The organism is Corynebacterium sp. HMSC072A02 (assembly GCF_001810085.1).
Classification (GTDB): Bacteria; Actinomycetota; Actinomycetes; order Mycobacteriales; family Mycobacteriaceae; genus Corynebacterium; species Corynebacterium hesseae.
The window spans coordinates 1-57,671 of record NZ_KV799873.1 but is presented as its reverse complement, the minus strand read 5'-3'; the positions used below and the strand labels follow the sequence as shown (position 1 = coordinate 57,671).

Annotated in this window: 40 protein-coding genes and 3 pseudogenes (1 of these 43 running past the window's edge); 26 read left to right on the top strand and 17 right to left on the bottom strand. The window is 58.0% G+C overall.

What is annotated here, in order from left to right; translation table 11 throughout:
• The 5 genes from HMPREF2698_RS11305 to HMPREF2698_RS11285 all read right to left on the bottom strand — a co-directional run.
• Positions 1–2,658: the 5' portion of a DEAD/DEAH box helicase gene (locus HMPREF2698_RS11305; protein ID WP_070564749.1), read on the bottom strand. It extends 3,930 nt beyond the left edge of the window; 2,658 of the gene's 6,588 nt are visible here — the first part of the coding sequence; the start codon lies at positions 2,656–2,658; the stop codon falls past the left edge of the window.
• Positions 2,659–2,704: 46 nt separating this feature from the next.
• A complete protein-coding gene (locus HMPREF2698_RS11300; RefSeq protein ID WP_070564746.1) occupies positions 2,705–7,372 on the bottom strand; it encodes an Eco57I restriction-modification methylase domain-containing protein in 4,668 nt (1,555 codons plus the stop codon).
• Positions 7,372–10,377: a DEAD/DEAH box helicase gene (locus tag HMPREF2698_RS11295; protein ID WP_070564743.1), complete on the bottom strand. Its 3,006-nt coding sequence runs from the start codon at positions 10,375–10,377 to the stop codon at positions 7,372–7,374. Before HMPREF2698_RS11295 ends, HMPREF2698_RS11300 begins: the two co-directional genes overlap by 1 nt.
• A gap of 112 nt (positions 10,378–10,489) precedes the next feature.
• Positions 10,490–15,217: a DEAD/DEAH box helicase gene (locus HMPREF2698_RS11290; RefSeq protein WP_083303837.1), complete on the bottom strand. Its 4,728-nt coding sequence runs from the start codon at positions 15,215–15,217 to the stop codon at positions 10,490–10,492.
• A gap of 13 nt (positions 15,218–15,230) precedes the next feature.
• Entirely contained in the window at positions 15,231–18,743 is a 3,513-nt protein-coding gene (locus HMPREF2698_RS11285; protein WP_070564740.1) for a hypothetical protein, read from the bottom strand.
• A 286-nt stretch (positions 18,744–19,029) separates the two neighbouring features.
• Between HMPREF2698_RS11285 and HMPREF2698_RS11280 the strand changes: the two genes are divergently transcribed.
• A complete protein-coding gene (locus tag HMPREF2698_RS11280) occupies positions 19,030–19,536 on the top strand; it encodes a GNAT family N-acetyltransferase (protein WP_070564737.1) in 507 nt (168 codons plus the stop codon).
• A 129-nt stretch (positions 19,537–19,665) separates the two neighbouring features.
• Here the strand turns inward: HMPREF2698_RS11280 and HMPREF2698_RS11275 are convergent, their stop codons facing one another.
• Both HMPREF2698_RS11275 and HMPREF2698_RS11270 read right to left on the bottom strand, forming a co-directional pair.
• Entirely contained in the window at positions 19,666–21,327 is a 1,662-nt protein-coding gene (locus HMPREF2698_RS11275) for a bifunctional metallophosphatase/5'-nucleotidase (protein ID WP_070564734.1), read from the bottom strand.
• A 128-nt stretch (positions 21,328–21,455) separates the two neighbouring features.
• Entirely contained in the window at positions 21,456–21,917 is a 462-nt protein-coding gene (locus HMPREF2698_RS11270) for an ASCH domain-containing protein (RefSeq protein ID WP_070564731.1), read from the bottom strand.
• Between the two features lie 319 nt (positions 21,918–22,236).
• Between HMPREF2698_RS11270 and HMPREF2698_RS11265 the strand changes: the two genes are divergently transcribed.
• Positions 22,237–23,430 (top strand): ATP-binding protein, encoded by a 1,194-nt coding sequence (locus HMPREF2698_RS11265; RefSeq protein ID WP_083303836.1) that lies wholly within the window; start codon positions 22,237–22,239, stop codon positions 23,428–23,430.
• Positions 23,431–23,837: 407 nt separating this feature from the next.
• The gene (locus tag HMPREF2698_RS11260) at positions 23,838–25,085 is read left to right on the top strand and encodes an arginine deiminase (protein WP_070564728.1); all 1,248 of its coding nucleotides are present in this window, start codon (positions 23,838–23,840) and stop codon (positions 25,083–25,085) included.
• A gap of 466 nt (positions 25,086–25,551) precedes the next feature.
• On the opposite strand, the gene HMPREF2698_RS11255 is transcribed toward HMPREF2698_RS11260, so the two are convergent.
• The gene (locus tag HMPREF2698_RS11255) at positions 25,552–25,890 is read right to left on the bottom strand and encodes a hypothetical protein (protein WP_141748952.1); all 339 of its coding nucleotides are present in this window, start codon (positions 25,888–25,890) and stop codon (positions 25,552–25,554) included.
• A gap of 843 nt (positions 25,891–26,733) precedes the next feature.
• Here HMPREF2698_RS11255 and HMPREF2698_RS11250 point away from each other — a divergent pair.
• From HMPREF2698_RS11250 to HMPREF2698_RS11220, 8 genes and pseudogenes are all read left to right on the top strand, one after another.
• A complete protein-coding gene (locus HMPREF2698_RS11250) occupies positions 26,734–28,305 on the top strand; it encodes an alanine/glycine:cation symporter family protein (protein ID WP_070564722.1) in 1,572 nt (523 codons plus the stop codon).
• A 21-nt stretch (positions 28,306–28,326) separates the two neighbouring features.
• A complete protein-coding gene (locus HMPREF2698_RS11245) occupies positions 28,327–28,959 on the top strand; it encodes a type 1 glutamine amidotransferase (protein WP_070564719.1) in 633 nt (210 codons plus the stop codon).
• Positions 28,960–29,349: 390 nt separating this feature from the next.
• A pseudogene (locus HMPREF2698_RS13690) lies at positions 29,350–29,454 on the top strand (arginine deiminase family protein); the annotation flags it as partial.
• 305 nt (positions 29,455–29,759) lie between these two features.
• Complete coding sequence (locus HMPREF2698_RS11240; protein WP_070564716.1) at positions 29,760–31,034, top strand: hypothetical protein; 1,275 nt, start codon at positions 29,760–29,762, stop codon at positions 31,032–31,034.
• Positions 31,035–31,064: 30 nt separating this feature from the next.
• A complete protein-coding gene (locus tag HMPREF2698_RS11235) occupies positions 31,065–31,637 on the top strand; it encodes a hypothetical protein (RefSeq protein ID WP_070523482.1) in 573 nt (190 codons plus the stop codon).
• Positions 31,638–31,640: 3 nt separating this feature from the next.
• On the top strand, positions 31,641–32,222 hold the full coding sequence (locus HMPREF2698_RS11230) for a hypothetical protein (protein WP_070523486.1): 582 nt from the start codon (positions 31,641–31,643) through the stop codon (positions 32,220–32,222).
• A 209-nt stretch (positions 32,223–32,431) separates the two neighbouring features.
• Entirely contained in the window at positions 32,432–33,685 is a 1,254-nt protein-coding gene (locus HMPREF2698_RS11225) for an ATP-binding protein (protein ID WP_070531110.1), read from the top strand.
• A gap of 57 nt (positions 33,686–33,742) precedes the next feature.
• Positions 33,743–34,090 (top strand): DUF2200 domain-containing protein, encoded by a 348-nt coding sequence (locus HMPREF2698_RS11220; RefSeq protein WP_070530993.1) that lies wholly within the window; start codon positions 33,743–33,745, stop codon positions 34,088–34,090.
• A gap of 34 nt (positions 34,091–34,124) precedes the next feature.
• Here the strand turns inward: HMPREF2698_RS11220 and HMPREF2698_RS11215 are convergent, their stop codons facing one another.
• Both HMPREF2698_RS11215 and HMPREF2698_RS11210 read right to left on the bottom strand, forming a co-directional pair.
• Positions 34,125–34,307 (bottom strand): hypothetical protein, encoded by a 183-nt coding sequence (locus tag HMPREF2698_RS11215; RefSeq protein WP_246818406.1) that lies wholly within the window; start codon positions 34,305–34,307, stop codon positions 34,125–34,127.
• Between the two features lie 52 nt (positions 34,308–34,359).
• Positions 34,360–35,199, bottom strand: coding sequence for a nucleotidyltransferase family protein (locus HMPREF2698_RS11210; RefSeq protein ID WP_070564710.1), 840 nt, complete (start codon positions 35,197–35,199; stop codon positions 34,360–34,362).
• A gap of 202 nt (positions 35,200–35,401) precedes the next feature.
• On the opposite strand from HMPREF2698_RS11210, the gene HMPREF2698_RS11205 reads away from it, so the two are divergent.
• From HMPREF2698_RS11205 to HMPREF2698_RS11165, 8 genes are all read left to right on the top strand, one after another.
• Positions 35,402–36,364, top strand: coding sequence for a DUF2891 family protein (locus HMPREF2698_RS11205; protein ID WP_070564707.1), 963 nt, complete (start codon positions 35,402–35,404; stop codon positions 36,362–36,364).
• 150 nt (positions 36,365–36,514) lie between these two features.
• The gene (locus HMPREF2698_RS13645; RefSeq protein ID WP_246819467.1) at positions 36,515–37,528 is read left to right on the top strand and encodes a sortase family protein; all 1,014 of its coding nucleotides are present in this window, start codon (positions 36,515–36,517) and stop codon (positions 37,526–37,528) included.
• A 296-nt stretch (positions 37,529–37,824) separates the two neighbouring features.
• Positions 37,825–38,568: a hypothetical protein gene (locus HMPREF2698_RS11190; RefSeq protein WP_070564702.1), complete on the top strand. Its 744-nt coding sequence runs from the start codon at positions 37,825–37,827 to the stop codon at positions 38,566–38,568.
• Between the two features lie 418 nt (positions 38,569–38,986).
• Positions 38,987–39,352, top strand: a complete 366-nt coding sequence (locus HMPREF2698_RS11185; RefSeq protein ID WP_070564699.1) for a hypothetical protein — start codon at positions 38,987–38,989, stop codon at positions 39,350–39,352.
• Between the two features lie 223 nt (positions 39,353–39,575).
• Positions 39,576–40,337 carry a LamB/YcsF family protein gene (locus HMPREF2698_RS11180; protein WP_070564696.1) on the top strand — a complete coding sequence of 254 codons (762 nt, stop codon included), beginning with the start codon at positions 39,576–39,578 and terminating at the stop codon, positions 40,335–40,337.
• The gene (locus HMPREF2698_RS11175) at positions 40,337–41,884 is read left to right on the top strand and encodes a 5-oxoprolinase subunit B/C family protein (RefSeq protein WP_070523515.1); all 1,548 of its coding nucleotides are present in this window, start codon (positions 40,337–40,339) and stop codon (positions 41,882–41,884) included. Before HMPREF2698_RS11180 ends, HMPREF2698_RS11175 begins: the two co-directional genes overlap by 1 nt.
• A gap of 24 nt (positions 41,885–41,908) precedes the next feature.
• On the top strand, positions 41,909–43,684 hold the full coding sequence (locus HMPREF2698_RS11170; protein ID WP_070564693.1) for an acetyl/propionyl/methylcrotonyl-CoA carboxylase subunit alpha: 1,776 nt from the start codon (positions 41,909–41,911) through the stop codon (positions 43,682–43,684).
• A gap of 22 nt (positions 43,685–43,706) precedes the next feature.
• Complete coding sequence (locus HMPREF2698_RS11165) at positions 43,707–44,306, top strand: GntR family transcriptional regulator (protein WP_070523521.1); 600 nt, start codon at positions 43,707–43,709, stop codon at positions 44,304–44,306.
• A 254-nt stretch (positions 44,307–44,560) separates the two neighbouring features.
• On the opposite strand, the pseudogene HMPREF2698_RS11160 reads toward HMPREF2698_RS11165, so the two are convergent.
• Together HMPREF2698_RS11160 and HMPREF2698_RS11155 are read right to left on the bottom strand one after the other, a co-directional pair.
• Positions 44,561–45,341 (bottom strand): annotated as a pseudogene (locus HMPREF2698_RS11160) (putative hydro-lyase).
• Positions 45,332–46,495, bottom strand: coding sequence for an NRAMP family divalent metal transporter (locus tag HMPREF2698_RS11155; protein WP_210386603.1), 1,164 nt, complete (start codon positions 46,493–46,495; stop codon positions 45,332–45,334). The pseudogene HMPREF2698_RS11160 and the gene HMPREF2698_RS11155 overlap by 10 nt, the downstream one beginning before the upstream one ends.
• 324 nt (positions 46,496–46,819) lie before the next feature.
• Between HMPREF2698_RS11155 and HMPREF2698_RS11150 the strand changes: the two genes are divergently transcribed.
• Both HMPREF2698_RS11150 and HMPREF2698_RS13705 read left to right on the top strand, forming a co-directional pair.
• The gene (locus HMPREF2698_RS11150) at positions 46,820–47,980 is read left to right on the top strand and encodes an acetyl-CoA C-acyltransferase (RefSeq protein WP_070523527.1); all 1,161 of its coding nucleotides are present in this window, start codon (positions 46,820–46,822) and stop codon (positions 47,978–47,980) included.
• A complete protein-coding gene (locus tag HMPREF2698_RS13705) occupies positions 47,981–50,167 on the top strand; it encodes a 3-hydroxyacyl-CoA dehydrogenase/enoyl-CoA hydratase family protein (protein WP_070523530.1) in 2,187 nt (728 codons plus the stop codon).
• Between the two features lie 175 nt (positions 50,168–50,342).
• Here HMPREF2698_RS13705 and HMPREF2698_RS13475 read toward each other — a convergent pair whose 3' ends face one another.
• The gene (locus HMPREF2698_RS13475; protein ID WP_158014578.1) at positions 50,343–50,540 is read right to left on the bottom strand and encodes a hypothetical protein; all 198 of its coding nucleotides are present in this window, start codon (positions 50,538–50,540) and stop codon (positions 50,343–50,345) included.
• A 518-nt stretch (positions 50,541–51,058) separates the two neighbouring features.
• Between HMPREF2698_RS13475 and HMPREF2698_RS13770 the strand changes: the two genes are divergently transcribed.
• The 3 genes and pseudogenes from HMPREF2698_RS13770 to HMPREF2698_RS13765 all read left to right on the top strand — a co-directional run.
• Positions 51,059–51,358, top strand: a complete 300-nt coding sequence (locus HMPREF2698_RS13770; protein WP_311523059.1) for an IS3 family transposase — start codon at positions 51,059–51,061, stop codon at positions 51,356–51,358.
• Positions 51,355–51,594, top strand: coding sequence for a DDE-type integrase/transposase/recombinase (locus HMPREF2698_RS13300; protein WP_166684816.1), 240 nt, complete (start codon positions 51,355–51,357; stop codon positions 51,592–51,594). The genes HMPREF2698_RS13770 and HMPREF2698_RS13300 overlap by 4 nt, the downstream gene beginning before the upstream one ends.
• A gap of 90 nt (positions 51,595–51,684) precedes the next feature.
• Positions 51,685–51,903, top strand: a pseudogene (locus HMPREF2698_RS13765) (integrase core domain-containing protein); the annotation flags it as partial.
• 28 nt (positions 51,904–51,931) lie between these two features.
• Here the strand turns inward: HMPREF2698_RS13765 and HMPREF2698_RS11130 are convergent.
• The 4 genes from HMPREF2698_RS11130 to HMPREF2698_RS11115 all read right to left on the bottom strand — a co-directional run bounded on the left by HMPREF2698_RS11130 (position 51,932) and on the right by HMPREF2698_RS11115 (position 56,538).
• On the bottom strand, positions 51,932–52,747 hold the full coding sequence (locus HMPREF2698_RS11130; protein ID WP_049156256.1) for an ABC transporter ATP-binding protein: 816 nt from the start codon (positions 52,745–52,747) through the stop codon (positions 51,932–51,934).
• On the bottom strand, positions 52,747–53,826 hold the full coding sequence (locus HMPREF2698_RS11125; protein ID WP_049156286.1) for a FecCD family ABC transporter permease: 1,080 nt from the start codon (positions 53,824–53,826) through the stop codon (positions 52,747–52,749). Before HMPREF2698_RS11125 ends, HMPREF2698_RS11130 begins: the two co-directional genes overlap by 1 nt.
• Before the next feature lie 41 nt (positions 53,827–53,867).
• Entirely contained in the window at positions 53,868–55,025 is a 1,158-nt protein-coding gene (locus HMPREF2698_RS11120; protein WP_070497388.1) for an ABC transporter substrate-binding protein, read from the bottom strand.
• A gap of 151 nt (positions 55,026–55,176) precedes the next feature.
• The gene (locus tag HMPREF2698_RS11115) at positions 55,177–56,538 is read right to left on the bottom strand and encodes an MATE family efflux transporter (RefSeq protein ID WP_231732355.1); all 1,362 of its coding nucleotides are present in this window, start codon (positions 56,536–56,538) and stop codon (positions 55,177–55,179) included.
• Positions 56,539–56,995: 457 nt separating this feature from the next.
• On the opposite strand from HMPREF2698_RS11115, the gene HMPREF2698_RS13760 reads away from it, so the two are divergent.
• Positions 56,996–57,061 (top strand): erythromycin resistance leader peptide, encoded by a 66-nt coding sequence (locus HMPREF2698_RS13760; RefSeq protein WP_071569110.1) that lies wholly within the window; start codon positions 56,996–56,998, stop codon positions 57,059–57,061.
• A 99-nt stretch (positions 57,062–57,160) separates the two neighbouring features.
• On the top strand, positions 57,161–57,671 hold a 511-nt coding region (gene erm / locus HMPREF2698_RS11110), incomplete at its 3' end, for a 23S ribosomal RNA methyltransferase Erm (RefSeq protein WP_070564687.1).

The following is a 57,671-nucleotide window of genomic DNA, read 5'->3' as shown; positions in this document are numbered from 1 at the left end:
CGCATCAGACACGCCCACCGACACCGACAGCGTCCCCGTCGTCACCAACGAGCGCGGCAGATCCACCCTGTCACCGAACTGCAACGCCAGGTCCAAATCCAACCGCGACTGCAACGCCGCCAACGCACGCCGCTGCTCCGCAGCACCAGCGCCCTTTTCCCACACTGCCCGGTAGCGGGGTGACTCTTTCAACTGCGGCGGCAACAGCTCATAGAGCGCCCGCGCCCTCACCGCCGGTTCCGACTCCTCACGCGCATGCTCCACCATGCGCGCCGCCACCGACGACAACGGCACGCCTGCGGACAACGATGAACCTGCCGTCGTTTCAGACGACGAAGACGATTCAGAGGAATCAGCAAACGAGCGAACCGCTCGCCAGATACGCGCACGCAGCGCGAAAGCGCGCGCACGGCTTTGCACGAAGCCAGCGCGGTGCGCGGCATCCTGCACAGAGTCCGCGAAGACCAGAGTCTTCTTCTCCGCGGAATCCAGATCATCCATACCGAAGAGGTTGCTCAGCGCCACCGAAAGCAACGTCGCCACCGAAGAACCCAAGAAGCGCATCGCGTCGTCTTCACCACAGGACGGGCACTGCTGCGCCTTCGCGCGCTCCTCCGCATCTTCACCGGAGTAGACCAGCACCGGCACCACTGGGGATTCCTCCATGGTCTCCGAATCAGGTGCCTTTGGCGTCAAACCTGGCAGGTCCAGGTTCAACCACGCCACGCGGGAGCTCTCGCCCTCCGCGCGCGTAACGCCCTGCGCCACCTCACTCGTGGCATCAATGAGCGGACGCTGGCGCTCCGGCGCGCTAATAGCAATGCGGCGGATCTCTTGCGGTGCGGTGACATACGTATCCCCACCGGGTTGTTCCGCCAGCATCCATCCGGAGCGCCCACAGTGGCGGCAATAAATCGCCGGCAACCACGCCTTTGGCGCATCGCCTGCAGCCTGCACCGTGTGCGCACCCATGCCGCCATCATCGGACCACCTGAACACCGAAGAACGCGACGATGACGCCACTGCCCTATCGATGCGGGAGATTTCTCGCACCCACAGGTGCAGTTCCACGCCGGGGAACTTCTTTCCATCCCAGCCCAACGCGGCACCGAGCTCCGCGCGCACATAAGCAATGAAGGACAACGTCAGCGATAAGAACTCGACTGCCAACTCGCGGTGACTGCGCAGCACGTTAGCCGGAAACACTCGCGAAACCAACGGTTCCACCGCCACGATATCGGTACCCGGAACACCAGCTTCACCGTGCTCCAGCGGCACCGGCGTTGCGGCCTCCCGCAGTATCGCGCACACCAATTCATTACCGGCCATTGCTAGAACCGAGTCAGCCAAGTCCGGGGAAGAATTCAAGCCAGGCAAAGAACCGAAGACGTGCCGGCTCATCGCCTCGAACACCGCCACATCAAACGACGATGCATCTTCAGCAGAACCTGAAGCAGCAACCGCAGCCGACACCTCATCAACAACGTTTTGCATAACCTCCACCGAAGGTGTCGGCGTCACTGGCGGAAGCACTTCAGCAACATCGGAGACCGATGAACCTTCGTCGTTTGAAACGACGGCCCGCAGCTTCGCCGCCAATGGTGCGACCGTAGACTGCCACTCCTCCACGGTCATGAGCGTCTCCCCGACAACTGCATCCGGCGGCATCTGTTCACCAAAGACCGTGTAAGCAAACGACAACATATCGCTATGCGGTGCCGCCGATTCAGCGCAGGAGCCCTCAGCGATCTCGGAGCCTTCGGAGCTTTCGGCGCTCTTATCCCCCAGCGTTGCGGAGGTCGCCACCGGCGTTACCTTACCCAAAGGACGCTTGGCATCCTCAGGCGAAAGGAAACCTTCGGGCTGATACTTCTTGAGCATCAATCCGAGTCGGCGCAGCAGCATCGCCACGTCTGTGCCTTGGGCCGCGTCATAGGTGTGGAACTCATCGAGTACCAAGTACTGCAAAGACCGCGCGGATTTCTCCCACAGGTCACGATCCTGCTCACGCAGCAGCAACTGGTCCAGCATCTTGTAGTTGGTCAACAAGATATCCGGCGGGGTATCCCGCAGCACCGAACGGTCAGAAATCAGACCATCTTTCGATACCTTCCTCCGGCCACCGGAGACAACTTCACCGGTGTAGATACCTGCTGTTACCCCAGCGAGCTCAGCCTCCGCATGCAGCAGCTTGGCCAAACGGCGTTCCTGATCGGATGCCAGCGCGTTCATCGGATACAGAATCAACGCCTTGATTCCGCTGCCGTTAGAACGGCGGCAATGATCCAAAATCGGATAGAGGAAGGACTCCGTCTTACCCGAACCCGTACCCGTCACCACCAACGTCGGTGAAGGTCGCCGCTTCGAACCCGTCGAATAATCAAACGAGGACAACCGCTCGAAGGCCTCCGCTTGATGGCGGTAAGGCTTAAAGCCAGACGGCAGCCAGCCCAGAATCCCATCCCATGACTTCGCCGGTGCATAAGGCAAGCGCGTGCGCACATACGGCCCGTAGAACATACCGCCCTGCGGGTCGTTGAGGAACTCCCGCAGCTGCTGGGAGGTCAGGTCCTCTGCCAGGGAGAAGGTCGTGGTGAGGTACTCCGACAACCCATCAACAATGTGGGTGGAGGCGTATGTAGGGATGAGACTCGACATAAGGTGCTACTTCAATACTTTCGGTCTTCGCTTCTGGCTTCCGGAACTATTGCTGGTTCATCATCGCAGCATACTTTTCATACGCCGCCGCCAAGTCTGCTTCGCGGTCCAATGGTGCAAACGGATACTCAAAGGTGTACTCGACTCCCGACTGCGGATGCGTCCACGTGCGTTCCTCTTCCGAGAGTTGCTGCCCATCCTTGAGCTTCTTCTCCAGCTTCAGGATCTCCTTGGGTACCTTGCGACCATTTGCGTCGTACAAGTCTTCCTGGTCATAACGCCTCATTACCGGGAACTGCGTCCGGTAGATCATCAGCAACTCATCCAGAGTGACTCCCAACGACAAAGCGACCATGGCATCGATTTCGTTCTGGGCGTGGAAGCGGTCGCGAGCGTTGCGAATTGGTGTATCGATGGTCCACACGGTTTTCTGCAAGTTGTTCCAAAGCGACGCGTACGCATTGGTAAGGGCATTCAGTTCAAGGAGTTTTCTGGACACCAAAGGTTTCAACTCCGGTGCGACCGAAAACGGCAACTGCTCAATGACACTGGCATACAGATTCGCTACACCGACTGACCTCACGACGAAATCTGAAAGCAGGCTTGATAGCACTGCTCCTGCGAGCACCGTATTTTCTTCTGATTCAATGGCCACCCCAGAAATGGCGGCACCTGAGATTGCGCTCCGCTTGGGAATTAGAGCGGAATAAAGAGTTCGGAATCCTGTAGTAGCCGCCATCTTTCTCCATGCGAAGCGATAAAAGCTACGATCCTCAACTTCTTGTCCATCGTCCCGTCTGTGAAAGGTATACCCAGCGTCATAACTCACTTCGCTTCGATCAGGAAGAAACGCCGTCGCTGGAATGAAGTCATCAGAGACGGCCTCGAGATCAATTTCGGACCAATCCTGGTTGTGCTTCATCGTCGGGTTCGGCTGCTTGATCATCGGCGTTGAAATACCAAGATGCGGCCCCTGAAGAATCGCATCATCCCAGCTATCTGGATGTTGCCAAGAAGAATCGAAATAGCCAGCCTTTTTATCTGCAGTCTCATGCCAACCATTGGAAAACTTGAGGCCCAGAGACTTAATACGTGGTGTCTCGGCAAGCTTCGCCAAGACAGCTGCGGCCTCACTGTTTACCGAATAGACGGTGCGGGTCTCAAGCAATGGAGCACCCGATTCCTCGATGATCGAGTTCCACACCTTGAGTGTGTCCTCGTCGACGGTGATGATGCGATCGCGGTGTGGGCGCAAGTCCCATTTGCCGTCATCGTCTTTAAAGCCCGGAAGGTTTCCAGAGCCATCATGATTGAAGGAGTCGATGACTGTTCGCGGGTGATAGAGCGACGCTGCGGAAACGAAACTCGGTCGTTTATGTCGCTGTCCGTAAACATGAATTCCATACGAGTTGTGATGGTCGACATCAAACAGAACAAGCTCGTTAATGAACTGCCAGTGCCTGCGCAACCGTCGATAAGCACCTGCCCTCAGCGCTGCGGCCTTTTTCTCCGTGAAGTGCGACTCGGGGTGGATGAGTGAGATGATGCCGTTCTCAGCGGCATTAGCCCACGTGCGTTCCATGAAACCGCGGTAGAGATCGGGCTGTTGGTTTTGGAGGTGCGGGTAGCGGGTGACGTCGCCAAGCACTGCGGAGGTGACCACTGCTTCCGCGAGGCCCTTAGAGAGGGTCTCAAGCACGGCGTCATTGTCGGCGAGAAGTTCGCGGCGCTGTCTCTTCTCTGTCTGGGTGGGCTTGTTGGCAAGACTGAACCAGGGGTCATGTTCAGACAGCAGTGCGTCCATGTCGGTTCGCGGGCGCACCCACGGCGGGTTGCCCACCTGGAAGTCGAAGCCGCCCTTAGCCATGACGGTGGCGAAGTCCAGGTCCCAGTGGAAGAAGGCTTGTTCCTGGGCAATGGTGTTGGCGGTCTGCAGCCAGGGGTGTGCTTCGAAGACGTCCTCGTAGCGCAGGCGGCCGGAGGTGGAGCGGTCGAGTGATTCGACGTAGTCCAGTTCGTCCCAGGACATGTCGAAGCCGAAGGCGTACTGGTTGTCCTTGCGGTAGCGCTTCTGGCCTTCATTGGGGATACCGAGGAGGTCCTGCATGGTGGCGAGGTACTCGGTGATATCGGGAAGCTCATCGGTGGCGGTAACCGGCCAGTACCAGAGTGCGTTCCAGGCGTTCATGGCGGTGCGCAGGCGAAGGTAGGCGCCCTCGTTGTTGTGGAGGAGTTCTTCTTCCACCTGGGCGCGGGTGACCACGTCAGTGCGCTTGGCGGTGTTGGGTTCCTGACCCCACAGATCCAGGTCACGGCGGACTTGGTCCTCGGCGATGCGCAGGCGGATAAGGGAGAGCTCCCAGAGGCGCTCGACCTGGTTGGACAGTGCGGTGGCGAGTTTGGTCTGTGTCTTGTTCAGTGGCTTGCAGATGGATTTTTGCCAGGCCTTCATGGCCTTGATTTCGTCCGCCGCGAGGTTCTTTAAGTCCTTGGCGTCCACGGCACTTCCCCAGCCGTGGCTGGGGACTAGGAAGTGGTGAATGCGCCCGGTTGGGTGCTGGTCCGTCTCGTTGGCATCGATGGCCTCCGCTAGTTGCTTCAGCGGATGGTGCTGCGGGGACAGCGTGAGATAGTTCTGAACTCCCTTCTTCTTCGATGCGGTGGTGGAGACTTCCTTGGCACTGAAGGTGGAGCGGGTAGCACCCACCAGCGAGTTGCCGTGGCGAAGGTGCAGGCCGAACCAAGGGGCTTTGAGCTCCTTGGTCATGGTGTTGAGCCACAGGGAGATTTCGGCGAGCTCCACGGCGGTTTTGTTGAGGTCCACGCCGTAGACCTGGTGCAGTGCGATGGAAGCCTTGACCTTTTGCAGCTCCTGGGTGCGGTCCTCACCGGGGATTTCCTTGCCCAGTTCGGCTTGCTTCTTGTTCAGGTAGAGCTCTGCGAGCTGGTTTACGGCTTCCACGGCGAAGGCACCGGAGCCCATGGCGGGCTCACAGATGGTGAGGGTGAGGATATCATCGGCGTTGTCGATGCGGCCGGTTGCTTTGAGCTCTTCGATGGCCTGGCCAACGGTGAACTCGGTGATGACGGGTGGTGAGTAAAAAGACGCGGAACGCTCGCGGTCACGGGAGGATTGGCGGTAGACAAAGCTGCCGCGGGCGTGGGTGCGCTGGACGCGTTCCACGCCGCCGTGTTCGCTTTCGCGGTCTTCGTAGACGATGGAATCCTGCGGGAGCGTGCGTGCTTGTGGTTCGGGAACCACCCAGGAGCCTTTGGAAGGATCGCCGTGCTTGGCTACTTCTACGAGGTCTTCTTGGGCGATGAAGCCGGTATAGGACATCAGGCCCTCGTAGACCTGGCCCAGCTCAGTCACGCCCAGGGTGGCGTAGGAGATGAAGCCGCGGTCACTGCCCCGCTTTTCTTTTGTGAGAAGGAGGTTCTGCAGGACCCGGTGCAGCGCCAGGTTGGAAAGCTTGACCTCATCGATGTAAGAGGTGGCTTCAGACTTGAACAGGTCCGCGTCGAGGTTGCGGAATTCCAGGCCGTCTTCGGTGGCGTTGGCGTCGTAAAGCTCGGCGCTTTCATCGTGCGGATCGTGGCCGCGGTTGACGCGCTCAAAGAGCAGTTGGAGGCTTTCGTATAGGTGCGTGCCGTTTTGGGTGCGGTGCGTGGTGGGCTCGGTGAGGATGAGATCCCGCAGGCGGGAGAGGCCATAGCCTTCGTCATAGTCGTTGTCCCCGGTGGGCAGGATTTGGAGTTCCGGAGAGGATTCGGCGAAGAGGAGGAAGAGGATGCGGTAGAGGTAGCGCAGGGCTTGGTTGGCAAGTTCGTTGCCGTCGATGTCACTGTTCGTATGCTGCTGCGCTCTGCGCTGCAGGACGTCGTTGCCGATGATCTCAATCGAGGCCTTGATGGCACCACGCAGTTCCTCGGAGACTTTGACGGAGTGCTCGCGGGCTTGGGCTAGGGTGTCGAGCCACCAGGTGGTGCCGTCCGCACCCCGCATGGTGTGCTCGGCGGCGAGGATAGAGACGACTCGTGGGAGTTCGCCTTTGGCTTTCTGGTCGTTGCGCTCGACGGCGAGGCCTAGGTCCACGGCGAGGTAGCGGCCCAGCGGCCAGGTTTCGCGCTCCGCTAGGACTGCCCAGCGGCCGGCGAGAACCAGGATGAGATCGGGGGCTTGCTCGGTGAGGAAGAGCTCGCCGACGAGCTTGGCGGCGGTGATGCCGAGGGCCTTGGCCTCACCGTTCGAGTTCTGGTGGCCGAGCTCCGGGTCGACGTTAAGGAGCGGGGCGGTCGTGATGTCCTCGACTGAATCCATCTGCCCGGCGCGCAGGATGACCAGGGAGTGGTTCTTGTCCGCGGCGGCGTTCAGCGTGAGGGGCTGGCCGTTGCGGGAGAATTCCAGGCGCTGTGGCTGCGGGTAGCCAAAGGCCGCGGAGACAAGGTCGTAGACCTCGTGCAGTGCATCGTCGGTTGCCTCCATGGAGAGCGCGGAGAGCTTGGTGTGCAGTGCTTCCCTGCGGGAGGTCAGGCGCAGCAGCGGGGATTGGGTGTGCTCGTGGCCGGCGTTCTTGGCATCCTTGTCCGTTGCCTTCCACTCTTTGACGGCCTCCTCCACGCGCTTGCCAAAGGAACTGCCTTTGTCATCGGTGGTGAGGTAGTAATCCGAGATCCATTCCTCGACGTTGATGATGGAATCGAAGTCTGCCATTAGCGTGCCTCTGCTTCGTTGGGATTGGAGTGGTCAGTGTCTGGGAGGATGAGCGCGAGCGGGCGCACGAGGGAGCGCTCCGGGGCCATGGATTTCAACAGCTCCTCGTCCTGGTGGATAAGGCGCTTGGTGTCCTTGATCTTGAGGGTCTGCTGACCGTCGTTGGCCTGCTGCCAGTGATCGGCGCGCTGCTGCCAGCCGGCGATGCGGTCTTGCGCGTGGTCCAGGTTGGTGTTCTTGACCACGGTGAGGTGGCTGTGCGCGGCCCCCACGGCGGCGGCGATGAGCTGGCCGGCGGTATCGGGGACGGCGAACTCGCCGGGGTTGATGGCGTTGTCCGTCAAACCAATGCGGCCCAGCCAGGCATAGATGTCTTCGTGGACCTCAATGTCCACTGCCTGCATGCCGGCGGGGACGGCGAAGCCGAAGGGGCCTTCCGTGGCGGTGAGGAAGGTGCGGGAGAGCACCTGCCCGCGGGAGTTGGTCAGGGTTCCCATGAGCAGCAGCGTGGGCGTATCCACCGCGCCGAGCACGGCGGGGATTTCGCTTTGCGTCATGTTCGTCAGGGCGCGGTCGGCGGCCCACTCGGAGACCGGGTGCAGCGGGCCGAGGAAGTGGGCGCGCGGCCAGGACTTCTCCGAGTCGCCTTCGCGCGCTGCCTTGAGGTGCTGGTTGCCGCGGCGCGCAGAGGTGGCGAGCATGAGGCGCTCGGTGACTTTGCGGTAGGACACGTAATCCTGCGGCAGGTAATCAAAGCGCCGGCACAGATCGCGCGGAGGGGTTAGCTCCGCGATGTCATTATCGTGCAGTACGTAGTCCACGCCACCGGCGCTCAACGGTTTATCGGCCGAATCTTGGTAGGCCTCCGCCAGGGCATCACCGAGATAGTCCTTTTCCGCGCGGTAGAGGCTGTGGCGTACCGAGCGGCGCGACGGCGAGGGCGCGGTGTCGTTGGTGTGCTCGACGTCGTTGGTGCGCTCGGAATTGTCGGTGCTCTCGGCGTCGTCCGGGCCGCTGGTGGACGCGGCGGCGAGAAGGGCCCAGATATCGCCGTTTAGGCCGGAAGGGTTAGCGGCCTCCTCGGGTTCGGTGGCACGCGCGGGCTTGGCGTGCGCGCCGGTGAGGATCTCCTCCGGGGAGGCCACGACCTCATCGAAGTCGCGCTCGTGCATGAGAACCGCGCGGATCTCATCTTCCTCCGCCTTGGGGTTGTGCTTGCCCATGAGCGGGGCGGCATCGCCGAGGAGTTGGTTGGCGGAATACTCGCGGTCAATGAGGCGGGTGAGCACGCGCAGCTCACCGATGGATTCGGCCACCTCCGCGTCCTTCGGGTCGAGCAGCAGGGAGGTAATCTCCGGCTCGTGCTCCTGGCCGTAGCGGTCGATGCGGCCGTTGCGCTGCTGGATGCGGATGAGCGACCACGGGATGTCATAGTGCACCAGGTGGTGGCACTGGGCGTGCAGGTTGACGCCTTCGGAAGCGACGTCGCCAGTAATGAGCACACGGAGAGGGGTGTCGGTGCGCTTGAATTCGTCGATAAGCGCCAGCTGATCCGAATCCGACAGGCCACCGTGCATAACTTTCACCGCGCCCTTCGGGAGCTTGAGATGCTTGGCGACGTTCTCCCGCAGCCACCGCAAGGTGGCCACCCTCTCGGAGAAGATGACCACGCGGCGCTCGGAGCCCTTCTTGACGCCTATCTCCATAAGGTAGTCAATGAGCGCGGCGAACTTGTTGGAGTTTTCCTCGGTGACCTTGTTGTTGAGCTCGGCGAGGCGCTCCAGGTTGGCTTGCTCTTTGGGCTTGTCCAGCTTCTGGCGCGCGGCAATGGACTCCGCCAGCGCCGCCGGGGAGGACAGGAAGGCCTTGACCAAGGTCCAGGGGAAGAGGCGATCATTCGCCGTGGTGGCCGGGCCGTTCACCCAATCCTCGGCGATGGCGCGCGCCACGGCATTTTCCTCCGGGGAGGCATCCACCAGGATGTTGCGGGGCTCGCCGCGCTTGGCCCACTTCTCCCCCACCACGGAGGCCACCTCCGGTGAATTGCGGTGGCGGCGGATGATGAGCTTCTTCGCAGCCTCCATGTCGATGGAGCCGTCCGGGAGGACGGAAAGCGGGTCGAGCAAGCGCAGGATTTCCTTGAAGGATTCCTCCCGCCCGTTGTGCGGGGTGGCCGAGGCCAAGATGAGGGACTCCGTCGTCGGCGCCAGCGTGCGGGCCAGCTCATTATTTTGGGAGCCGGCGTTCGTGGCATTGTGGATCTCATCGATGACCACGGCATCCCAGCGGACCTTCTCCAGCTGCGCGCGATACTTCGGCGCCTTGAGCGTGTCCATGGAGACGATGACGCGTGGGAAGTAGGTAAAGGGGTTCTTCGATGCCGGCAGTTTCTGGCGGACCTTCTGGATGCCCTGGCTGTCCAGGCGCACCAGCGGGATGGCGAAACGCGTCCACAGTTCCTGCTGGAACTGCTCCATGACGTGCTTGGGCGTGACGACGAGGATGCGCTCTCCCCTGCCGCGGCGGATGAGCTCCGCCAGGATCATGCCGATCTCCAGCGTCTTGCCCAGACCGACGGCATCCGCGAGCAGAACGCGCGGGCGGATGCGCTCATCGGAGAGCGCCGACTTCACGGCGGAGAGCTGATAATCCAGCGGGTCCGCCAGCATCTGCGTGGCTACCTCCAACTGCTTTTGGTACAGCGGCACCGGTGTGCGGCGCAGCGTGGACTCCAGCCACAGGCGGGTGTGGCGAAACTGCGGTGACTCATCCGGGCGGACGGTGACGTTGGCGGGGTCGAAGACCTCGATGTCATCGAGCGCGGTGAAGAAGGTGGCGGTGGTATCGCGCACGTAGTCGCTCACACCGCGCGCCCGGATGCGGAAGCCGTCGGTGGTGCGCGCGACGTTGCTGACCAGCCAGTGCTCGTCGCGGCAGGAGATGGTCACGCCGGGAGCGAGCTGGGAGTAGTCGGTAGAACTACATGAGGAGCCTGGGGAGATCATGGTGCACAACTTATCAGCCGAGTACGACTCGTGCCGTAGTTCATCGATAATTTGGGCGAATTTAATGCACTTGACTATAGCTTTTGGCTGGCTCTATAAGGCTCCTGTTGATTCACTGGATTTCTTCGACGAGCGGCAGGATCTCACCGAGAATCTCGACAGCATCTCCCCGCTTCAATGACTCATGATGCTTCTGATTGCTGTAGGAGCGCAGACAGGAATAGCACGATGTGTCTTCACCACACGAACAATTGTTGACGCGATCAAAAGCTGCTCGAAGAACTCGGGGGAATTCATCAAGGATGGACTTGGTGAAGCCTGCTCCACCAGGAACTGCATCAAAAATCACCAGTCGCGGTTCAAGCGCTTCCACCAGTGTTGCGCCCAAATCATCGCGTGAAATCTCCAACAGGCCTGAGGCAGCCTCTAAAACCGCGTACATCGTTGCCAAGAGCGCATCTGTTGACCTATCTGCGCTCCGGGGTAGGCCAATGATCGCAACATCAGTTTGATATGAATGCTCAAGCGCATAGCGGCTGATGGCACCATAACAATCGCGACCAGTTCGCGGATTCTTGTGCACGTTACAGGGCGCTTGGTCCGACCAACCACAATCCTGACAAGTCCAGAATCCACTGCGCCCGAGCCTGTTCGCTCCTCGGTTGATGACGGTCAGCGTTGCGCGCTTTCGGGCCTCCACCCACATGAACTCAGTTTGGTTTCCATATTCCTGCCGGCAAAAAGCCTCCTCCCCAGGATCCGTGATGTATTCCTCGCGGAAAAAGCGAGCGCGCGGAGGAGCCGCACCAACATTCTTAGGCTCCCGGCCCGCTACGAAACCGAACTTGGGTTGGATAAAGGCCTCTCCACGGCTTTCAACTAAATTGCCGCACTCTTCGCACTCAAAAGGCACATCATTTAGTCTTCGGTATTTCCGACGGCAGTTTCCACACGAAACTAGGAACCCTGTTGGTAGGGCACGGCCGGGCATAGTACGAAGACCAACAGATTCCCATAGCTTTCCGCCAGCGACCACCGAGTTGCCCGGAGCATACTCTCCAATTGCCAAAGCCAAGTCCCGGGCAAGCCGAATGTTCCGAGAATCTGAATCAAAAAGGGTAACCATTTCGACGGTGTCTACTGGGAATCCGTACTTGGGCAACAAGTTATACGCTCCCAAGAAGCCAAGAGTATTTTGCTTTTCAAGCGTGCTGATGGTCCGATCCATGACAGATGCAGCTTTATACTTCTTCTTCGAGCTCAACAGATCTCGCTCTTCAGAAATCACCTTGATGTCATCAGTGAGGGACCGCTCAACCTCAGAAAACAGCGACAAATAATTCTCAACCCAATCCCGCTCAGAGAGCTTAAGCGCGGCGTACGTAGTGGGAGGAATGATCCTTTCCAAAGCGTCCGAAACGCTACTCGGAACTGGCGTTAGAAACTCCCTGAGCAGCTTTACCGACTCGGTATCTTCGGAAAATAGTCCGCCGGCCATCCTCCATGTGCTCCATAAGTCACTATGCGCTCTGAGAAATTCAGCAAATGCGACGGAATAGCAATGTCGTAGGGCGATGCGCTCATTCTCAATGTTCAGGTACGGCGCTCGCATTTCTCCGTCGATCATTTCAGTTGGATTCTTATAGACAGAGAAATCGTGCGCAGCTCGCCGTGCAAACGTCAGAACAAAGGCGGAGGAACCGGTTCGGCGTCCAGCACGGCCGGCACGCTGGACATAGTTTGCCGTTCGTGGCGGAACGTTTCGGAGCAGAACCGACTGAAGAGAGCCCACGTCCACTCCAAGCTCAAATGTGGTTGAGCAAGACAGAACGTTGACCTTGCCGTGGACAAAATCGTCTTGAACCTCTGCTGCTCTTTTCGGAGTCCATTGAGCTGTGTGTTCGAGAGCCCGCAGATTTACGATCTCAAGGTTTTCTGCGAGCCAAGCATAATGGTTCTTCCGGTTTTCATCGGAAAACGGTTCAAACGGCACCAACGTGCCTTCGCATTTTCCGTTTACACAAAGATCCAGGCAATTGAACTCAGTAACCACATGGCATACGTTGCACTTGTACCAAGTCGTTGATTTTCCCGAAGCAAAGCGGAGAGCTGAATAATCAAGCTGGCGGTCAACGCCATGCTTCCTTGCAATTTTTGCAAGGCCAGTGTCTACAAAGCCCTTCCACACTAGGCTCAGTAGTTGCTCGGCATTGTCCCGCAGCTTATCCGACGGAATTCCGCGCGTGGTGAGAAGCTTGAGGATGTATTCAATGCGGTTGTTAGTGGTATGTGCTCGTGCGGGCAACCATGACAGTTGGGTACGATCTGCTGCCTGAATGTGCTCCTGAAAATAGTATTCATGGCGCCGAGGCAGGAACTCATCCGCACTCGTGTCTACTTCAGCAGGATGGGTAACAGCGAATCTCGTTCGAAACTGAGCAGCCATGACATTCAAAAGGCTCAACGCAGCTTCATCGGAGCCAACCAACCGAGCAAGTGGCTCGAATACTTCCATGCGACGCAGCTTGTCGCTATCAACGCTGACGCTCATCAAACCCATACCGTTGAGTGATTGACGAGTGGCCTGGGTGGTTAGCTCCGAGAAAAGCCAATTTCCAATCAGCCTCTTACGCTTGAACTCATCCTGAGACGGCAAAATGACCACATTCGCAAGTGCGCATTGAGCCATATAGTGCATCAGGCTCTCCGCTGTTAGTACTTCACTTGCACGCTCGTTGTTGAGAACTTCGAAGATGATGCGACGCTTCATCAACTCACGATGAGTTCGTTCGAGGTATGGAGCGGCAAAAGCAGCGGCCTGACGACTATCGGAAAAGGCCAGAAGTTTTCGGCCTTGCCCTATCTGCCCCAGCATTTCTTCATCAGGTGGAAGCAGGTCATAGAGGCTGGTTGCTAGGACCGCAGGAGCTGCATTTACATCAGTAGTCAAGCGTCGGATTACGTCCGAGTCTTTATGCCCGCATAGGGCACATCGAGTTTGTACATCGGCGGGTTCGGTATACACCAAGACATCTTTCATCCGTGCAGATGTGTTGCCGCAAGTACATGAGTCTGTGCCGCGAGGTGCCAGCTTTCCGCAATCTGTGCACAATGAGAATGGCTTGGTTAGGTGAGACTCTTCCGGGGCGCTCTGAGTGTTCTTCGCGGTTAACTCATCGGGACTCTCGATATCGTCGTCCGCGTCAACGAGCCACTCCTCTTTGGCAACAGAAAGAGCTGCCCAAGCAAACTCGACATTTTCGCTATTTGTCGTCGGAGGAAGAAACTCTCTTGGCTCCTGCCTTCCACTATTTTTCTGGCCTAGAAGATGAACTCCACCACAGCGCTTGCACGTTCCAAATTCATAGACGTTTCGATTTCCGCACTCCGAAGTTACGCGTCGTTCTAGCGAAATACGGGGGTTACCATCCGGGAGAAAGTCAATGAAGGCACCCTCAGTGGCTTTGACAAACATGTGATAGCGGGCTGACAGTACAGGCACTCCCGCTTGTGTTGTCGTATTACCTAGGTTTACGAGGTTCTTCAATTTCTCTCTTGAAACCTCAGGCGCATCATCAGGCCAGACGTGCTGAGCCGCAATCGTCATGTCCGTACTAGATTCCAATAACAAGCTTCTTAAGCTAGCCACATGCCGTTCGCAAGCAAGAGAATCAAAGCTGTCACCGTCTCTCGTGTCTAGGGCCTGTTGCAGCTTTGATGGTTCAAGGAAGGCGTTTTCATCAAATGACCACGTCCCCTCGTCCACAAACTTCTTCTTGGAGGCGAACACGATGTCTTGCCGGTCTGAATCATTGTCATCCCACTCAAATGCTCCGCCGAAGAAGGAAGTGCCAAACGCCGTGATTTCTTCTTTTGAGCCCTGAAGAGAAGCTGAAGTTGCAATGTACTGCAGTTCTCTATCGCGAGAGACACGATCCTTTAGTCTCCGCAGGAGCAAGCCCACTTCGCTACCTTGCGCTCCTGCGTAAACGTGAGCTTCATCAACCACGATTCGCTTCCAATTACCTGCAGCTGCACCATCAAAGAATGAATTATCTGTCGGCCGCAGGAGCAGATACTCAAGCATTGCGTAGTTCGTCAGCAGTATGTGCGGAGGATTGGCGCGCATTGCTTCACGGCTAATCAGCTCATTAGGCAATGGTTCTGCGCCAAACTGCTCTCGGTATTCCTCAAGCGCTTGCTCCTGAGTTTCACGCGTCTCGCCGGTATATCGACCAAAGGTTAGGTCCGGCATCTTTGCCAGAATTTTACGAAGCCGTTCCACCTGATCATTAGCAAGTGCATTCATTGGATAGAGCAGCAGTGCGCGAACGCCGGCATCCAATGTTCCAGCTTCGCGCTCTTTCAGCAGGTCATTGATAATGGGGATCAAAAACGTCTCAGTTTTTCCTGAACCAGTTCCTGTCGAAACAATCAGGTTTCGCCCTGCATTGATTTTGCGAAGGGCAGTTTCCTGATGCTTATACAGCGGACGCGACTGCGGAAGATACTCACCTAAGAGTGCAAAATCACGATGAAGCTGGCCTTCAGTTATCAGCTGTGTCGGGGTATGGCCCGCTTCAAATGGCGGCGTGATTTGGAGGATTGGACCTGCAGTAAGACTTGACTCCCCATCAATCGTCGAATTGAGCGAAGCGGCAATTTTGCTGTCTTGTGGATTTAACAAGGTCTTGAGGTACCGACGGTACGACGCTGAAATCTGTTGTGCAGCCGTAATCGGATCAACTGACTGGACGGCGCCAGTGCCCTTCCCACCCGTATCGGAATCCTTGCTCCCTCCGATTCCCGTGAAAAGCTTGTCAAAATCTACGTTTTCCATGGAGACTCCTGTTTTAATGCCCGGCAAAATGCAAAGATTGGCTTAATGCTTCAGCGGTAACCAGATCTAATTCAAAGATTTTAGGTGCGCATTCAGACACACGCGCTAGATCTGGCCCAGTTTTCTGCAGCAACACAATCGTCTTCTCTAACGGCCACTCTCGGTTCGCCACCATACGGCTAGCAACATTGGTGACATAAGAAATGAATGGCACATACCGAGACATCGAATGAGATGGTCCTTCATCATCAAGTGCCTGTTGCTCCAAAACCGCTGCGGTGTGAATAATGCTGCTGTCCACCCCAACGCAGCCAAGATGGTCGAGCAATCTTCGAGTTGTCGAATATAAAGAAGCGATGGTTCCTAGCTGTAAAAGCTGGTCATTAGATCGCAACGCTTCCGCCAGTGCTAATCGACGTACATCGCTTTTGGCTTCGGTCAAGATGTCTTTTCCGGTTGTGAGCACCTCCCACAGGCTCGTTGACCCCTGGGATGCTACCCATTGAAGAGACTGTGCTAGCTCCTCTCCGTCTGGTTCCAGTACCTTGAGGTAGGCAGCATCAGCAATTTCCTCAAGCAACGACACAGTCCTATCTGTGTTTGGAACTGCGAGGGTATCTGTAGTTTGGATGCTCTTCGTGACGATTCCGCTTTGGATAAGCAAGGGGATCAATGATTCTCGGTGGAGATTCTGTGAAGCCCACACATCAATCGCAGCGCGTGGTGACTTTTGCAGTGCACGAGTTACCCTTTGGAATACAACGTCACATCCACGACGCTCATAAGCCTCTTGAAGCACGTCCAAACTGCGCCATAGTTTTAGAATTGCGTTCTCAGACAGCTGGATATCGCTTACCTCCCCAAGCAAGTAGAGCGGGAATTGATAATCCAAATCATCGCTGACTGGAAACCCCTCGCGGATAACGGTAAATGCACGCTTAGAAGGACGCCGGGGAGGCCGAGTATCGACGAGGAAGCCTCCCTCTCGAAAGTCCACGATAAAAGGGCCGGACTCATTCAATTCCGGCGGTAAAAGAAATCCACTCTGGGTACTTTCCAGCGGGATAGGAGCACGATCAAGATCACCAAGCAACCAGGCCCAAGCAAGCAAATCTCTTTCCTGTCCGGGTTGCTGGACTAAAAGCTCACCAGTTTTTTCCTCGACCGCCACCACCAACGGACGACGAACAAGGTTGGCAATGCTTGCCGACACAAGTGCCTTATCAGCCACGGCGCGATACTTTTCTATACGCTGATCCTGCCGCAGCTTGAAGTACGCTCTCCGTTCCCTGTCTCCTAGAGAGTTTTCGTACGTCGCCCGGCTAAGCCGTGACCAAATTAAAACTAGCTTCGCACCACCCAGGTTTCCCATACCAGAATCTATCGCTCGATTCGTAATACGAAGGGTTTTCCGTGCTAATGCATGTGCACTACCTTGTCCGATTTCGAATAATTTCCGTGACTTTCCGGCAGAAGCAACCAGAACAAAACGCGCACACGGTAGTGCCTCAGGCGCACGTACGACGACGGCAGCATCAGGGTCCAGATTCTCTACTTCGAGAGTAGGAACCGATGCGTCCTCGGCTGGAGCAGCCCCTAGTTTCTTGGTTCGTATCATAAGGGATTCCGGAACGACATCGACTTCCAGCTCAAAACCAGTCTCTGTTGAGAAAACCTCCCGCCGCGCAGCTTCCCTATCCCCTAGGGTTTGCGCACCCACGGGAAAGCTCATTTTCATCTGCGGTTTGCACCGTATTGAATACGACCACGGCGTGAACTTGTTAGAGCCATCCTGGAATCTAAAAGGCGTCGTCGATGGACCATCCGAACTTGCTGATAAATCTAGCCCCTCAGCAATGCTAAAAAGCATGGAATCCTGCATCACGCCGTTCCGGGAAAGATTTACATTGAACCGCCCTAGCCAAGGATCCTCAAATTGATCTGCCTCGAAAAGCTCCCACTCTTCGATCGGCATTGTCTGCTCAACTTCCACATCAAGAACATGCTCCGGCTCACCGTCGACAGGCATGTAAACAATTTCCAAGTTCCATGAGTCACCGACTTCACCGGAGACTTGTACTCGGGGAGATTCAGTGTAAATGGGTTGCATATCTCGGCCACGCGCATGCTTCAGTTTTGGGACATCGGTGATCCAATTAAAAAGCCGAGCAGCGCCAACTGGCACGATAACCGGATATCGATCTGGAAGCTCAAAGCGGACTGAACGGGTACGCTCAAGATCTATTTCCCGAATGTTCCACCCCAACCAATCGGCATGAGAAGCGATTGAGGAGCTCGTCACATCTTCGCCGCTCTGATCCGCAGCCTTAGTACCTACTGGTCCAACCAACGTATAAACGGCGGACCTAACACCTCCTCCGACTGAAACCAATCGGTTCGAGCTGGATACCAACAGAAAGGGGAATTTGCTGGTGATACCCATAAACTCAAAAGTCTTAGATTCAGCGCCGTCCAAGGTTACGGTTATTCTGCTAAAGGGCTCAGATATCACTATCCACTGCGATTGTTCATGCCCGGCAACAGCAGGGACTGATTTGGAGGTTCGAATGCCACTAAGGTCCTCGATCTCGATTTCCCAACAGTCCGCGTCCACTACACGTTCAGTCACAATTGATGGGATTTCAACGGCAAATGAGTTGCTTTCAGGGATAAAGACTACAGAGGGATGCCGTTGCCGTGATGAGACCGGCACAGCACGACCGTTCTCAACCATGTCCACGAGCAAGTGAAATGCCAACGAAGGTATGCCGTGAGTCCCTTCGAACGAAATAGAGTCAAACTGAGTGTTGTTAAGATAAGCGATCAGTTCAAGAACTCTGGTATACAAATCCCGAGCGAACTCAGGTTCATTAGCCACAAACTCTTGCAGAGATTCCCGGTCCACCACAGATGTTTGAATCGCAGCGATTAACGCAACGGCCCGGTCCTCCATTTCCGCGTCATTCGCATGCCATCCTCTCTTTTCCGCGAAGCGCACGATATCAACAATCTGCGATGAGGTAATTCCCGCATGCAGAAGGAATAGCGAAACGTACTCGTTCGCCCCAAGGTCTACATCCTCAAATGAGTTGAGCGATAGAAGGCTCAGCATTCTTCGTATTCCCGCCCTGATTCGCCGCTCAAATTCATCCTGCGGCTCAACCCCAACCAGCTCCCAAAAGGTGGGCCACACTGTTCCTTCACGAGTGCTCTGCATCGCGGCACTAACCAGCGCACCGATAATGATCCGAGGGCACTTCTTTATCAATTCATCCACGGAACGACCCGATGAAAAGTACATTGCTAGCTCAGAAGTAAGCCAAGAGTACTCATCGACGGACAGGTCCAGTTCGAAATACAAGACCTTTCTGGGGCGGCTTTGCTTAACAAGCTTTGACAACTGCCGTGACAAATCATTCTCAACATGCCTGAGCCGGTCATCTAGGTTTTCCAGAATTGAAACAGAGTCAACGAAAGAGGTCTTTTGGGCACTTTGATGCAGCACGGAAGAAGGATTGGTCGACATTCTTGGTATTCTAAAATGCAAACGGACAACGCTCTACGTTTTCTAAAATTAGATAATAATTTCGATCTTTAAGAACCCACCCCTAAATTCACATCTACTACTCCAACCCCTCCTTAGCACCAGTATCTCCATTTTCGGGGCGACTCCCGTAGCGCAATATCATTACACCACTCTCCCTCTATTTTTGTTTGTATACTGTGCACATTCTGCATGTTCCACGAATTCAGCAGCTTCTTGAGCAATCAAGACTGTACCCGTACCGCAGCTTTCAACGTCAGGACTCACGATGAATGATTTTCATGTTCTTCGCACTCCCCGACTCAATCTGTCGGCGCCAACAGATGCCGACATAGACGCCATCTTTGCCATCCACTCGGATGCCCGCACCTACGAGCACCGACCGGACCTCGCCATGAAGACGAGAGAGGAAGCCACGGAGTTGGCACGTGCATGGCAAGCCAATTGGCGTAAGAATCAGCTGGGCTACTACGTGGTATCCACGCTCGATGGCACAACCATAGGTTTTACTGGCGTGCGCCATAGTGAGGAAGCTGGTGAAGAAGTGCTCAACCTCTACTACCGCTTCGCACCCGAATCGCAGGGCAAAGGCTATGCCAAGGAGGCCGCAGCCGCTGCGATTGCCAGTGCGCGTGAGCGTTTCCCGCAACTGCCCGTCGTCGCGATCATCGACCCCACCAACGAGGCGTCGATTGCCCTAGCCTTGAAACTCGGGCTTCGGCACGTCCCCGGCGCAGGAGTGCCGGATGACTATGAGGTCTACCGGCTGGGCTGATAAAAATATCTCGACACTCGCAGCTCAGCCACTCTTTTGGTAGGCGGAGACGTCTCCGTAGTTATGGAATACCCCCTCGTTATAAATGCGTTCCCTGCAAAGGAAGCGACCCAAGGGAAGTTCCAGTTGCTAGAAGCCCGGCAAGAAGGTCTTCAGGTAGCGAACAATCCCCTCCAGTACAGACTTGGGAGTAAACGCGATGAAGGCTCCCGCCAGTGCGGCAATCACCCCGATGGCAATGAGTGCTGCAGGCGAAGAACCAATCAATGATTCTTCTGTCTTCCCACCGTTTGCTGGACTGTTTGGCTTATCAGGAGCCTTCAAAGGTGAGAGCTCACGATGCCGCTTGATGTACTCGGAGAAGACATCGACGTCGATTGCCGTGCCTGTAGAAGTAACACGCGCATCGCTGAATGAATCGACCTTGTCGCCGCCATTCACCACGTAATTGCTAATGGCCAGTGAGTACGTGGCATTCATATCCATTGACGTACCATCATCGAGCTTTATCGCCGTGACGCGCTCGCCAAATGGTGCATTCATCTCGTAATCAAACGTGAATCCGGAAGTTCGCGGGAAGCCATTTCCACCGTCCGGATTGGATTCAATACCCTTTTCCAGTGCATCCTTGATCTGTGCACCTGTCGCTCGAATCGCGATTGGTGAGTTCCCGAAAGGAAGCACCAATTGAGTATCGCGACGGGTCAGGGTCCCTTCTTTCATGTCGGCACGCTGGCCGCCACCGTTCTGCCATCCAAGCTGGGTATCGAAATGTTCACGGTATGCATCCGCTACCAACGGACCTAGTTCTGCTTTTGATAAAGCCTGCGTCGCAGTACCAAGTTGCTCGCCCAGTTGGCGGTCTAAATCACCGTAGAGTTTCTCGCTTCGTGCCTTCCACTCTTCGTTAGCGTTAAGCGATGGATTGACCGGATGGTTCACTACTTTTACCGTGGTCTTCTGCATGGAACGGTCAACGGTGATGTCGAGGTGAACCAACGTTCCATAATCAGCGCGCGGTGCGACAATCGGACGTTCATCGGCAGTGTAAGTTACTTCTTCCGGTGATTGCGCCTCATTTTCTTCACGCAACGCTGCTGCAAGCTCGGGAATCTCTTCCATTACCCGAGTGGTGCCTTCTTTTGAAATCTGGCTGAGCAAAACGATTGCATCGACGCCTTCTTCTTGGAGCTTGTTAACCCCGGCGCGTGCGGAATCAATGAAGTCCCCCACTACCACATCCTTGGCGGCTACCGTTCGATCAAGGTCGGCAGTAAGAGAAACAAACCCGACGGTGAGGTCGCCAGACTTAGCGGTGAAGGTGGTTCCGCCCTCGCTGATCGGCTCGCCATTCTGGGTAGTCAGGTTGCTGGAAATCCACGGAAACTCAGCCTTTTCGATAAGGCTACGAGTATGCTCCACGCCGTAATCAAAGTCGTGGTTGCCAAAGTTGCCAACGTCCACACCGAGTTCGTTGAAAGCCTCTACGAATGGCTCACCGCGAAACACCGAGCCAAATAGGCTGCCGGCAGCAAGTTCTCCACCAAAGGCAACGATAGGGTCGCCTTCTTCTTGGCGGATATTTTCGAGGGCAGTTGCTAAGTAGGCGATGCCGCCTTGGTGGCTACCGTCATCCCAAGCTCGGGGCTCGAACTCCTTCATGTCCTGGAAGTAGACAACGTCTCCGGTCGCTACTGCCGCCTGACCTGGGTCCGATTCAGCAGCGACAGCGTTAGATGCGTTAAGAGAAAGAAGAGCAGTCCAAGCAAGAATAGTGTGACGATTGCGCATAGAGGAATCTTGCCTAACGCTGTTGGAGGGGTCCCAACCTTGAAGCAAAGTTTAGATGAACATTCATCGTCCACATGTTTACCGCTGGGCCCAAGCTACGAATACGCCTAGCCCGCAGGCATGCCCCTTCAGGAATCCCACGGTTCCAACGCCTTAACCGGATACCGCCCATCAACAGCAAAACGCTGGCACACCACCTGGGTGTCGTCGTTAATGCCTATCTCTCCGATGTAATCAACGAACTCGGGCGAGCGCCAGAACTGCTCATGCCCTGCGCGCCATTCGCTGGCATCGGCGTAGCCTTCGCCCTCGGCGACGGCGTGCTCGTCGCTGACGTCGGCGAGCCGGCGGACCTGAACCGCGGCGGTACGGATGACGCACACCACGTTGTCGTGTGAGTCGAGGACGGCCTCAAGGGTACCCACGTCCTCGCGCGGGTCGTGGTCGCGCGGATGCTCGGCCGACAAGGACGTCGTAGTGGTTTTCGTGCCGTTCAGGATGGCGGTGACGAGGGCGTCGCGAAGCGGGCCAGGGAAGGCGAACTCTCCGCGGGGCAGTTCCGCTATAGGTTTCAAAGCGTCCTGAGTCATACGTTTACAGTACGTGGCCAGTTAAAAGTTGCTGAGTGAGTACGCGCTCGCTTTCTGTTCCGACCGGCCCGATGCTCGCTCCCCCAAACTCGCTTCATCCACGACGATGTCCGGGCGCATCCCTTGCGCCAAAGATGCTCCTTACAAAGAACTTGTAAACCAACTTCTTTCCCAATCGCTCCATGCCGCGCCACTGCCTCCTATTAATAGCGACGCAGGCCCTTCTTCAAACTTCAAAGCTCTTCATAAACTTCAAAGAATTCACAAAATTCATAAACTTCACAAGACTTCAAAAGCTCTGTGGTCTAGAGTGAGGGACATGAATCCGAAACACACCAACCCTTTTACGGCTACTCTCGGCGCCACTCCCCCGCTGTTGGTTGGCCGCAGCGATGCCATTCGTGATTTCGGTTTTGCACTCGATGAAGGCCCTGGTGCCCATGAGAGGATCTCACTCATCATCGGACCACGCGGCATCGGCAAGACAGTCCTTCTTAATGCCTTCGAAGACGAAGCGCTCGAGCGTGGCTGGCTCACGCTCAGTGACACTGCAACGACCGGTTTTGTTGAGCGACTGCGTAGCAGCATTATTCAGCTTCTGGCTAAGGAGAGGAAACAGCTCAAAGGCCTCAACGTCTCTATCCTCGGCATTGGAGGCGGGCTCAATTGGGATACCCGAGCTATCGCAGAGTCCACGTACTCGCTCCGCAATGCACTCAAGGATTTACTGGCCTATAAACGTGAGCTCGACCGGAAATCCCGCCAGGAGCCCGGTGGGGTTCTTGTAACACTGGATGAAATGCACCATCAACGCAGCCAGGAGCTCATAGAGTTCGGCGCTACGATTCAACATTTAGTTCGCGAGGGTGAGGACATTTCCGTTGTCATGGCAGGCATCCCGTCCTCAATTAGACCTCTGCTTTCCGGGAAGCTGAACAGTCGTGGCGACACCAATCCAGTTACCTTTCTTCGACGTGCTAACCGCATTGAGCTGGGCAGGGTCTCCGATTCGGATGTACGTGAAGCACTGGAGGAACCCCTTCACAGCGCCGCCACCTCATGGTCACAGGACGCTTTGGAAACCGCGGTTGAGGCGTGCCATGGATATCCATTCATGATCCAACTCGTTGGCCAGTGCTCCTTTCGGGAAAAGGCGCGTACCGCTGACGGAGGTACCGAGATTTCTATCGACGCTGCCCGGCGCGGAGTCGCAACAGCACAGCGCAAGCTCGGCCAGCTTGTTCATGAGCCAGCGCTGTCGGACCTCTCCCCCGTCGACCGAAGCTTTTTGGTTTACATGGCCCAAAGCGATGGCCCTTCCAAGATGGCGGATATCAAGGCACGCTTCAATAAGACTGATTCTTATGTAGGCAACTATCGCCGCCGGCTTCTCGACGCCGAAATGATCACCACCACGGGCCACGGCGAAGTCGATTTCGCCTTGCCGTACTTACGCGACTACCTCCGCGAACACGCGGCAAGCCTCATAGCCGAGGACTTCGACGCCCAGTAGCGAGGCCTCCCTCGCCCTCGGACTGCACGCCACAACTACCCCCGCGCGTTTACATCTCTACTATTCGCGCAGAGTTTCCACTCTTTTCGAAGTTATTCATCAAGCTCGCCGGGCAATGCCGCCCCTGCCAGCGTCGGTGTTGCCGCAGTGACGGAAGGCGGGGCGTCGGCAAGCGCGGCGCGGAACCGCACCATGTGACAGCCCGTGCCGTGTGAATAAACGGGGATAATAGTATGCACACAGCCGCAAAACCTGCATCTACGTGGGCTTTCTTCGGCTTGCGGGAGCTTGAAAAAGTGCGAACTTTTCTTAGAATTGTCGTCTAGTTCACATGCCACCACCCGGGTGTCCCTACTCACCACATTAGGGAATAACACGGCACACCCCGCCGAGAAAGGTTCACACACATGACAACTCCCCCGCTGGGCGTTTGGTCCGAAGTTGGCAAGCTCCACCAGGTCATGGTGTGTGCGCCGGGGCTCGCGCACGAGCGGCTGACCCCCAGCAACTGTGGGGAGCTGCTTTTCGACGACGTCCTCTGGGTCGACGAAGCCAAGAAGCATCACGCGGAGTTCGTCGCCAAGCTGCGCAGCTACGGCGTCGAGGTGCTGGAGATGCACACGCTCCTAGAGGAAACCCTGGCCACCCCGGGCGGGCGCGATTTCATCCTGGATTTCAAGCTGCTGGATAAGAACGTTGGTGTCGGCATCGGCGGCGAGCTGCGCCACTGGTTCGAGGACATGTCTAACAAACGCCTGGCGGAGCTCCTCATCGGTGGGCTACCCTTCGCCGAAATCCCGGAAGGCCTGGGCCACGACACCATCGACGCCATGCGAGAGGTCTACGGGCCTTCCGCTTTTGCGCTGCGCCCGCTGCCCAACACTCAGTACTCGCGGGATAACTCGGCGTGGATTTATGGCGGGGTCTCACTCAACCCCATGCGGATGCCGGCGCGCCACCAGGAAACGCTGCTGACCAGAGCGATTTATAACTACCACCCGCGTTTTGCGCAGGCGGATTTTCAGTTCTGGTACGGCAACACCGATGAGGAGCCAGGCCTGGCTTCCCTGGAGGGCGGGGACATCATGCCGATCGGAAAGGGCATCGTCCTCGTCGGCATGGGTGAGCGCACCACCTGGCAGGGAGTGAGCCAGCTGGCCATGCGCCTATTCCAGGAAGGAGAGGCCGAGAAGATCATCATCGCCGCCATGGCCGCCGACCGCGCCTCGATGCACCTCGACACCGTCCTGACCTTCCTGGATGCGGATAAAATCACCGCCTACCCCAAGGTCGTGGACACTATCCGGCCCATCGTGCTGCACCCTTCCACGAGCACGGCGCCTTTCGACGTCGAACTGCCCACCGAGTCTTTCCTCGAGGTCGTCGCCAAGGCACTCGGCGTCGGGAGCCTGCAGGTGGTGGAAACCGGTGGGGACACCTATGCCGCCGCTCGCGAGCAGTGGGACGACGCCAATAACGTCGTGGCCATTGAACCGGGCGTGGTGGTGGCTTATGACCGCAACAAGTACACCAATAAGAAGCTGCGCGCCGCCGGCATTGAGGTGGTCGAGATCGGCTCGGCGGAGTTGGGCCGCGGGCGCGGGGGCGGGCACTGCATGACCTGCCCTATTGTGCGTGATGCGGTGGATTATTAATCCGGACGCCCAAAGGAACTATCACGGCCTTATTCGAGACCCCAGTTGTACGCATATTCTATACGGGAACGCTCCAGCAGTACTGGTTCTACATCGCGCGAAGCACCTGCTAAAACCCGAAGGGGCCTGCTTCCCTCACTACATATACTCGAAAGCTAGCCGCCACGCTCAAGGGTCAGATGAATAACTTTCATTCCCCCTCCCAGAATCCGCAGGCCACAGTGCGTCGAGACTGTGGACTGTGACATCGATGCGCTGATTTTCAGCGTGTTCAAGATGCATAATCACCGAGCAGGCTGCGTTATTGAAGAGCGCGCTGGGGATGGACGCGGATGTCCTGCCTAGCGGTCTCGGTGGCCTTGAAAAATGCGTCTATGGGAGGAAGATTCAGTTCTGAAAGAAAACGCACTGCCATCGGTGAAGGCACATACCACGTTCCTCTCGCCGAAGCACGCGGCGATGGTCCTTACGCTCGAGATAAAACCAAAAGTCCTGCCTCCTTACCCGACGGACCGGACGCGGTACGCCCCTGACCCGCGCTGAGCGCAAGGCCGTACAGGAAGTAATGAAGTTCTTCTCCGCCAAGTGCGCTTCTCCTTTGAAACTGCCCTATCCTACTGTGGCAGCAGTTGCGATACACATTGTAGAGCATCGCACCGGCACGGAGGGTGCATTTGTTCACGCGCTCGTCGACGAAGCTCAGGTTTTCCACGCCGGCCACTGGAAATTCCTCCGCGTATTGGCGAAGCGCAATCCAAATGAAATCTTTATCACTAGAGACTCTCACCAGCGGAATTTCAGTCAACGTCCGGTACTACAAAACTTCGGAATCGAATCCCGCGGACGAGTTCCTCAAAGCAGCCCGTTAAGTACCGCACTACAGTCCAGAGCCTGGGCTATGCCAAAGCCATCTCAGAATTCACTTGGTGGTCGAACTCCGAAAAGAGGGTGGATAAGCTCACCGGCTACCACTCCGCGTGTCAGAGCAGGTCGTTCCCATAGATATGTTGACCCGCGCCAACCAGTGCAAGGAGGGGATTGCTCTGCAGCTAGACAAACACGGCGTAGCGGTCAGCGCCATTTCATCGGAGAGTCCAGTCACTGTCATAACCATGCACAATGCCACGGGATGAAATTCACGCAGGTTATACTCCCCTCCTCGACGCAACCGCAAGAGCCCTTCCACAGCGATATCTGCTCAAGGAACTTGCTCCTGCTAAGCCTGACGAGGCACTCCAGTACACAATCAAGCACTCCCACACGTAGCGGGCTCACGCACCCGCTACGCGCCCCTTGTCAGTGTTGAGGGGCTGCGTTGAAACTGCTTGATTGCAGAAGCTAGAAGTAGACGGAGGAAAGAAGATCGACTCTTCAAATCAGGGAGTGCCCGAATCTTCAGTAAGTAAGAAAAACTAACCCCTGTATGGGGGTGCTTCTACGACTCATCGGTTGATTTTCAAAAAGTTAGCAAAAATGGAAAAGTGGCTAAAACTTTCCTGTAACCACTATTTTCTCGCAAAATCGACAATCTACATCTTTAACACTCCGCAACTTTAACGTAACTTACCGCACATTCACACTATGACGTGACCATAATCCTACTAACCGATTTGTTGGGATGAGAATTACAGAAAGGGCCTTCTCCGTAATGGAAGTTCTAGGTGCAATAAGTGGAGTGCTTTGGTCACCGGCACTAGTTGTATTACTGCTTGGTGCAGGTTTGTATTTTACGATTGCGACGAAGGGGGTACAGATTCGATGCATTCCCGACATGCTAAGGCAGATTCGGAGCTCAGAGAAGTCATCTTCCGGAATCTCGTCACTTGAATCGCTCATGGTGTCCCTAGCCGGCAGTGTTGGCATTGGAAACATGGCTGGCGTAGCGACAGCAATCGCTTTTGGTGGTCCGGGGGCAGTTTTTTGGATGTGGGCCGTTGCAATCATGGGTGCCGCTTCATCCTTCATTGAATGCACATTAGGGCAAATCTATAAGGAGAAGGACCGCGATACTGGTGAGTATCGTGGTGGTCCGGCTTACTATATTGAAAAAGCGTATCGCGGGACGAAGATTGCACCCTTCATGAAGGCTCTAGCGGCCATCTTTGCGCTGGTAGTCACTCTTTCTACGGGATTCTTCTTGCCGGGGATTCAGTCGAATAGTGTAGCTGCAGCACTAGATAACGCTTGGGGGATTAATATTACGGTCTCAGCAGTGGTTCTCACCACTGCGATTGCAATCATCATCATTGGTGGAATTAAGAGGATTGCGAACTTCGCTTCTCTTGTCGTTCCACCGATGGCAGGGTTGTATATCGTTTTCGCAATAGTCATCCTGTGCGTTAACTTCGAACAAATTCCAGAGGTCTTTGGGCTAATTTTTAGATCTGCTTTTGGGCAGGAGCAATTGTTCGCTGGGCTCTTGGGCTCCGCGATTATGTGGGGCGTCAAACGAGGTGCCTACTCCAACGAAGCTGGGCAGGGAACTACTCCTCAGTCAGCAGCTGCAGCAGAAGTTTCACATCCTGCAAAGCAGGGATTTGTGCAGTCTTTCGCGGTCTACGTCGATACATTGTTTGTTTGCTCCGCGACGGCATTCATCATCATTTCGACAGGGATGTTTAAAGTTTTCGAACAACCCTCAGAAGAGAGTCCCGTCCGCTACCGCGGAAATCTTCCTGAGGATGTAGCAGTTGGTCCAGGTTTCATTCAGAACGGGCTTGATACCGTCCTGCATGGTTTTGGATCGTCCTTTGTGGCGATTGCGATTGGGTTCTTTGCCTTTACTACCGTTCTTGGTTCCTATTACTCGGCAGAAGTGAACCTTAGCTATTTCAATCGATGGGTAAGCAGTCTGAAGGCCCGACGGGGACTCATATGGACATTAAGGATTCTATTGCTGACATCTGTCTTCGTAGGGGCAGTTTCTACTCCGACAGTCGCTTGGGCACTTGGAGACATTGGCATGGGCGCTACGGCTTGGATGAACATTCTCGTCATTCTTGCTCTTCAAGCACCGGCGATCACCTGTTTGAAAGACTATGTGGAACAGAAAAAGCGTGGAGTGGACCCAGAATTTGATCCTAAACGTGTCGGTATCAAAAATGCTGACTTTTGGGAGGAGCGAAGCCAAAATCTTGGTTCGGCGGAGCGCATTCACTCAGAATCTGTTGTAAGACAAAACTCGCAGGAAGACGATCCAGGAATAACAGTTACAACGTAAGTAGAACAGAAAGGGAGAATTATGATTACTGTCATTCAACCAGACCCCATCGTAGGTTTGGATAGGTTTGAAAATTGGCTAGACGATGAGTACGAAATTGTCCCTCCAACACCTTCGCTTGAGGACTGCGGTGATCGAATCATCGTGCTTGGTGGAAGGATGAATGCCATTGATGGTGATTGGTTGGAAGATCTGCGCCAGCTATTGATTGAAGCCGTATCCCAAGGGGTTCCGGTTCTGGGGATTTGCCTAGGACATCAAATCCTTGCGACAGCGTTTGGCGGGGACGTCAGTTTAAACTCGGGTGTAGAGGACGGACCATTCAAAATTAAACTAACCGAAGAAGGCCTCTCTGACCCGATGTTTTCGGAAATCAAAGGTGAGTTTTTGGCAGCAGAATCGCACTACGACTCTGTCACCAAGATCCCCGAAGGTGCAGTGCTGCTGGCATCCAGTGAAAACGCAATTCAAGCATTTCGGATCGGTTCCGCGGTTGGAGTTCAATTCCATCCTGAGGCGTCGCCGAAAACTATGGCCTACTGGGCTACGCTTTCCGACCAAAGCGAAGAGGAAATGCTCACCAAGATGTCCGCTGTAGACGATCGGATTGTCGCAGTTGGGCAAAGCATTGCTAAAAACTTTAGAGACCTGTAAGGCCCGTATTTCCGGTTGGGTTGAGCGACATCTCAAAGTGAAGGCGAGTCCATTTCGAAGTCTTGAAGTTGTTTGCCTTACTACGTTGTTAGCAGTTCCGCTTGAGGGAACCCAGGACTCGTAAGCCTTGACCCATGCTGGGTCAGGCTTTGTTTATCTGCGTTCCTTCTGCCTTGTGGCAGTGAGACTAGTCACTAGCTCCGGAATGGTTTGTTTTCGTCCCTGCCTGAAAATAATCCGGGGTAGGGCACCCTCAAAACTGTAATCAACCATGCACACGTTTCTTTTCCGGATTTAGCACTGCAGTCTCATTCTCTCTCACTGGTGCGAAATCGGTTCCACCCACTCAAGCATCCGTTAGCCCGAATTAGTCCCTAACAGCGGTGGACTGCCGACATCGAGGTAGTCGAGATCGGCTCCGCGGAGTTGGGCCGCGGGCGCGGCGGTGGGCACTGCATGACCTGCCTTATTGTGCGTGATGCGGTGGATTATTAGAAGGTTCCCTGGGCAGTGTTCCTACGGTGTCGCGCCGCGCATTCCCTTCTTCCAACCACCAGTGCGCGTATCCCATAAAGTCAAGAGACCGGGTCTGCACTGACCCACCCACACGGGGTTATACAGAAGTTTGTGTACGAAAGATCAATGGGCTGGCCAGCAAATACTTAACGCCACTAACTTTCCTCAAGCGTCGTAAGCCGTTTTCTATATCCATTGTCTACCCCCTGCATGCCTCCTAAAATAATTGCGGATTCTACAGATCTCTCACTTTTCACTTAATAAAATATAAGGACGGTACACAGGTGCTCTCTAAGGGACTGCGCGCGCTTGCACCACTGGTGGCAACCGCGGCATTAATTACCCCCTCGGCACAGGCGGCCAACATTCCGCCCATGCCACAGGCCTACCCCATCACCAACCTCTACAAGAGCTGCAGCGCAGCAGGTGAAGACAACGCCACTCCCGAGTGGCACTTCGCAGAGACCGGCCGCCGCTACTTGAGCGACGGCACCCTGCAGTTTAAGAACACCACGAACCAGGAGGTGCCGTACACCGCCTCCGTGGAAACGGGCACCAACCACAAGATTGAGGCCAACTCCAAGGCCGCTATGCCTTCCGGGTGGGACACCACCGCCAAGTCCGACATCGGACTGAAGCTGAGCAACGGCTGGCAGGAGAAGGAAACCTTCGGCCCCGTCACCCTGAAGCCGGGCGAATCCTTCCGCGTGGAATACGGCGTGGTGGAAAAGGACTTCATCTCCATGTTCGTCGGCTGCAACGATGACCGCCTAGAGAACATGCCCGGCGCCAACGTCATCCGCGGCAAGGGCCCGGCTGAGCGCTATGCCTTTGCCTACATCATCAAGGCGGATGGTTCGATTTCGGACCTCGCCATGGAGATTCCTTCCCGCTCCCCGGGCGCGAACTCCAAGCCCATCGAGGGCAACTACACCTCCGTGTCCGGCCCCAGCCTGGAGAAGATTGCGGACCCGAAGAAGGATGAAATCATGCAGCCTTCCGAGGACCTGCAGCGCGACCCATCCTGGCCCAAGGAAGGCGAGACCTGCGAAGGCCGCGATAGCTCCTGGTACCCGCTGGACATCACTGCGGTGAAGCCGACCTTCCGCAAGCCGGGCTACTCCACAGACTTCCTCAACTGGTCCAAGGGTGACTATGAGTACGCGCCGGTCACCGATTTCGTCGTCGGCGCCGAGCACGCACCGTACACCAACTGGCAGGGCAACCGCGGCGATATCCCGAAGGGCTGGCTGGAGTCCGTTGGCGCGGTCAAGCGCGCCTACATGCCGGTGGGAACCGAGCTGCAGCACATCGACCTGGCCCCTGGTGAGCGCGTCCGCGTGGAGTACGGCACCACCATGACCCGTATCAACTACCGCGAAATCCACTGCGGTAAGGACGGAAAGTACAGCCTGACCTCCAACTACAAGCAGACCACCGCTCCCAGCGGTTTCTGGGCGGAGGCCACCATCACGGGCAAGGACGGCTCCACTCGCACCGAGGACGTCACCCCGGACGAGTACCGCGAACTCCCAGTCCCGACCCAGACCATCTACTAATCCCCCTTTACTTCCCAAGGAGAAATCACCATGTTCAAGACCAAGATTGCTTCCACCACCGCCGCCGTGGCCATCGCTTGCGGCCTGATCGCTACCCCGGCTGCTAACGCCCTCCCGGCACGTGACCTGGGCCCGGCCAACCCGACCACCATCGGTGAGCACTGCACCAACCCGGGTGACACCGGCCAGACCGTTAAGATCAAGCGCACCTACTTCGACGGCTCCGCCGGCTCCTGGACCGTGTCCAACTACAACGACGAGCCGCTGCCGGTCACCCGCTCCATCAAGGAAACCAAGACCAAGACCTGGAACGTTTCCGCCGGCGTTGACTTCAAGCTGCTGGATCTGATCAACTTCACCTTCTCCTCCAGCTACACCGACTCCCAGTCCTACGAGGTGGGCGAGCAGGTCGGCCCGTACAACATTGCTCCGGGCAAGACCGCCGTCATGCGCGCCGGCTGGGTTGTCTCCGACTTCGAGGGTCAGAAGACCATCTGCGGTTCCGATAACACCTGGCAGGCCAACGGTGGCACCTTCACCGCTACCCTGCCGAAGGAGCGCCACGTGGAGGTCTCCACCCGCGACAACAACGATTGGGGCTAAGACGTGCTGAAGAAGTCCATCGCGAGCGCCTTCGCCGCGCTCAGCCTATTGGCGGCCGCTCCTGTGGCCCACGCCGCTGACTTCGGCGGGGACTTCGAGCTGCCGCAGCGCTGGAATGATGATTTCAAGCCGGGCACGCACTGCTCGACGCCCGGTGAGAACGGCACCTACGTCACCGCCACCCGCCGATGGTTCAAGCAGACCGACGCCGCCAGTGTGGCCAACCGAAATGATGAGCCCGTGCCGGTCAGCCACACCGTGACACAGGCCCGCACGCAGACCATCGAGGTCTCCGGTTCCATCAAGGGCGAGGGCGAGCTGGCCAAGGTTCTGACCCAGACCTACGGTTTCAACTACGTGCACGAGCAGCACTGGAAGCTAAACCAGGAGGTTGGCCCGTACACGCTGCCGGCAAACTCCCAGGGCAAGCTGGTGTGGGGCTTTACCATGCTCGACACCGACGGCCAGGACGTGCGTTGCAATGCCGACCAGGAATGGGAGGCCGTGGGCAAGCCCTACTCCGCCACCGTTCCGGAGGCGCGCTACTCTGAGCTGCAGCTTGGCGACGCCCCCGTCTGGGACTAGCTCACCTCCCCAGGCCCCACAGAAGAGGGCACCCCAAGCCGTTTCACGACGGCTGCGGGTGCCCTCTTTTTGGCGTTCCACAGCGCGATCAAACGGCAGCGCGAGCATTGCAGAACAGCAATGAGAACCTTGCAGAACCGCAACGAGAGCATTGCAGAACCGCAATGAACACCTTGCAGAACCGCAACACCGCAGGTAGATTGACTGCCATGACTGATTCTTTTCTACATAGAAACGCACAAGATCTGGCGGAAGAAGTTCTGTCGGATACACCTGTGCTGACTATTTCCGGCGCGCGCCAAGTAGGAAAGAGTACCCTTGTCCATCAATTACTCGAAGGTAGAGAACACAGGTTCTTTAACCTTGATGAGAGCGCTTCGCTGGCCTCTGCACAAGCGGACCCAGACGGCTTTGTCAGACAGCTCCCCGAGGGCACACTAGCCATTGATGAAATTCAGCGCGCACCAGAGCTGTTTCGCGCGATTAAAGGCGCACTCGAAAAAGATCGACGGCCGGGGCGTTTTATCCTTACCGGATCATCCAACCTCCTCAGCCTCACAGGAGCCGAAGAATCTCTCGCTGGCCGCGCAGAAACTATTCGCCTTCACGGCCTCAGCGTGGGCGAACGTTTAGGTATCCACGAAGACTTTGCAGGCCGAATATGGTCATTAAAAGATGCAGGCGTACAACCCGCATCCACCCTTTCCCGGGCTGACTACTTCCAGCTCTTCTGCACGCCGAGTTTTCCAGGACTTAGGGATTCTGGTCGACGACGGCAACACCGGTGGTTCGCTGCTTATATTGAGCGAGTCTTGTCAAAAGACGCTGCCGAGCTCTACGGCATTCAATTCCCTGACCGCTTACACAATCTTCTCGCCAAGTTTGCTGCACAAGGCACCGCGGAACTTGTAGCGGCGCACATTGGGCGTGCACTCGACATTCCCGAACGCTCAGTCCCCACCTATGTAACTGCGCTGAGTGATGTCTTTTTGATTAACCAATTACCATCATGGGGAACAAATCTTGAGAAGCGAGCTATCTCTAAGCCCAAGGTCTTCCTTTCAGATACCGCGCTTGCTACAAGCCTGGCAGGCCTCGAGCCAGAGGCATTGGAGATGAACATTTCCAGCACGCTTAGCGGCGGGATCTGCGAAGCCTTCGTTGCCAACGAGCTTCTGAAGCAGAAGGCATGGTCATCGGTTGATTATCGCCTCTTCCACTTTCGGACCTCTACCGGCAAAGAGGTTGACCTTGTGCTGGAATCACGATCCCGGGACGTTGTTGGCGTGGAAGTCAAAGCCGCGATGTCGATCCAGCCGAAGGACTTTGCTGGCCTGCGCTATCTTCAGCAGGTAGCTGGTGATTCTTTCCGCGCAGGAATTGTCTTGTACACGGGCAAGGACGTCCTGCCAATGGGTGAAAACCTCTGGGCAATGCCAATTTCGACGCTCTGGCACGGCTAAGTCCGCGACAACGAACGGCCCCCCACGCACCATGAGGCTCACGGATATACTGCATCCATGTCTCACCGCATCTTTTCCATACCCTTCGCCGATATTTATCCGCACTACGTTAAGAAGGTAGAGCGCAAAGGCAGGACTGTCGGCGAGCTTCACGAAGTCATCACTTGGCTTACCGGCTACTCGGTTGAGGAGCTGGAACGGGTCCGGGAGCAAAAGGTCACCCTCGAGGATTTCTTCGAGCAGGCCCCGCACCTGAACCCATCCCGCTCCCTCATCACTGGCAGCATCTGCGGGCATCGTGTCCAAGACATCGATGACCCACTGATGCAGAATATTCGGTACATGGACAAGCTCGTTGACGAGCTAGCCAAAGGAAAGGCCATGGAGAAAATCCTTCGCGGCTAGCTTTCATCAACTGCGCCCTTCAAAGCTTCGAGCTTTAAGCCACAAAGGGATACGGCGGCGCGGTCTTCTCACGGAAGAAGTAGCGCGCATGCGTGTGCCGAACGGACTCTAAGTTCTTAGCACCAATCGCCACAATCTCGACATCAGGATCCTTATTTACTTGATCCAGTCTATGACGAGCGCGGGTTCCCTCCATCAGGGAATCATACTCAGTCACTTCCAGTGCACCTGTCGGCCGATGGTATTTAATCAGATAGGCTGGCATCGATTTATTCTCCCTCCATGTCACGTTGAACTCGACGTTCTTCGAATTCATGGATTAATTTATCTAGCATCTTATACATGTTCCGTCGCAATTGACGCGCTTCTTTTTGGGTTGCGCCAACAGGCCGGCTTCCTTCGAAAGGCTCGGTAAGAATATCTACGAGCTTTTCCACCCTGTTTACGACTTCGGATACCTCATGTAAAGCACGGATCTCAATCTCAAATTCTGCCGGAATTCTTCCTCCGAATTCGAGGTATCGGATTTCCCTTCCATACAAGTCTCCTGCCATTTCATAAAGGTTTGCCCACTGCGACTGAAGCGCGGTTCGTAGCTGAAATTCTGCACGTCCGGCCTCTGACATCACATGTAAGTGCACCGCGCGATACCCCGAGTGTGGTTCCTCTCGCATATCCCGAAGAATCACTTTCCTCGCGCCAGCCTTCACAAGCTCTCGCGAAAGAAGCTTCGCAAGTACAGTTTGCTCTTTTAAGGTCACATCGACGTCCATCCGTACGCCAGATACATCCTGAATGTTCTCTAAAGGGAAGCTCGGCATTCGACTCAATTTCTCTCTCAATGTGTCTCTCGTTTTTACGCGAGAACTCAAGAAATACCTGTCTGGATCTGGTTCCACGATGGAGTCTGCAGTCATCGTCAACTGATTATCAAGCTGTGTCATAGTCTGGCTCGCTTCCTGAATTATCGATTCACACAGGGCTGATTGCTGGTCCAAGAACAGCCCGAGCTGTTCCTCATCAACCGATTCCCCATTGCGCAACGCACTACCTATTCGATGTACTTGTCTCTTACTAAATGTCGTCGGCTTGTTTTCCAAGAACTTCACAGTTCCCCCTTCTTCGTTAGTGACAACCCCCAAAGACGAAGAGCATTGCCAGCGATTTCAGACACCCACACATCCCCCGCCCCTTGGATGCCTGCTCCAAAGACTACGAGGGGGCCCGGACACCAACGCCACAAATTCGAACAGACCTTCTATACCTGCGTTTAAACGCGCTCCCCACCTTCAGCTTTGCCATACTTGACGCATGACCACGCTAGAAACTTGTTCCAGCGCCTGGGCGGAAGCAATCGTGGCCGCACTCGAGCGCGAATTCCCCGCCGCGATGCACCACACGAGCGCTTCCACAGAAGACTGCGACGTGCGCCCGCGCGAGCTGCACCCCAGTTTTTACGGTTGTTTCGACTGGCACTCCAGCGTCCACATGCAGTACTCAGGCGCGCTACTAAACAAGATTCTCGGGCCCGAGTCTCCGAAAGAACTTGCCGAGCTTCTCGACGATCGCCTCAGCGCAGAAGCCCTCACCACGGAATACAACTACCTACTCGCCCACCCCGGATATGAAATGCCCTATGGGCGCGCCTGGCTGCTGCAGCTCGCCTCCGTTCGGCCTGGCGAAGCGATGGACAAGCTCGTAGAGCTAACCGCACAGCACTGCCACGACTGGCTTGAATCACTCATCCAACCGGTGCGCCACGGCATGCATTCCAATACAGCCTTCAACCTTTTCCTCATCCTCGAGGCCGCGGAGAAACTCGGGCTGGATTCACTGGCGAGCTCGGTGCGCGAGGCTGCTGTCCGCCTTTTCGGCGAAGACCGCGACTACCCGCTCGAATGGGAGCTGTCCGGGCACGATTTCCTGTCCAACGGGCTATCGGAGGCCCTACTCATGTCGCGCGTGCTGCCGGACTTCCCACACTGGTTCGACGGCTTTCTTCCCCACCGCACCGAAGCGCTGGAATTTCTCACACAAATCCCAGAGGTGCTTGACCCAACCGATGGCCGCCTGGCCCACCTCTACGGCCTAGCGCTAACCAGAGCATGGATGCTCGTTGAACTCGCCGAGCATTTCGACGCCTCCGTCCTACCACGCGCCCAAGCACTAGCAGCCAGCGCGCAAACGCAGCTTGTCGACGGCCACTTCATGTCCACCCACTGGCTCATCACCTACGCGTTGCACTTTCAGCTCGCTGCCGACGGAAGGCATTAGCCAACGGCTTCCCTCATCGCCAGCCATCCAGGCCGAGAGTTCAGGCGGCATTTTATGCCCGCTCCTGCCGCCATAGTGAGCGCATACGGAATAGTTACTTAGCGAGTAGTACTGTAACTTTCTAATTATCGTTCTCTTCAGGAGCTCACTATGGATTCTCGCTACTCGACACAGCGCGATAGCTATCGCCTGCCAGAAGAAGGAATCCGTATTGATCTGCGCGCCGAGCGTGCTCGCCGGCGAGGCTCTACTCACGACCACGAGAGCACTGCCCCTGAGCGCCCTTCCTACCGCCCGCGACGCCGCCCCAGCCAAGAACGCCTAGCTTCGTCCCCGTCGACAACTTCCCCTTCCCGTCGATCCGCTTCAACGTCGGCGCCTGCCCAACAAACGCCATCCCAACAAGCGCCGACCCAACAAGCGCCGACCCGAACGACGCCGAAGAAGACGACAACCCCTGCGCCACGGCGGAAATCACCGCGCCCTCGCACGCCCATCAGCCGTCGCGGGTTGGGAGTTCTCCTTATTTTGGCGATGGTTCTCGTCGGCATCGTCGCCGCACTTCAGATCAATAAGGAGCCAGACGCGCCCGCGCCGCAACCAACCGATGTGGTTGCGGAACCCGCCGCCATCATCGAGCCCTCCCCAGCGGTGGAGATGTACATCCCGACAATTGATGTGCGCGCAGAGTTTGAAGAAGGCTCCTGTCGGATCAAAGACAACAAGATCAACCCCGACTCGATGAGTAAGGCTTGCACCTACACCGCGGAGGATAAACCCTATTCGCTCCCCGGTACGGATGCGCAGGACGTCGTGGTGGTCGCCGGACATACCGGTGCGGGAGTACCAGCGGTGTTCAATAACCTCTACGACGGTAGCGCCGACGAGCACAAAGCCTCTGTGGGCGACAAGTTGTACCTTCGCACGCAGAACTCCGGCGAGCAATGGCTGGTGTACACCGCAACAGATCTGCACGATCCGTCGAAGGACGGCCTTGAGCAGGATGAGAGCATCTGGGGCACCGATGCCCAGCCCGGTCGCCTTCTCACCATCAGCTGCATTCAGCCGGCCAACCCTTTGGCTGCTGCGGTGCGCAATGCCGTGGTGGGATGGCAGTTTGAGGGCGTAACCGAGGCTCCTGATCCTGCCGCAGAACAGAGCTAAGCCCCATGCAGCATCCCCCGTTCAGGGGGATTTCCGCCACTACGCACAGTTATCGAACGTTTTCGCAGCTCAACAGACAAGACCGTTCTTATTCTTGCAGGTTAACAGACCTTGCAGCGCCGCCCTTGAGGGCCGCAACCTACCGAACATGCCACCCGTCTGGCACGAAAAGCATCCGCCATGTTACGGAGCGAAATTTCGAAACCCTTGTGACTAATGTGAAAGTTGTGGCTATTGTGGTTCACGTCGGGTTGAATCCCTCTCACATACCTCACAAACCCCGCAAGGAGAAGCTTATGAAGCGCATCAACCGCACCCTGACCGCAGCCGTTCTGGCTGGTTCCCTCGCACTGGGTGGCACCGCCGTTGCCTCTGCCCAGATCCCGGCTCCGGAATCGATCGAGGTCGATGGCCTGACCTACGTGAAGCAGGCAGACGGCAGCTACATCCACAAGAACGAGCTTGGCGACACCAAGCTCACCAAGGAGGAAGCGCAGTTCGTTTGGGAGCAGCAGCAGGCTCAGGCGGCTGACGCCGAAGCACCCGAGGAAGACGCGCCGACCACCACCAGCGTGATGGCCCCGGACATGGACATGGCAGCCACCGGCGAGGCTACCGCACCGTCTTCCGTTGACTACCCGATCAACGGCGAGTCCGAGGCTGAGCCGACCAGCGCCGAGTTCGACAAGAAGCAGCTGGCCTGGCTGGCTCTGCCGGCCGCCCTCATCATCGGCGGCGTGACCTGGTACCTGGCCAAGGACGGCAAGACCTACGTCAAGTCCGAGGAGGCAGCTCAGAAGGACGCTCCTTCCGCTGAGGAGAAGGCCGCTTCCGAGAAAATGCTGCAGGAGAACAAGGACGAGGTCATCGCCCAGGGCGGCAAGGTTGCTGAAGGCACCGCCGCACAGACCCCAGCACAGTCCCGCGGTATCTCCGCTGAGACCGGTTCCAACACCGTTGCCCGCGGCCTCGCTGCACTGGCAATCGCAGCGATGATCGCCGCTGGCGCTGTCGTTGCTCGCCGCAAGCTCTTCATCTAAGAGGTTTAAGGCCTAGGGCCAACAGGCAACTCATCCGCGCCTCTTCCTTTCCCTACCGGGGTGGAGAGACGCGGCTTTTGCGGTTTTATACGCCCGTTGGGCCACCACCTTTCCCACCGCACCCCTTGGAGGAAGTTAAAAGATTCAACGGATGAACTAGCACGCAAGCAAGCCCCAAAACCCGAACCACGCAGGAAGTTTCATCCCACCACCGCAAGGTCCAGCACCACCCGACGAGCCAGCGCACCCTGGCACAACCATGAAAATTTGCGTGGAGTAGCTTAAAAATTGGAAATAGTTTGACCTACCTCACTATTTCTTGGTTAGTATGTGGGAAGTCGACATCAGTTAACGGTGACAACATCGTCTGATACGGCGTTGACCAAACTTTCCCGATCTAACCCCAGGAGTAAGAAACATGAAGCGCATTTCCCGCAACCTCACCGCCGCAGCCCTGGCCGGCGCCCTCGCACTCGCAGGCGTCACCGCCGCCAACGCTGAAGACACCACCGGCCAGAGCGCCAACGCCACCTCCAGCACCGACACCGAAGGCGATAACGGCAGCAGCAACCAGGGCGGCGACGCCGGCAGCAGCGACGAAGGCAAGGGCGACCAGAGCAGCGAGGATCAGAGCTCTTCCGACGACATCAAGGGCAAGCTCTCCTCCGAGGACGGCAAGCCTTCCGGGCTAGGCATCGCCGTCATCGTCCTCGGCGTCGTAGGCGCGCTGGCCGCAGCCGCACCGGCCGCAGCACAGGCACTGGGAGTCAACCTCCCGTTCTAATCTGAATCCTGCACCATCGAGCTTCAAACGCGAAGCTCTTAGCAGCGCCAGCCCACCGGCGCGAGGCAGCCGCACCCCCATCACCGTCGTGATGGGGGTGTTTTCACGTCCCACCCATCCACAGATACGGGACACACTTCACAAACCTACGTGATGCGGGCTACACTAGTCACCCATAGATTGTTCAACAATTCGGGAACTATAGAAGAGGTGTCCTCCTGCTATGAGCGCGCTGCACATAGACCTCAACGCTGACCTCGGCGAGACTACCGCCGGCAACCCCGTGGCCGATGACGCCGCGATGCTCCAGCTCGTCTCCTCCGCCAACGTCGCCACCGGCTTCCACGCCGGCGATCCGCACTCCATCGCGGGAACGCTGAAGGCGGCCGCAGAAGCAGGCGTCACCGTCGGCGCACACGTGGGCTATAACGACCCGGCAGCCTTCGGGCGCCGCTTCATCGATTACGCACCTGCCGAGCTTGCCGACGAAATCACTTACCAAATCGGTGCCCTCCAAGCCCTGGCCCAGGCCAATGGCACCCAGGTGGCCTACGTCAAGCCGCACGGTGCGATGTACAACACCATCGTCCACCACGAGGCTCAGGCCCATGCGGTTATCGACGGCATCAAAGCCTTCGGCGATCTGCCCGTTATGCTGCTGCCAGGCGGCGTCGCCGTCGACATCGCGGAGAAGAAGGGACTCACCGTCATCCGCGAGGCCTTCGCGGACCGCAACTACAACCCCGATGGCACGCTCGTCTCGCGGCGAGAGGCGAATGCTGTAATGGGTGATGAGGGGGACGTCGTCAAGCGCGTGCTCGAAGTCGCCGAAACCGGATCCATCACCGCCATCGATGGCTCCGTACTCAACGTGGATGCCCAGTCGGTGTGCACGCACGGTGATTCGCCCGGCGCGGTGCAACTGCTGCGCGGTGTGGTCGCCGAGCTGCAGGAGCGCGGAATTGAGATTCGGAGCGCCATCTGATGCAGATTCACCCCGTAGGAACGCGCGCGCTGCTCGTGGAGCTGGAGGACTTATCCCAGGTCATGGCGTGGCACGCGGCCCTCGACGCCAATCCGCTCAAGGACCAAGTCGATGCCATTGCTGCAGCCACCACCTTGCTGCTGACCTTTGCCACGCCGAATTCCGCCGCCGCTGCCGCCGAGAAGCTGCAGGACTTCCACCCCACCGCGCAGGCGGGCGAGGATCCGCGCTTTGTGGAGATCGACGTTCTCTATGACGGCGAGGACCTCGACGAGGCCGCCGAGTTGATGGGTATGTCGCGCGAAGGCCTCATTGAGTGGCACACGTCCACCGAGTGGCTCGCGGCCTTCGGTGGCTTCGCTCCCGGCTTTACCTATTGCACCCCGGCGGATCCGGCGCAGAATTTCAACATCGCGCGCCGCGCCACCCCGCGCACCGCGGTGCCGGCGGGGGCCGTCGGTATTGCCGGCGGATTCTCCGCTGTCTACCCGCGCGTCTCCCCCGGCGGCTGGCAGCTGCTGGGCACCACCTCGACCCCGATGTGGGAATCCGATGCCCACCCACCAGCGCTGGTGCAGCCCGGTGACCGCGTGCGCTACCGCGCGGTGAGCTCGCTGCCAGATGTTGTGTCGACCACGCCTTTTGGCCGCCGCACCCCGGCGCGCCTGCCACGCATGGAGGTCCTCGATGCCGGGCTGCTCACGCTCTTCCAAGACCAGGGGCGCCCCGGCCGCGGCAACTTGGGTGTCACGCCCTCGGGTGCGGCGGACCTGGCGGCGGCTGCCACGGCCAACGTCGCGGTGGGCAACCCCCGCGGGGCCACCGTGCTGGAGAACATCGGTGGCATCCGCCTGCGCGCGCTGACCGACGCAGTCATGTGCGTCACCGGTGCCCAATCCCGCGTCCTGCTGGACGATATGCCAGTGCACCTCGCGCGCCCGGTGCTCGTCACCGCTGGTTCGACGGTGACCGTGGATCCCGCGACGGTGGGCCTGCGCAACTACATCGCCATCCGCGGCGGCATCGTGGCGGATGCGGAGCTGGGCTCTGCCTCGACGGACGTGCTCTCTGGGTTGGGGCCGCAGCCGGTGCGGCTGGGCGACGTCATCGGCGTCCTCCCCCGCTCCACCGCAATGACCGATGCCCAGCTGAGCAACCCGATGCGCGTTCGCGAAGGCGCGCACGGACAGACCGAGGGCGTGCTGCGCTGCGTGCTCGGCCCGCGCGATGACTGGTTCACGCCAGAGAGCCTGGAGGCCTTCCTGGCCACCGAGTGGACTGTGACCGCGCAGTCTAACCGCGTGGGCGTGCGCCTGCTGGGCCCGGAGGGCTCCGTGGAACTGAGCCGTGCCCGCGAGGGCGAGCTGCCCTCGGAGGGCATGGTCGCCGGCTCCGTCCAGGTTCCGCCGAGTGGTGAGCCGGTGATTTTCCTCCGCGATCACGCCGTGACCGGTGGTTACCCGGTCATCGCCACGGTCCTCGAAGAAGATATTGATATTGCCGCGCAGCTCCCGCCGGGGGCGACGGTCCGCTTTGAACTCGCTTAAACACTGATTAAGGAACAACCACACATGATTTCTGCAGTCCTTATTGCTAACCGCGGCGAGATCGCCGTCCGTATCGCCCGCACCGCGCGCGACATGGGCATCCGCTCCATCGCCATTTACTCCGAAGCCGATGCCGGCGCCCTGCACACCCAGGTGGCTGACGAAGCCTACGCACTACCCGGCAACTCCGCGGCGGATACCTATATGAATGTCCCCGCGCTCCTCGATATCGCCGTGCGCGCCGGCGCGGATGCCATCCACCCCGGCTACGGCTTCCTCTCGGAGAACGCCGACTTTGCCCGCGCCGTGGCCGAGGCCGGCCTGACGTGGATTGGCCCGTCGCCGGAGTCCATCGAGCTGCTCGGTGACAAGATTGCCGCGCGCCGCGTGGCCGAGGAGGTTGGCGCCCCGCTGGCACCGGGTACCTCCGATCCCATCGATGACTGGCAGGAGGCCCGCGCCTTCGCCGAGAAACACGGCCTGCCCATCGCCATCAAGGCCGCTTATGGCGGCGGCGGACGCGGCCTGAAGGTGGTGGAGAACCTCGAAGACATCGAGGCTGCCTTCAACTCCGCCGGCCGCGAGGCCAAGGAGGCCTTCGGCCGCGCGGAGTGCTACGTGGAGAAGTTCCTGACCCACCCGCGCCACGTGGAGGCGCAGATTCTGGCTGATACGCACGGCAACGTCGCCGTGCTGGGTACCCGCGATTGCTCCACGCAGCGCCGCTTCCAGAAGCTCATCGAGGAGGCCCCGGCGCCTGCGCTTTCCGACGAACAGCGCACCGGCATCCACGAAGGTGCCCGCGCCATCTGCGCGAAGGTGGGTTACACCGGTGCCGGCACGGTGGAGTACATCGTCTCCGAGGATGGCACGATTTCCTTCCTCGAGGTCAACACCCGTGTGCAGGTGGAGCACCCGGTGACCGAGATGGTCACGGGCGTGGACATCATTGCGGAGCAGTTCCGCATTGCCTCCGGGGAGCCCCTCTCCTTCGCGTCTGATTCCTCTTCCTCGTCTGAAGCGCAAGCTTCAGACCCTGTGTCCGATGGCCACGCCTTCGAGTTCCGCATCAACGCCGAAGACATCCTCAACGGCTTCGCCCCCTGCCCGGGCACCATCGTGCGCTTCGAGCCGCCGACGGGCCCTGGCATCCGCGTGGACTCCGGCGTGCGCTCCGGCTCCATCGTGCCGCCCTACTATGACTCGCTCGTGGCTAAGCTTCTGGTCTGGGGGCCGACCCGCGAGATCGCCCTGAAGCGTGCACAGCAGGCCCTCCAGGAATTCGACATCGAAGGTGTTCGCACCGTGCTGCCCTTCCACCGCGATATGGTCTCCTCCCAGGTCCTCGTGGATCACGGCGACGCCGATGCCGCAGCCGGTATCTACACCGACTGGCTCGACCACAACTACCGCCCCTCCGCGGAGGCCACGAGCGCCACCGTCCCCGTCGAGGCCATCTACGCGCAGCGCACCCGCGTTGCGCTGGAGATCGACGGCAAGCTGGTCAGCGTGGGCTTCCCCACCGATATGTTGGCGCAGGGGCAGGCGAAGGGGGCGTCGGCAAGCGCGGCCTCCGGTGCCAGCGCCAGCGGCAACGAGGTGACCAGCCCCTACGAGGCCAACCTCGTGGCGTGGAACGTCGAGGACGGCGAGACGGTCGAGGAAGGCCAGGCCATCGCCACGATTGAGGCCATGAAGATGGAATCCGCGGTCAAGGCTCCGGCCGCGGGCACGCTGAGCCGTGTGGCAAAGGAGGGTTCCAGGCTGGAACCGGGCGCGGTAATCGCCACGATTTCCTAAGCGGCGGGCTACTGTAAGTCGCATGCTTGCTGATTCCGTCGCGTCCGCGCTCCGCGCCGCCATCTCCGAGGGCGAGTACATGCCCGGACACCAGCTCAGCGAGGTCCGCGCGGCCGAGCGCTTCGAATGCTCCCGCAACACGCTGCGGGAGTCCTTCGCCATGCTCGCCTCCGAGCGCATCGTGGAGCGCATCCCGCACAGGGGTGTGTTCATCGCCACCCCTGACGGCGATTTCGTGCGCGATCTCTACTTGGCGCGCGCAGCCATCGAGCCGGCCGCGGCGCGCTATGCCACCTTCGAGGACCCAGGCGAGCTGGTGCGGCTGACCGAATCCGCAGTGCTTAACGACGCTCCCCGCCCCCTCATCAACCAGCGCTTCCACAAGCAGCTGGTCGCCGGTTTGGGCTCGCCGACGCTGGACCGCTCCATGTCGCACCTGCTGGCGCGCATGCGCTTGACCTTCTTGTTGACGCTGGAGCGCTACCCGCAGATTCACGATAACCACGTGCAAGCCAACATCGACTTGGCTCACCTCATTGCGCAAGGCGAGCGCGAGGCGGCCGCCGATGCCTGCCGCGCGGACTTGATGCGCGCGATGGAATCGATTCTCCGGGTCCTTTAGCTTCCTTTAGTTTCCGAGTCCCCCACTATGGCCTTCGCTCCTGTTAGCCGGTTCCACCCGCGCAAAACTAACCGGCACCACATGGTTCGAGTGAGATGGTTCGGGTCAAAAGGTTCGTTTACCCCCAAGTGAACCATCTATGCACTCAAAGAAGGTTTGTTTGCCCCCAAACAAACCTTCTGACCAGAACCATCTGAGTAGAACCATGTATCGGCGCACTGAGGGCTTGGGGTGGTAGCACCACCGCACAGAAATTAAGGGATGAGGAAGTCGCGATCCGGGATGTCGGTGACGAGCATCTTGCCCGGGGCATGTGTGATGGCCAGGCTGGGACGCGAGTTCATCACGATGGCCTGCGGGGTCACGCCGCACGCCCAGAAGACCGGGATGGTGCCCTCAGGGATGTCGACGGCTTCGCCGAAATCGGGCTGCGACAAGTCCTCGATGCCGATGGCAGCAGGGTCGCCCACGTGAACCGGGGCACCATGGACGCCCGGGTAGCGGGAGGTGATGCGGACGGCATCGGCAACCTGGCTCGCGGGGATGGGGCGCATGGAGACAACCATCGGCCCAGAGAAGACTCCAGCCGGCGCGCAGGGAATCGAGGTGCGATACATCGGCACGTTGCGGCCCTGATCAATGTGGGCGATGGAAATGCCGTTCTCCACGAGCGCATTCTCAAAGGTGAAGGAACAACCGATGAGGAAGGAGACGATGTCGGCGGAGTAGAAGGGGGGAAGCGTCGTCAAGCGTCTGCGTAAGCTGGCCATCCTCATAGATGTTGTAGGCCGGGATGTCCGTGCGAATATCCCCGCCCGGGATGAGCTCAGAGGTGAACTGCCCGGCCTCCAGCACACCGACGATGGGGCACGGCTTGGGGTTGCGCTGTGCAAAGAGGAGGAAGTCGAAGGCGTACTCGCGCGGCAGCGCGATGAGGTTAGCCTGCATGAAGCCGCGGGCGTGGCCGGCGGTGGTGGTCATGTCGTGCGCGCGGGCGAAGGCGCGCACATCTGCGGGAGTCTGCATTATGCCCATAGTTCAACGATTCCCGAGATGGATTTAACGCCAATGAAGATTTCCAGCGCGAGCGCCAAGACGCCGGCGATGAGCAGCCACATCGGCTGCTTGACGCCGTGGGTGAGGTCATGGCGCTTGAACGCGACCCACATCACCATGGCGAAGGCGATGGGCAGGATGATGCCGTTGAAAGCACCCGCGAAGATGAGAAGTTTTTGCGGTGCGGAGTTGAGGATAGCGAAGAGGATGGCGCAGACAACGATGAAGCCGACGGTGAGGAAGTTACGGGTCCGCGGGCTGACCTTCTGGGTGGTCACAAAGGTGATGGAGGTGTAGGACGCGCCGATGACGGAGGATAGGCCGGCCGCGAAAAGGACGACACCGAAGGCGCGAAGGCCAAACTCGCCGGCGGCCTGGCGGAAGGCATCGGCGGCCGTGTTGTCCTCGGAGAGCGCAACGCCCGTGGCGACGACGCCCAGGACCGCGAGGAAGAGCAGCACGCGCATGATGCCGGTGACGATGATGCCGAGCACGGAGGTCTTCGTAATCGCGCCGACGTTCTCCGGGCCGGACAGGCCCGAGTCGATGAGGCGGTGCGCGCCGGCAAAGGTAATGTAGCCGCCCACTGTGCCGCCGATGAGGGTGGTGATGACGAAGAAGTCAATGCTTTCCGGCATGACGGTATTCTTCAGGGCCTCACCCACCGGTGGTTGGGAGACAATCGCCACGTAAAGCATGAGCAGAATCATGATGGCGCCCAGCGCGGCGACGATGCGGTCAAGCGCAACACCCGCCCGCTTGGACAGGAAGATGAAGATGGCGATGGCCGAGGCGATGAGGCCACCGATGCGTGCATCGATGCCGATCATGGCGTTTAGGCCCAAGCCGGAGCCGGCGATATTGCCGATGTTGAAGACAACGCCGCCGATGAAAACTAGGACAGCGAGGAACCAACCCAGGCCCGGCAGCACAGTGTTACCCAGCTCGTTGGCGCGCATGCCGGAGACAGCGAGGATGCGCCAGACGTTGAGCTGGATGGCGATGTCCACAATGATCGACAGCGCAATAGCGAAGGCGAAGGCCGCGCCCATCTGCACGGTGAAGACGGAGGTTTGGGTCAAGAAGCCCGGGCCGATGGCAGAGGTGGCCATAAGGAACATGGCGCCGGCCATGGCGCCGATGCCCTTGGGGGCTTGCGCTTCTTTCGGCGCGTCCTGTGTAGTTCCCTGGGCTGCTTCCTGGGAAGCTGCGGAGGAATTGGTTGATTCCAAGCTCATTGTTGGGCACCTTTCGTGACGAAGGTCGCATTTAACGATGGTGAAAGCATAAGGGTTGTTGAACAATCTGTAAACAACGCGGGGGTGGCGCACGTTACACCCACGCCATAACTACAGCCCCTCACACACCTTCCAGTGAAGCTCCGTTGCACGCGGCGAAAAAGTGACCTAGGATACCTAGTTAACTAATGATGATTCGTTAAACCTACGGAGGAGCTCATGCCCCAAGACATCTACATCGCGGGCGCCGCGCGCCTGCCCGTCGGAAAATTTGGTGGTAGCCTGGCCCGACTTTCCCTCACCGAGCTCGGTTCGCTTGCCGCCGAAGTGGCTATTGATCGTTCGGGGCTAACTGGTGCAGACCTCGATACCGCCGTAGCCTCCAACGTCATGCCCGTCGTGCCGAAGGACCTCTACCTCTCACGCGCCATTGCCAAGAACGTCGGCATGCCGGACTCCTCCACTGCGATGGGCGTCAACCGCCTGTGCGGCTCCGGAGTCCAGGCCGTCATCAGTGCGGCCCAACTTCTGCAGTCTGGCGACGGCGCCCTGGCGCTGGCCGTCGGCGCGGAATCTATGAGCAACGCGCCCTACTCCGTCGAAGGCGCACGCTTTGGCAAGCGCATGGGTGACGGCAAACTCTATGACTGGCTCACCGGCGCGCTCTCCTGTCCCTTCGGCACCGGCCATATGGGCGTAACCGCGGAGAACGTCGCTGCAGATAACACCATCACCCGCGAGCGCCAGGACGAGTTCGCCGCCGAGTCCCAGGCGCGCGCCGCCCAGGCCCGCGCGGAGGGCGTCCACGCGGAAGAAATCGTCCCCGTCGGCGAGCTGGACTTTGATGAAGCGGTGCGAGAGACGGACGTCGAGAAGCTGGCGAAGCTCAAGCCGGTCTTTGTTAAGGACGGAACCGTCACCGCCGGCAACGCCTCCGGCATCAACGATGGTGCGGCAGCCGCCGTGCTGGCCACCGCGGAAGAGGTGGCCAAGCGTGGCTTGGACCCGCTGGCGAAGATTGTGTCCTGGTCCATCGCGGGCGTGGACCCGACGCGTATGGGCATCGGCCCTATCGCTGCCGTCCCGAAGGCGCTGGATAAGGCCGAGCTGAGCTTGGAGGATATCGACCTCATCGAATCCAACGAGGCTTTCGCCGCCCAGGCCATCGCCGTGCAGGACCAGCTGGGCTTCGCCCCGGCGAAGACGAATATCTATGGCGGCGCCGTTGCGCACGGCCACCCGGTCGGTGCCACGGGCGTCATCCTGCTGACCAAACTGGCGTATGCACTACGCCGCGAGGGCAAGCGCTATGGCCTGGTCACCATGTGCATCGGCGGCGGTCAGGGAATCGCCATGACTATTGAGAATGGAGAAAAGTAAATGAGCATCACCAAGGTAGCCGTCATCGGCGCAGGTTCTATGGGTTCGGGCATCGCCGCGCTGTGTGCGTCGGCGGGCATGGACGTCGTGCTGCTGGACCAGAACGCGGAAGGCGCGCAGCGCGGCGTCGACATCCAGCTCAAGCGCAAAGGCTTCCACCTGCCAGAGTTCGCCGAGCGCGTGCGCGCCAGCGATGACTACGCGCTGTTGGAGGACCGCGAGTGGGTCATCGAGGCCATCTTCGAGGACCTCGGCGCCAAGCACTCGCTCTACGAGGCCATCGAGCCTTATTTGTCTGCGGATGCTCTGTTGAGCTCGAACACCTCGACCCTGCCGCTGGCCTCCCTCCTGGAGGGCGTGCCGGAGGCCCGCCGCGAGAAGTTCGCTATCACGCACTTCTTCAACCCGCCGAAGGTCATGCGGCTGGTGGAGCTCATCGCTTCTGGAGAGACCGAGGACACGCTGCGCACGACCATCGAGCAAACCCTGGGCAAGATTGCTCTCGAGTGCCGCGACACCCCGGGTTTCATTGCCAACCGCGTGGGCTGCTACTGGATGGCCGCCGGTGTGGCACGCGCCCGCGAGTTCGACGTGAGCTACGAGCTTGCCGACGCCTCCTTCGGCCGTGCCTTCGGCATTCCGCGCACCGGTATTTTCGGGCTGCTCGATTACATCGGCCTCCAGCTGGTCAAGCCGATTTGGAAGTCTTTGGAGACGGCCCTGCCGGCGGGCGATCCGCTTCTTGACGTCCCCCTCGGCGATGACTCCTTTATCGAAGGTCTCGTTTCTCGAGGGCTCACCGGCCGCACCGGTGACGGCGGCTTTTACCGCGGCCGTGACGAGGTCATCAACGCCTCCTACGAATACGTACCCCGCACTCAGCCCACCGATCCTGTCGTGGGACTCAAAGATCCGCGCGAGGTCATGGAGACCGATTCGCCGGGCGGCCGTTTTGCCCGCGCCGTCTTCCTCGGCACGCTGGCGTACTGCTGCGAGGTCGCACCTGACATTGCGGACCACGTGGGCCTCATCGACGAGGGCCTTACTCTTGGTTTCGGCTGGAAGAAGGGCATCTTCGCGCTTGCCGACGCCATCGGCATCGACTGGGTCGCCTCCGCCTACGGCTCCAACGTCCCGGCCTTGGTCTCCGCCGCGGCTTCGGCGGGCGGTTTTTACGGCAAGGGCTCGGTGCTCTCTTCTCAGGGAGAACGTCAGGAACTCGCGCCGCGCGAGGGTGTTGTCACCCTGGCTTCTCTGGATGCGGAGACCATCGTGTCTCAGGAGGCGGGCGCTGTCCACGCGGTCTCCACCCCGGCTGGCCGCATCGGCATCATCGACCTACACACCCCGATGAACTCCCTGCCAACGCCCGCCCTCGAAGTCATCCGTGCCGCTCTGGGCGCCGTGACCTCGGAGAACCTCGTCGCGCTGGTTATTGGTAATGACAAGCCGGTTTTCTGCGCGGGCGCAGACCTCGCTTCCATCGCTTCCGCTGGTGAGTCCGGCGATGCCTCGCTCGTCGAATCCCTCCTTTCGGACGGCTCGACCACCCTACGCGCCCTTAAGTTCGCCCCGGTTCCGGTCGTGGCCGCTGTGCGTGGCGTCGCTCTGGGCGGCGGCTTCGAAACCGCTCTGGCCTGCGACCGCATCGTGGCCCACGCCGATACCCGCCTTGGCTTCCCGGAGCGCACCGTGGGCCTCTACCCCGGCTGGACCGGCACCATCTCCTCGCTGGAGCGCCTCAAGGCGGCCGGTGTCGAAGACTATCACCAGAAGGCCTTCGATTTCATCGCGTCCGCCCGCAACTTCTCGTCTGCTTTCGAGGCACAGAAGGCTGGCTTTTTGTCCTCGGATGATGTCGTGCTCATGTCCTACGACCACGTCCTCGCCCGCGCTATGGAGGAGGCCGCCACCCTGGCCGGCTCCTACACCCCGCCGGCCGATGAGGAGATTGAGATGTACTCCGGCTCCCCCGCCCTCGACCGCGATTGGCCTATCGAGGGCACCACCGAGAATGACCACGTCATCGTGGCCAAGCTCGCCGAGATGTACACCGGCTCCGGCTCGCTGAGCTTCACCGAGTTCTGCGACCGCGAGGTGGAGTACGACGTACCGCTGGTCCTCCTGCCCGCCAACGTGGAGCGCGCCAAGCACATGGCCGCGACCCGCAAGCCGCTCAACAACTAGCCTGCGCCACCCTCATCGCAAATGGTCCCCTTACTCTGGTCCCCTTTACTCAGCAAAGGGACCATTTGTATGGGGTTTTGGTGTGGAGATGGTCCCTTATCAGCACTAAGAAACCAAAGTAGAAGGACCATCTAAACTCGGCGGTGCTTGATGAGGCTCGCTTTCCACCCCACCACTATGCGCTACGGTGCGACCTCACAGCCTTGAGCGCTGCCCGCACCTCACTGACCACTCGTGGTCTTTCATAAAGCAATTCGCTCGGGGAATACGGCAAGACAACAAAGCCTAGATTCTGGATGTGCTTTTCACGCTGCCGCTCCGCCCGGATGACCTCATCCACCGGTTTGCCGTAGGTGATTCCGTCATATTTCACATGCCCATCAATAACGAGTTGGACGCGATTTTCGTAGATAAGCGCAGTAGCGGGCAAGGCACGTTCGTCCCGATTGACTTTGACGCGGTCGTCAAAGCACGCACAAGACGTGTGAAGCTAACATTGTAAGTATTGTGGGCTCGCTACACCACAACGCTGGCCCAGCCGGGCCAGCGTCATTACAGCTACGACCGTTTCCGCCAATTGGTTGCCTGCCATGTCGACGCGGCCGGGCTTACCGCCCGGATCACCCATGCACCAGGGCATACGATGCAGGTGGATTGGGCAGGTACGAAAATGCGCCTGTACGACCCTTCAAGCACACCGGGGTGAAAGTCACCATTTTCGTTGCTTTGTTGCCGTATTCAGGGATGCTCTTTGCATGTGCGTGTGCTGACCAGCTTTTTCGCCTCACGACCAGGCCCCAAACGTTAAGAAATGATCCGGTTCATCGATAAATACCGGAATCATTTCTCTGTCGAGTTCATCTGCACCGGAGTTGAAGATTAACCGGGCTGGTGGGTTTATCACCTCGCGTGGTTATCGCCAGTCCAAAGCCCGTGGGCTTAAGTGCTCGTCGCCTTCGTGACGCTGTGCTGATTGAACGCATTGGTGCCATTCATCGGGATAATTACGGTGTCTACGGCGTGCGGACAATGTGGCATGCGCTTGACCGTGACGGAATCGACATCGGTCGTGAGCAAACCGCCCGGCTGATGCGCCTAGCTGGTGTTTCTGGCACAGGCACAGGCGGATCACCAATCACAACCCGTACACCTCAACAGGCCGGATCTGCGCCCGGATTTGGTCGAGCGTGAGTTCAAAGCCCAAGGCCTTAAACAAGCTGTGGGTGGCCGACATTACCTACGTGCGTACGAAGAAGGGTTTTGTGTACACCGCGTTTGTCACTGACGTTTACTCCCGGCGGATCGTCGGATGGGCATTATCGGACTCGATGCGCACCGAGGTATTACCGCTGCAAGCACTCAACCAAGCGATTGTGAGCGCGAAGGAAACAACAGGCCTTATTCACCATTCGGATCACGGCTTATAGTACGTCAGCGTTGTCTACAACCAGCGTCTCGCCCAGCACGGGATTGCCGCTTCCACTGGGACCGTCGGTGACTGAAATGACAATGCTCTAGCTGAAAACGTTAACGGCTCTTACAAGAATGAGCTCATCCATACTCGCAGGTGGAATGATGTTGTCGAGGTAGAAATCGCGACGTTCGAGTGGGTGTCATGGTGGAACGAGGTAAGGCTCCACCAAAGCCTGGGATATCGAACCCCAGCCGAGGTGGAAACCGAATTGTGGAAGAAGAACCCGCAACAGGGAATAATAGAAATCAAGGAACATGCCTAGGAACAAAACTCGGGGCACTTCAAGCCCCTTATATGGCTCTGGATGTGGTGATTGCTGCAGAACCGTCATCAGTAAGGGTGACTTTTCCATCTACGCGGTAGACTTCACGCAACATTTTTGCGGTTAACACGTCCTTAGCTGCTCCGTGTGCGTATACAGTGCCCGCGTGGAGTACCGCAATGCGGTGAGCGAAGCGCGCTGCTTGTGAAAGATCGTGCATCGAAACCACGACCGCCGCGGGTGCTTCAGCTGCATAGGCGCGAATATGCTCCATGAGGATGAGCTGATTTCTTAGGTCAAGAGCGCTGGTTGGCTCGTCCAGTAGTAATGCCTGCGGCCGGCATACGATGGCCTGGGCGAAGCTTACTAATTGACGCTGGCCGCCGGAGAGCTGGGACATTGTTCGGGATTCTAGGTCTTCTAGCCCCAGCCGCGTGAGGACCGAGCTGACTCGGTCCTGTGTGGATGTGGCTACCCGTAGTCCGCTGAATCCCGTCCGGGAATGCTGGAGTGCCAGAAGTACCGATTCGAATACGGTAAGGGTGCTTTCCGGCGGGGGATCCTGTGGCAAATATACTGCCTCGGGCCCAGTGACGTCGCCGCTGAATCGGCATAGGTTAGCCATGCAGCGCAGCAAAGTCGACTTACCAGCGCCATTAGGGCCGACGAGGGCGGTGACGGTTCCAGCTTCGATCTTTGGGAGACATACGTCATTCAGTATCTGTTCGTCTCCATGGGAAAAGCACAGGTTATCTACCCGGAGTGTGGGTTCTGGCGGAACCGTGGGCGGTTGTTCCACGAGGGGGTCCTTTCTGGGGCAGGAAGTACTGGGAGAGGCGATCATTAGGTTGAGGAGACAGTTCGGGGGCGGCGTCGCAAAACAATGAGGACGACGAACACGGGAACGCCCACAATCGCGGTGATGATGCCGACAGGCAGAATCGCCCCAGGCTGGATCAGCTTGGATACCACTGAGGCTGAGGTCAGCAAAAGCGCACCTGAGATGATGGACGTGGTGAGGAAGAAGCGTTGGTCCTCACCAACGAGCATCCTGGCGATATGTGGGCCGACGAGTCCGATGAAACCAATTGTCCCGGCCATCGAAACGGCAGTTGCCGCCATAAGGGAGACTCCCACCAGCGTGTACGTGCGCAGCTTTGGGATATTGATACCCATGGACCTAGCGCGGTCGTCGCCCATTCGAAACGCGGTCAGCGTCCACGCATTGCGGTAGAAGTAAGCAATTCCGATTAGTGAGATGACCGCGAGAAGGCCGATCTGAGGCCACGTAGCGCGCGTAAGGCTGCCCAAGGTCCAGAAAACCACCTGCTCTAATTGGGTCTGCGAGGCGAGGTACTGCATTAGCGCTAGTAGAGCATCGAAGAGGAACACGATGGCTATGCCCAGCAGAATCATTCCCTCGGTACCAGAGCTCTTTGACCGAGAGAATAGGACGATCACCGCACAGGCCGCGAGGGCGAAGACCCAAGCACTGCCCGCCATTCCCAGCGCTGCCCCGATTCCCGCCGCGGTGAATCCTGAGACGGTGGCAAAGGCTGCGCCAAAGCTCGCAGCGGCGGAAATGCCCAGCGTATAGGGCTCTGCCAAGGGGTTATCCAAGATGGTTTGCATCTCTGCGCCGGCAGCAGCGAGGGTGCCACCGATGAGCACCGCTGTGACGGTCATAGGCAGACGTATATCAAAGATGATCTGCCAGTCAATTGGGCGGGAATCGCTGGGGTGAAAGAGCACGTAGAGCGCCTCATTTGCGTTCAAACTGCTGCCGATGAGGAAATCTATGGCAATGGTGACGCATAGCAGGGCCGTAAGCCCTGCGATGATCGCTACCTTTCGCCTGCTAGCTGTTCGGTACCAGTTTGACCGGGGGCGTTGCCGTTGCGGGGTAGAGTTTTGGTCGTCCACCTCGCTTCCGGTGGCAATTGATTGCGCTCGTGCTCCGTGGCTCATGGCAAACCAGTCCAGAAGGTGCCGCTAGCCTCCACAGGGAGGAATTTTTCATGTAGTTCTTCCAAATCGGCCTGCGGGTCGACATCGGAAAACAGGTCGGGGTGCATGGCTTTGGCAAACCACTCGATGGCTAGGTAGTTGTATGGGGAGTCGTAGAAGTGATGCCACGCAGCGTAGGCCCGCTTGTTCTTGACCGTCCGCATTTCCTTAAGGACAGGTTGCCCGTCAACAACGCGTTGGAAGTCTTTGGCTGCCTGTTCGGTGGACTCGTCGTAGCCCAGGGGTACAAAGCCATTCTTCTTTGGCTGCTGCTTGGCGCCGGTCCAGTCTGCGCCGGTGGCGATGATGACGTCTGGGTCTTTTTCAGCTAGCGCCTCGGGAGAGACTTGCCCCTGCTTGGCGTCGATCATATCGTCGCCCACGTTTTCGCCACCCGCTGCGTTAACAATTTGGGCTAGGTTGGACTTAGCGAAGGTAGAGCAGCAGTCGAAGTAGCCGGGAGCTCGCCAGAGGAAGGTCGGTGTGGGGGTGGCCTTGGCTTTTTCTAGGCGCTCCTGAACCATGTTCACCTTGGACTCATAGAACTCGGCATACTCTTCCGCTTCCTTCTCGTGGCCGAGTACCTTGCCGAGCAAGCGCACGCTCGGTGCGGTGTTCTTCACCGGGTCGGTAAAGTAATCGACGGTAACCGTGGGGATTCCGGCCTTTTCTAGACCGTCTACGATGCCAGCATCCTGGGCGGCTTCGAAGCTGCTTGCGGAGACAATGAAGACATCTGGACGGGAATTCAAAGCTTGCTCAACGGACATCGAGCCGTCGTAAACTTCACCAGTTTGCTCAATATCTTCGATCTCTGAGAATTTCTGTTCGTACTTCTTGTACGTGCCAGGGTCGTTCTGCTCCAGGTCATCTGGCCAGGCAACGATGCCCTGGAGCGGGTTTTCTTTGTTGAGGATGGATGTCGTGTAAAGCATCCGTTGCCCGCCCATGAGGACCCGATCGACGTTCTTCGGGACCTCGACTTCGCGCCCGAGAATGTCGGTGATCTGTTGCTTTTCTCCGTCATCTGCGGTCTGTTGTTCATCGTTAGTGCTGCAGGCAGCGGTCATAAGGAGGGCAGTGGCGGTGACGGCTGAGGCGACTACGCGGGCCATTCGGTGGTGAGGGGCGCGTGGGGTTTTAAAACCGCGAGCCCTAGTTGTCGTGAGGGACAAGGCAATCCTTTCTTCCAAGTGGATCTATTAGGTTAGCCATACCTTTGTTTATCTACAATGGGTGATGAAACTTTTACCCCCAACATTCCCGTTAAGTCAGTTCATTCAGTCGGCGGGAATATGTGCGTAGCAGCAGTACCGCCGTGGTTGCGAAACCCATGATGAGTCCTAACCAGACGCCATATCCTTCCCATCCGAGGAGCTTTCCAAATATCAGAATCCCGGGGACGCCAACCAGCCAGTACCCGACGAGGGTGCAGCGTAGCCCTGAGGTGGTGTCTTTCAGGCCTCTCAGTAGGCCCACTGCCACGTTTTGGATTCCTTTGGCGAACTGTTGCAGTACCGCGAGACATAGGAGCAGGACGGCAATGTGAAAGGTGGTGGGATCTGCCTCTTTTAAGAAAGGATGCAGTACCCACCTGCCCAACAGAAGCCACAGCGCGCCCATTATTCCCAGATACGTGACCACGACGAACAATATGCGTCGGGTAATCTCGCGCACTGAGTCGGCACTCTCGGCCCGAGCCCTTGTGATCAGCACCGAGCCGCCGTGAGAAAAGCCGATGCACACTTGGTAAACGATGTACGCCAGTTGGTTCACAATATTGTGCGCCGCTAGCATCTGTGGGCTAAAGGTCCCCATCACTAAACCGGCGATGGTTGTTATTGCAGCCTCCGAGCCATAGGTCAGACTGACTGGTACCCCGAGGCGGACGAGGCGGCAGATAGTCTCCCCATCTCCTTTACACGGAAGGATGTGGAAATAGGGCTGTAGCTCGGGAATGCGCAGTACCACAATCCGGAAGGCCAGGAAGGTAAGCAGTTGGATGACAGTTGTAGAAAGCCCGATGCCCGCTACCTTCCAGTGATCCGAGGCTGCCCATGTCATAAATAACCAGTTCAATGCGATATTTATAAATATCGATATCAGCGTGATGGTTAACAGGGAGCCGGGTTTTCGCATGCCCACGGCGAATTGGCGCAGGACGTTGAGCCACATCATCGGGACTAACCCGGGTGCGAGCGCAAGGGTCATGGCGAAGGTGAGTTGGGCAACGTGCTTGTCGATGGGCAGAACAAGGACCAATCCGCCTAGGGCGATGACCAGTAACGCGCCGAGAATTGCAGTGCCAGTGGCCACCGCGAAGGAGGAGCGCACAGCCCGCCGGATCTGTTCTGCTCCCGCCTCGCAATTTTGACAAGAGGTTTTCTCTTTTTCCATTTTTGCTGCTGCTTCAGCCACAAGATTTGCCCCGGCCGTCACCATGCCCACGCACATCGTGCGGATCTGGTTGTAAAGCTGCATCGCTAGGCCGCCGCCGGCTATCGCCAGTACGCCCACGGACTGCAGCATCAATACGTCCGTGGTGGTCAATGCAACTCCGGCGAGTTGTACTCCAGCGATGGGAAGGGAAATTCCCAGAACTTCGCGATATTTCCGGATGGATTTCAACCTCGCAGCCACCTTCAACTTCGGACTAACATTCGTCTCGGCCCTCGCTTCTCATCTTCTAAACCTCGCCCATTTTGGCGGCTGGTCTCCAATGTGCTGCGGTTTCTAGCGGTAGATACGCAGCACATCCGATTCATTTGCGGCCTCCAGGCCGTTGAAGCGAATGGCGCTGCGATACATCTGCACCAAAGTTGCAATCGGACGCTGCCGTCTGCACCATGGAAATTAGTGGTTCGCCCCTGCGGATTCAGCTGGTGCTGGCCGATGCCCCAGCGGTACCACCGTTGGTTGAGACCGAATCCCGTTCAGGGCTGGTGTTTGCAGCGGCAGAGACTCCCTTCGGAAAGTATAAAGATTATACCTAGTTTAGGTAAGGCTACCATAATTGAAGATTTCCACTTCAAACACTTCAGGTGGAAGGAGTGTGAAGATGGATAGGAGAGACCCGCGAATTTAAATGGATATAATTAGACCCATGTTGATTTCAGGTACCGCTTTCTTGCGGTTGCGCACCAACCGCTAAGGCGGTTTCCTACCCCGTAGGTTAAAAACCGCTCCGGTCCTTTAGCCGGGCGGCTATTTGTCATGCCCGGCTCCCTTTCAAATCCAAGGAGCACACCTGATGTCTGCATACGGACACGGCCGTCACGAGCATGGCCAAAATTTTCTCACCAACCACAAGATCATCAACTCCATCATCGACCTTGTGAAACAAACCTCCGGCCCCATCATTGAGATCGGGCCAGGAAGCGGTGCCCTCACTCACCCGATGGCCCACTTGGGGAGGGCGATAACGGCAGTTGAAGTGGACGCAAAACTAGCTGCCAAAATCACACAAGAAACCTCCTCGGCGGCGGTCGAAGTGGTCCATGATGATTTCCTTAACTTCCGGTTACCCGCCACTCCCTGCGTCATTGTGGGAAACATTCCCTTTCACCTCACCACTGCCATTCTTCGAAAGTTGTTGCATGCGCCGGCATGGACTGACGCTGTACTCCTCATGCAGTGGGAAGTCGCTCGCCGCCGGGCCGGGGTAGGCGCAAGCACGATGATGACGGCTCAGTGGTCCCCATGGTTCACATTTCACCTGGGTTCTCGGGTACCAAGGTCTGCTTTCCGGCCACAGCCAAACG

Excerpts from the sequence above, each read along its gene's own strand:
- HMPREF2698_RS11300 (WP_070564746.1), bottom strand. The coding sequence starts at position 7,372 with ATGGCAGACTTCGATTCCATCATCAACGTCGAGGAATGGATCTCGGAT.
- HMPREF2698_RS11295 (WP_070564743.1), bottom strand. The coding sequence starts at position 10,377 with ATGATCTCCCCAGGCTCCTCATGTAGTTCTACCGACTACTCCCAGCTC.
- HMPREF2698_RS11290 (WP_083303837.1), bottom strand. The coding sequence starts at position 15,217 with ATGGAAAACGTAGATTTTGACAAGCTTTTCACGGGAATCGGAGGGAGC.
- HMPREF2698_RS11285 (WP_070564740.1), bottom strand. The coding sequence starts at position 18,743 with ATGTCGACCAATCCTTCTTCCGTGCTGCATCAAAGTGCCCAAAAGACC.
- HMPREF2698_RS11280 (WP_070564737.1), top strand. The coding sequence starts at position 19,030 with ATGAATGATTTTCATGTTCTTCGCACTCCCCGACTCAATCTGTCGGCG.
- HMPREF2698_RS11275 (WP_070564734.1), bottom strand. The coding sequence starts at position 21,327 with ATGCGCAATCGTCACACTATTCTTGCTTGGACTGCTCTTCTTTCTCTT.
- HMPREF2698_RS11270 (WP_070564731.1), bottom strand. The coding sequence starts at position 21,917 with ATGACTCAGGACGCTTTGAAACCTATAGCGGAACTGCCCCGCGGAGAG.
- HMPREF2698_RS11265 (WP_083303836.1), top strand. The coding sequence starts at position 22,237 with ATGAATCCGAAACACACCAACCCTTTTACGGCTACTCTCGGCGCCACT.
- HMPREF2698_RS11260 (WP_070564728.1), top strand. The coding sequence starts at position 23,838 with ATGACAACTCCCCCGCTGGGCGTTTGGTCCGAAGTTGGCAAGCTCCAC.
- HMPREF2698_RS11250 (WP_070564722.1), top strand. The coding sequence starts at position 26,734 with ATGGAAGTTCTAGGTGCAATAAGTGGAGTGCTTTGGTCACCGGCACTA.
- HMPREF2698_RS11245 (WP_070564719.1), top strand. The coding sequence starts at position 28,327 with ATGATTACTGTCATTCAACCAGACCCCATCGTAGGTTTGGATAGGTTT.
- HMPREF2698_RS11235 (WP_070523482.1), top strand. The coding sequence starts at position 31,065 with ATGTTCAAGACCAAGATTGCTTCCACCACCGCCGCCGTGGCCATCGCT.
- HMPREF2698_RS11225 (WP_070531110.1), top strand. The coding sequence starts at position 32,432 with ATGACTGATTCTTTTCTACATAGAAACGCACAAGATCTGGCGGAAGAA.
- HMPREF2698_RS11220 (WP_070530993.1), top strand. The coding sequence starts at position 33,743 with ATGTCTCACCGCATCTTTTCCATACCCTTCGCCGATATTTATCCGCAC.
- HMPREF2698_RS11205 (WP_070564707.1), top strand. The coding sequence starts at position 35,402 with ATGACCACGCTAGAAACTTGTTCCAGCGCCTGGGCGGAAGCAATCGTG.
- HMPREF2698_RS13645 (WP_246819467.1), top strand. The coding sequence starts at position 36,515 with ATGGATTCTCGCTACTCGACACAGCGCGATAGCTATCGCCTGCCAGAA.
- HMPREF2698_RS11190 (WP_070564702.1), top strand. The coding sequence starts at position 37,825 with ATGAAGCGCATCAACCGCACCCTGACCGCAGCCGTTCTGGCTGGTTCC.
- HMPREF2698_RS11185 (WP_070564699.1), top strand. The coding sequence starts at position 38,987 with ATGAAGCGCATTTCCCGCAACCTCACCGCCGCAGCCCTGGCCGGCGCC.
- HMPREF2698_RS11180 (WP_070564696.1), top strand. The coding sequence starts at position 39,576 with ATGAGCGCGCTGCACATAGACCTCAACGCTGACCTCGGCGAGACTACC.
- HMPREF2698_RS11175 (WP_070523515.1), top strand. The coding sequence starts at position 40,337 with ATGCAGATTCACCCCGTAGGAACGCGCGCGCTGCTCGTGGAGCTGGAG.
- HMPREF2698_RS11170 (WP_070564693.1), top strand. The coding sequence starts at position 41,909 with ATGATTTCTGCAGTCCTTATTGCTAACCGCGGCGAGATCGCCGTCCGT.
- HMPREF2698_RS11165 (WP_070523521.1), top strand. The coding sequence starts at position 43,707 with ATGCTTGCTGATTCCGTCGCGTCCGCGCTCCGCGCCGCCATCTCCGAG.
- HMPREF2698_RS11155 (WP_210386603.1), bottom strand. The coding sequence starts at position 46,495 with ATGGCCGGCGCCATGTTCCTTATGGCCACCTCTGCCATCGGCCCGGGC.
- HMPREF2698_RS11150 (WP_070523527.1), top strand. The coding sequence starts at position 46,820 with ATGCCCCAAGACATCTACATCGCGGGCGCCGCGCGCCTGCCCGTCGGA.
- HMPREF2698_RS13705 (WP_070523530.1), top strand. The coding sequence starts at position 47,981 with ATGAGCATCACCAAGGTAGCCGTCATCGGCGCAGGTTCTATGGGTTCG.
- HMPREF2698_RS11130 (WP_049156256.1), bottom strand. The coding sequence starts at position 52,747 with ATGATCGCCTCTCCCAGTACTTCCTGCCCCAGAAAGGACCCCCTCGTG.
- HMPREF2698_RS11120 (WP_070497388.1), bottom strand. The coding sequence starts at position 55,025 with ATGGCCCGCGTAGTCGCCTCAGCCGTCACCGCCACTGCCCTCCTTATG.